This window comes from Nocardia caishijiensis NBRC 108228 (assembly GCF_001612825.1).
Classification (GTDB): domain Bacteria; phylum Actinomycetota; class Actinomycetes; order Mycobacteriales; family Mycobacteriaceae; genus Nocardia; species Nocardia caishijiensis.
In genome coordinates this window covers 115,344-173,014 of sequence record NZ_BDBE01000006.1, presented here as the reverse complement: position 1 = coordinate 173,014, position 57,671 = coordinate 115,344, and the positions used below count along the sequence as shown (strand labels likewise).

Here is a 57,671-nt window from a genome sequence, read left to right as displayed (position 1 = left end):
CCCGCCCGCACCTCGAAACTGATCCCGTCGACCGCGCGCACCTCGCCGGTGCGTCGCCGCAGCAGCACACCCGAGCTGAGCGGGAAGGTTTTCACCAGGTCGGTGACCCGCAGGACCGCGTCGTCGGTGCGGTCGGGCTGCGGTCGGGCCGTGATGTCGGCGCGGTAGGCGTCGAACAGTTCCGGCGTGCCGAGTTCGGCGGTGCGGACGCAGGCCGCCGAATGGCCGGGGCTCACCCGTTCGAGCGGGGGCTCGGCGGCGGTGCAGTCGTCGATGGAGACGGGGCAGCGCGGCGCGAACGAACACCCCGGCGGCAGGGCGTGCATGGCGGGCGGGGCGCCGACGATCGGGATCAGCGGGGCGCGCGCGGGACCGTCCATGCGGGGGATGGACCCGAGCAGACCGACCGTGTACGGCATGCGCGGCGCCGCGAAAAGCTCCGTGACCGGCGCGGTTTCGACGACTTTTCCGGCGTACATCACCGCGACCCGGTCGGCCAGGGTCGCCGCGATGCCCATGTCGTGGGTGATCATGATGACGCCCGCGCCGGTGATGTCGCGCGCCTTGCGCAGCAGGTCGAGGATCTGCGCCTGCACGGTGACATCGAGCGCGGTGGTCGGCTCGTCGCAGATGATGAGGGCAGGATCGTTGGCGATGGCCATCGCGATCACCACGCGCTGGCGCATACCGCCGGAGAACTCGTGCGGGAAGGCCCGCGAACGCACCCGGGCATCGGGGATGCCGACGAGTTCGAGCAGCTCGATCGCCTTGTCGGCGGCTTCCTTGCGGCTCATGGTTCCGTGCGCGAGCAGGGCCTCGGCCACCTGGTCGCCCACCCGGTACACCGGCGTGAGCGCCGAGAGCGGGTCCTGGAACACCATGCTGATCGAGGAACCGCGCAGCTTCGACATCTGCTTGTCGCCGAGGCCGAGCAGTTCGCGGCCACGCAACCGCACCGAACCCTGCACCCGAGCCTGCTCGGGCAGCAACCCGATCACCGCGAGCGAGGACACCGACTTCCCGGAACCGGATTCGCCCACGATGGCGAGGACCTCACCGTCGGACACGGTGTAGTTCACCCCGCGTACCGCCTCGACGCGGCCTTCCTCGCCGGGGAACGAGACCCGCAGGTCGGTGACCTCCAGCAGCGGTGCGGTCGAATTCGTCATCGCTTCTCGTCCTTACGCTCGGCGCTGTCCTTGCGCCATTTGCGCGCACCGCGGGCGCCGGGGTCGAACGCGTCGCGCAGGCCGTCACCGACCAGGTTGGCGCACAACACGATCGTGATGAGCAGGCCACCGGCGAACAGGAACAACCACGGATAGGTGAGCGCCGACTTGGTGCCCGCCGCGATCAGCGAACCCAGCGACACGTCCGGCGGCTGCACACCGAAACCGAGGAAGCTCAAACCGGTTTCGGCCATGATCGCCGCACCGACGGCGAGGGTGGTGTCGATGATGAGGATCGATGCGATGTTCGGCACGATGTGGCTCACGATGATCTTGCGTGTCGGCGCGCCCATATACCGTGCGGCTCGGACGAATTCGCGATCACGCAGGCTCAGGGTGAGACCTCGGATGATGCGCGCGGCGATCATCCAGCCGAACACGCTGAGCAGCACGATCAGGATCAGGATGGATCCGGAACCCTTGGTGCGCGGGGCGAACAGCGCGATGATGATGAAGCTCGGCACCACCAGCAGCAGGTCGACCAGCCACATGATGGCGCGGTCGGTCCAGCCGCCGAGCAGCCCGGCCACCGCACCGGCGGTCGCGGCGATCACGCTGGAGAACAGGGCGACGCAGAAGCCGATGATGAGCGATTTCTGCAGGCCACGCAGGGTTTGCGCGAGCACGTCCTGCCCGATCTGGGTGGTGCCGAACGGGTGCTCGAGGCTCGGCGGCTTCATCAGCGCCTTGTAGTCCATCTGCTGGTAGTCCCACGGCAGCAGCGGCGGCAGCGCGAAGCTGACGATCAGCAGCAGCACCAGGATCACCGCACCGGCCACGGCGGGCTTGTTGCGCAGGAAACGGCGCCACACCAGTTTGCGGCGCCCGGCCGCCGCGACCTCGGGTGCGCCGACGACGATCAGTTCGGTCTCTGTCATGCTGCGTCCTTTCGGCATGATCGGGCGCCCTGCGTGGTTACGCAAGCTACCGCCTCCGGGCGCTGACCGCTCATGCCACCCGCACCCTCGGATCGAGCAGGGCGAGAACGATATCGGAGAGCAGACCCGAGATCAGCACGACGAGCCCGGCGAACGCGGTCACCGTCACCACCACGTACAGGTCCTGGGCATTGATCGAATCGACCAGCCACTCACCGACACCGTGCCAGCCGAAGATCTTCTCGGTGAAGGTGGCGCCGGTGATGAGACCGCCGAGGCTGTAGGCGAAGATCGTCGCCATCGGGATCAGCGCGGTGCGCAGGCCGTGTTTGTAGAGCGCCCGATTGCGGGTCAGGCCCTTGGCTCTCGCCGTGCGGATGAAGTCGCTCTGCAGGACGTCGAGCATGGCGTTGCGCTGGTAGCGGCTGTACCCGGCCATGCCGCCGAGGGCGAGCGCGAGCGTCGGCAGCACCAGATGCTGTACGCGGTCGACGATCTGATTCCACAACCCGGTGATCTCGGTGGCCGAGGTTTCACCCGTGTAGAGGAAGATCTGGCTCCCGGTGAGCGTATTGATCTCCAGCGCACCGTATTTCAGCAAGGTCGCGAGCAGGAAGATCGGTGTGGACAGGATCAGCAACGACAACACCGTCGAGAAGTAGTCGCTGAATTTGTACTGTCTGATCGCGCCCGCCGCGCCGATCAGCACACCGAGCACCGTGCCGATGATCGATCCGAGGATCAGCAGCCGCAGACTCACCGCGACCCGTCTGCCGAGTTCCTCACTCACCGGCTGCCCGGCGAGGGTCTTCCCGAAATCGCCGTGCGCGACACCGCCGAGCCAGGTGAGATAACGCTGCGGGATCGGCTCGTCGAGATGCAGTTCCTCGGCCTTGGCGTCGATCACCGACTGCGGCGGACGTGGATTGCGCTGCTCGAGACTGTCGAGCGGGCGGAAGGTGAGCGAGGCGAGGCTGAACGTCAGAAACGAAGCCAGCAACAGCAGCACGAGATAGTTCAGCGCGCGCCGTACCAAGAAGCCGGTCATCAGTCCCCTCTGGATCGGGTGATCAAGCCCTGATCATAAGGACGGTCCGGCGCCGCCGCGTGCCGACGTGCGGCAGGATGGAAACGATGACGAGCACGCACCCCAAACCGAAGCTGGTCGCCACCGACGTCGACGGCACCCTCATCGACGACGCCGACCGGATTTCGCCGCGCACCAAGGCCGCCGTCGGCGCTGTTCTCGCCGACGGGGCCACTTTCGTGCTCGCCACCGGTCGGCCGCCGCGCTGGATCGACCCGGTGGTCAGCGAGCTCGGCTACGCACCGCTGGCCATCTGCGGAAACGGCGCCGTCGTCTACGACAGCGCCACCGACCGCGTGCTCGCCAGCCACACCCTCGACACCGAAACCCTCGGCTGGCTCGCCGACATCGCCGAGCGCGCGTTACCCGGGTGCGGTCTGGCCGCCGAACGGGTCGGGGTGAGCGCGCACGACGCGGCGACGCCGCAGTTCGTCAGCTCGCCGACCTACGAACATGCCTGGCTCAATCCCGACGACACCGTCGTCTCGCACGCCGAGGTGATCGACGCACCGGCCATCAAGATGCTGATCCGGCTCAGCACGGCCCGCAGTTCCGAGATGCGCGCGGCACTGGCCCCGCTCATCGGCGACCGGGCCGAGATCACCTACTCCACCGAGCACGGGCTGATCGAACTCGCCGTGCCCGGGGTCACCAAGGCATCCGGGTTGGCCGAGGTGGCGCGGCGGATGAGTGTGCGCGAGGACGAGATCGTCGCGTTCGGGGACATGCCGAACGATGTGCCGATGCTGACGATGGCCGGGCACGGGGTGGCCATGGGCAACGCGCACCCCGAGGCGCGGGCGGCGGCCGACGAGGTGACCGGCACCAATGTCGACGACGGGGTGGCGATGGTGCTCGAGCGGTGGTGGACGTAGGGATGCTCGGCCGCGGTGAGCGGCGGGCCACTGCCGCCCTGTTCCCGCTCGATGCGCACGGTGCGGCGGTCGACCTGTCGGCACGTACAGCAACACCTGGATAGCGCGGATCAGGCCATCTTGCCGTCGGATACCTTCAGGCGGCCGACGACGACAGAGCCGGTGCCTCGTCTGCGGAGGCACCGGCTCTTGTCGCGAAAGGTCAGCCGACGGGAGCAGGCGCGGCGGGCGACTGTGCCGGAGCCCCCTGCTCAGGGGCCTGCTGTACGGCCGGTGGCGGCGGACCAGCGGGTGCCTGCGAACCTGCGGGCGGCTGCGTGGTCGGCACCTGCGGGTCGGTCGGTGCGGCCGCTTCCGGAGCGCCGGGTTCGGCCGGGACCGTCAGGCCCAGCGTCGGCGCGGTGGTCGGCGGCGCCTGTTCCGGCTTGCCGCCGTTCATCTCCTGCTCGTAGGTCTCGTTATAGGTCTTCCAGAAGGTGGTGACGATGCCGGTGAGCTCGTTGAGCACCAGCGAACCGTTCTGGAAGTCCGTGCGAAGACCGTCGGGGACCAGGTACGAACTGCCCGTCGGCGGGCCGAGCACGCCCGCGTCGGCACCCAGACTCAGATAGCGGTCGAGGATCGCGCCGACCACCTCGAACACCTGGCCGTTCTCGCCCGAGTACACGAACCCGTTCGCGAACTTCGCGTACTGACGCCCACCCGCACCCGCGAGCAGATCCGCCTGCGGCGCGCCGAGCGGACCGTCGGCACCACCGCGGCTCACCCAGTGCTTGGCGATCGGATTCTCACTCGACAGGCCGAGGAACTTGTCCACCAGCGCGCCGAGTTCGGCCATGTTGCCCTGCGGCGCCCGCGCCTGATTGCTCGGCGGCCGATGCGGGTTGCTCGGCGCGTCGTAGGTGACCGAATTGCCCGCGGCGATGGCGCGAATGCGGTCCATCATGGCGTAGGCGGCGTCGCCGGGGCAGTCGGTGTTGCCCACGTCGCGGTGCGCGAACACCACCGGCAACTCCACCGCCTCGTCCTGGGCGTACGGGGTGAACTCCGTGCCCTCGGAGTACATGACGGTCTCGCCCTCGGGATCGAGCCCGGCGATGCCGGTGCGCCAACCGATGAACCGCCCGATCGCGGTGATCGCCTCGTTGCTCGGCTGCTCGTTCTCGTAGTTGCCCATCAGCGCCACCCCGGCGGTGTTCTCGTTGAACCCGCCCGCGTGCGCGCCCTGCACGTCCCGATCCAGGCCGCCGTAGCGGCCCTCGAAGATCTGCCCGTACTGGTCGACGAGGGCGTTGTAGCCCATGTCGCACCAGCCGAGAGTTTCGGCGTGATAGGCGTAGATCGCGCGCACGATGCCCGCCGACTCGGCCCGGCTGTAATCGTTGCGACCCGCCGTGTGATGCACGGTGACGCCGCCGATCCCGTCGTCGTAGGTGGGTTCCTGGCAGCGGATCGACTCGTCGGCACCCCACTGCGCCCGGGTGATGACCTTGGGCCCACCGCCCGGCAGCGCCGCCGCCACATCGTTGAGCGCGGCGTCGATCGCCGCCCGGCCCGGATTGATGAGCACCGCCTTGAGCGCGGCCTCGGTGAGGTGCGCCGGGTCGTGATCCGGGCCTGCGGTCGGCTTACGGGTCACCAGCATCTGCACGGCGGTCGTCTCGCCGACGTAGATCGGTTCCGTTCCGGTCGGCGCGTCGGCCGGGGTCTGATCGGTGGCGCGGGTGTCGATCGGATCGGCGTTGTACCAGGGCCCCCAACTGCCGTCGGGCTGGCGGGCCCGCAACTTGGTCGTGGTGTTGACCAGGTCGCGCGCGGTGAGCGCGACCATGCTGAACGGGGTCTCCTGGGTGAGCTCCTTGACCTGGGCGCCGACCTCGTCGATGAGTTCCGGGTCGACCGCGCCCGGTGCGAGCGCCGGGGTGTCGGGGGTGGTGCCGGGTTCCAGGTTCTCCGGGTCGGCGATGAATTTCGCTCCGGCGGGGAGGTTTCGGGCCGCCGGAGCTTGGGCCTGCGGTTGCGCGCCGGGTTGCGGTGCTCCCGGTGGCTGAGCCTGCGCGGCGGGCGCACCCGGTGCCTGGGCAGGTGTGGGAGCGCTCGGCGGCTCGGCAGGTGTCGGAGCAGCCGGAGCTTGGGCGGGTGCGGGAGCGGCCGGTGCAGGGGCTTGGGCAGGTGCGGGGGCGCTCGGCGGCTCGGCAGGTTCGGGAGCGGCTTGGGCTTGGGCTGGTGCGGGAGCAGCTGGTGCGGGAACGCCCGCAGGTGCTCCGCCTTGCGGAGCCGCGGGGACACCTGGCGCCGGTGGGGGAGCCGCTGGTGGCGCGGCGGCAGGGGGAGCCGTCGGCACCGCCGTGCTCGGCGCCGGGGGGCGACCGGCCTGGGGCGCAGCGCCGGGAGTGGCGGACGGGGCGGCTTGCTTCGGCGTCGACGGCGCCTTGGTAGGGAGCTGGGGTAACGGGATCTCCGTCGGCAGCGCCACGCCCGGCGGTGCGGGGATTCCGGGCGGAATCGGGATCGAGGACGGGAGCCCGAGCATGTGCAGGTCCGACAGGTGCAGGTCGGGCAGGTCGAGGCCGGTCAGATCACGCAGCGGGATCGTGATGTCGGGCACCGACGTGAGCGCGACCTCCGACAGCTCCGGCTGCACGGCCGCGAACTGGGAATCGTTCGTGCTGCGGTAATCGGTCGAATCGCTGAGCGCGAACGCGCCGATCGGCGCGGCGACCGCGAGGGTCGTGACCACCGGTAGCACGTAGGAACGTTTCGGCTTTCGGTATCGCACGTGCCTCTCCAATCAGGGTCGAGCTCGTGTTGTCTGCGGCTGGCGCCGCTGGTGGCCGTTACTCACCGGCAAGTGATGCTTGCTTCCTCTTGCCCCACGCACCACACTAGTTAACATACGTCACACATCTAAACCTCAACTCGAGAGTTATGTGATTGCTCGAATGTAGCCCTCGGAACCCGCTCGGCGACGACGACATGCCGACGCGAGCTCCGCCGGTAGAACCCCCGAACCGTGGGAGCGCAGGATGAGAGCGGATACCTCGATCACCCGCAAGACCCGTCGCGGCACCCGCCGCCGAGCGGTCCCGATGCTCGCGGCGCCACCACTTCCGGTGCTGGTCGGCGGCACCGCCCTCGTGCTCGCCGGGGCGCTCGGCCTGTGGCAGCTGATGCCGGGCGAGGTCGCGCCGACGGTCGGGGCGGGGCACGGGCGCGGCATGAGTCAGGTCGGCGCCTTCGACAACGCGCGCGCGGGCTGGCACGCCGAGGAGATCCTCGGTCACTACTACCCCGGAGCGGAACTCGGGCAAATCGGAGCAACCACCATCGGGGTGCGCCTGCAGGCCCAGGACGACGCCACCCTCGACACCTATGCCGCCGCGGGCGCACAGGTCGCGGGCCGGATGATCGGACCCGGCGAAGCCGCCCATCTCACCCCCCTGCCCGACGGCGGTGCCAGTGTGGTGGTGACCGCGGGTTGCGACGGAGAAGTGTTGTGGCAGGCCGCGACCGACGACCCCTACGTCTATCCGATCGGCGCCGGTCCTGGCCGACCGGCCGACGAACACCTCGTGCTGTGCGGTGGCACGGGCTATCGCGGCGCGCTCGGCGTCGCGCTGGAGAACGGCTCGTACCGGACCGTCAACCAGGTCGATATCGAGGACTATCTCGCCGGTGTGGTGCCCGCCGAAATGCAGGCGAACTGGGCCGATCAGGGCGCGTTCGAAGCGCTGCGCGCCCAGGCGATCGCCGCCCGCTCCTACGCCCTCGCCGAGGACCGCTACCCGTACGCGCAGACCTGCGATACCACCGACTGCCAGGTGTACCCCGGCACGGTGAAGGAAGACGCGCGAACCACCGATGCCGTCGCCGCCACCGCGGGCACCGTGCTGCTGCGCGACGGCCTGATCCTGCGTTCGGAGTACTCCGCCGCCCCCGACGGCGGCCGCCCCGCCGACATCGAGACCTTCGCCGTCGGCCCGGCCCCCGACGACCTGATCGAATCCCTGCCCATCCCAGCGCTTCCCGAGCTCCCCGCCGACCCCGTCCCGACCATCGAAGCGCTCGCGGGCGAGTCGGTGATCGACACCGAATACCGCCGTCTCGGCGGCCCCGGTAGCTCGATCGGTGCCCCCATCGGCCCGGAAATGATGCTGCCCCAACGCGCGGGCACCTACCGCCTCTACACCAACGGCGTCATCGTCGCGACGAAGACTCTCGGCGCCCAGGTGGTCGACTTCTCCACCCTGCTCCAGCTGGTGCCCGAGGTCGGTGAGCAGCTGCCCGGGTCTGCCGGGACGGGACCGAAAGCCGGTGGGACGCAGACTGATACGCCGGTGGAAGGCGCACCGCGGCTACCGAACCTGGCCGACGTGGGCCCAGCTCCCGACCCGGGCCCGAATCCCGCTACCGACCCGAACGGTGGCGTCGATCCGAACGCCGCCGCCCCGCCCGCTGGCAGCGTTCCGGAATCGACCGGCTCCGACCCGGCCCCGAACGCCGCCACCGACCCGAGCGGTGGAAGCGCGCCCGCCCCGAGCGGCGCCGACCCGGCGCCGGGTGCGGAGGCGAGCAGTGGCGTCGACCCGAACCTCGCGCCGGAAGACGTCATCGAACCGGACCCGGGCGCCGTCCCGCCACCCCTGCGGGCGAACGCGGTCCCGACCGAATAGCGCACCGGGGACCGACCCGGTCGAGCCTGAGGGCCGCCACCTTCGGCGACTCGGCCGCAGGGTATCGCAGTCGTCGGCTGAAGTGCGGCACGCGGCCGAGCGCGCTCGCCACGTCCTTTCCGCCGACCTCGATCGTCTGGCGGGAAATGCTGCCGTCCGCCTCTCAGCTGATCGACGTGTCGCCCATGCCGATCGACAAGGTGCGGAGCAGGGCGGCGAGGGCGGCGCGGTCGTCGGGGGCGAGGCTGGCGAGAAGGCGTTCCTCGTTGGCGACGTGCAGGGGGAGCAGACGGTCGACGAGTTCGGTGCCCTTGTCGGTGAGCTGGACGAAGACCGAGCGGCGGTCGTCGGCGCAGGGGACGCGCCGGACCAGGTCTTTCGCGGCCAGCCGGTCGATGCGGTTGGTGATCGCGCCGGAGGTCACCATGGCGGCGCGGTTGAGAGCACCCGCGGTGAGGCCTTTGGTGCCACCGGAGCGGCGCAGGGTGGCGAGTACGTCGAATTCCCAGCGCTCCAGGTCGTGCTGACCGAAGAACGTGCGCAGTTCCTGATCGAAGCGGCGGCCGAGGCGGGTGATGCGACCGATCACCGCCATCGGCGAAACATCGACGTCGGGGCGTTCGCGATTCCAGTGCTCGACTATCGAGTCCACGGCATCGGACATGCGAGTTCCTCTCTCCGTTGAATATCTCAACATTCATCTACTTGACGCTGAGGCATCGCCAGGAGTAGATATTTCAACGTTGAGATTATCAATCAGGAGCGAACATGACGACCGCAACTCGCCCCCACGGCGACGCCCGCACCCTCGCCCTCGCTGCCCTCACGCCCATCGCCTGGGGTTCCACCTACGCCGTCACCACCGAATTCCTCCCACCCGACCGGCCACTGTTCACCGCGCTCATGCGGGCGCTCCCCGTGGGTCTCGTCCTGCTCGCCATCACCCGCACGCTCCCGCGCGGCATCTGGATCGGCCGCGCCGCCGTGCTCGGAGCGCTCAACATGGGCATCTTCTTCCCGCTGCTCTTCCTGGCCGCCTACCGGCTCCCCGGTGGTGTGGCGGGCGTGCTCGCCGCGATCGCGCCCATGTTCGCGCTCGGTTTCGCCGCCGTCCTGCTCGCCGAAAGCCCCACCAGCCGTAAGGTTCTCGCCGCGCTGATTGGTGTGTTCGGCGTGGGACTGGTCGTCCTGCGCGGCACGGTCGAGCTCGACACCGTCGGCCTGCTCGCCGGTCTCGCGGCCGCCGCGTCGCTCGGTGCGGGCACCGTGCTCGCCAAGAAGTGGGGACACCCGGCCGGTGTCGGCCCCCTCACCGTCACCGGTTGGCAGCTCACCGCGGCGGGCCTGATCATCACCCCGCTCGCGCTGTTCATCGAAGGCGCGCCCCCCGCCCTGGACGCCCGAGCCGTCGGCGGTTACCTCTACCTCGGCGTCATCGGCACGGCCCTGGCCTACTGGCTGTGGTTCCGCGGCATCGCCCGGGTATCGGCCACTTCGGTGTCCTTCCTCGGCCTGCTCAGCCCCGTCACCGCGGCGGTGATCGGCTGGATCGCCCTCGGTGAGGCGCTGACTCCGCTACAGATCCTCGGCCTCGTCATCGCCCTCGCGGGCACAGTCCTCGGCCAGATCCCCACCAAGTCTGTCCCCACGCCGATCATGCGCACGGCGGGAGAGCCGGTCGCCGCTCGGTGAGTCCGGCGGGAAGTCAGCCGCGCATCGCCTGCATCAACTGGTCCTCCGTGAGGGCCGGAACCGGCAGGGGGTGCGCGGCTTTCGCGCGAAGCCCGTCCAGGATGAGGGCGAGATTGCGGCGCCAGAGGTCGGGGGCGATATTCGCGGTCGCGGCGAGAACACTGGTGTGGGACCAGGTGATGAAGGCGATGTCCTCGAGCGTCCAATCCGAGCGCAGGGTGCCGGAACGCTGGGCGCGCACCACGATTCGGCGCATCAGATCGTGGCCGTGCGCGCGGGCGCGCTCCAGTGCCGGGCTCGGCGGACTGCGCAGCGCGAGTTCGCCGAGCACGCGGTCCTCGGCGTGCAGTGCGCAGATGCCTTCGACCAGGAAGACGAATGCCTCCCACGGGTCGTCGAGTTCCAGTGCCCGCTCGGCGATGTGGGCGCCCGCCCCGACCCGGTCGTCGACGGCGGCGGCGATGAGTTCGTCGCGGGTGGGGAAGCGGTTGTAGAGGGTGCCGATCGCGACGCCCGCCCGCGCGGCGATGTCCTTGAGCGGCGCGTCGAGGCCGCGTTCCTCGAAGAGTTCGCGGGCCGCCGTGACCAGGGCGTCGCGATTGCGCTTGGCGTCGCTGCGCAACGGCTTGTCCTCGGGCATTCGCCGATCCTACAAATCGGCCTGCGGAATTATCTTGAGCCTGGGTTCAAGTTAGTGTTGAGTATCAATCTGAACCAACACTCAACTTGATGGAGCGGTCGGATGGGCACACTCGCGATCTTCGGATACGGACCAGGACTCGGCGCGGGAACAGCGCAGGTATTCGGGCGCAACGGCTTTCGCATAGCGGCTGTCGGGCGGAACGCCGACACGGCCGCCGAGCGGGTGACGCGGTTGCGGGCGGACGGGATCGAGGCCGAGTCGTTCACGGCCGATATCACCGACCCCGCCCAGCTGAGCGAGGTGATCGTGCGCATCGAGCAGCAGCTGGGACCGATCGACGTGGCGGTGCACGCGGCTGCCGCCGGGATATCGGTGCGCAGCGAGTCGACCCGGGCGGTCGACCGCGCCGCGCTCGAGGTGCCGTTCGCGCTCAAGGTGTACTCATCGATCCAGCTCGCCCGCGAACTCCTGCCCGGCATGCTCGCGCGCGGTCGAGGAGCGCTGCTGTTCTCTTCCGGCGCATCCGAGGCGAACACGCAGCCCTACCTGGCGAATATGGGAGTGGCGCTCGGCGCGCAGCGGGCCTACGTCCGCCAGCTCGCTGCCGAACTCGACGGCACCGGCCTCTACGCCGGGCTGCTCGCGATCGGCGCGCTCATCGAGAACAGTGCGGTGCAACATCAGGTCGACGCGCACCCCGAGCTGATTCCCGCCGGGATGGTGCTGCCACGGATCGGCAATGCCGAACTCGGTGCCGAGTACTGGCGGATGTACACCGAACGCGACACGGTCGAGGTCGAGATCGGGTTCTCATAATCGGTGTTGACCTTGACGTAACGTCAACTTGCAGACTGGTCTCATCGACGGGAAAGGAGCTGGTCGTGGTGGGTGAGTGGTCTATTCAGGACCTCGCGAAGGCTGCGGGGACCACCAGCCGCACCCTGCGCCATTACGGGCAGTTGGGGTTGTTGGAACCGAGCCGCATCGGGGCCAACGGCTACCGCTACTACGACCAGAACTCCCTCGTTCGGCTGCAGCGCATTCTGCTGCTGCGCGAACTCGGTCTCGGCCTTCCGGTGATCGCCGAGGTTCTCGCCGGTGAACAGAACACCACCGACGCGCTGCGCACGCACCTGGAACTGCTTCGGCAGCAACAGGATCGGATCGCGCGACAGATCGAGTCGGTGGCGACCACGTTGCACAAGACGGAAAGAGGTGAACCGCTCATGGCCGCAGAGGTCTTCGACGGTTTCGACCACACGCAGTACAAGGAAGAAGTCACCCAGCGCTGGGGCAAGGAGGCCTACGAGAGCGGCGACCGCTGGTGGCGTTCGCTGAGCGACGAGGGCAAGCAGCGGTTCCTGCAAACCCAGCTCGACATCGCCACCGACTTCGGAAAGGCGCACGCCGCAGGCCTTCCCGTGGCAGGCGACACGGTGCAGGCCATCGTCGAACGGCACCGTGCCTGGCTCGGCGACGGCACCCAGGGCCGTCCGGTGACCAACGAGTACCTCGTCGGCCTGGGCGAGATGTACGTCGCCGACCCACGTTTCCGGAAGAACTACGACGTGCACGGCGACAACACCGCCGAGTACATCCGGGACGCGTTCCGCGCGTACGCCGCCGCGCACCCGGCGTAGGGGTCGGCGGGTTCGCGACGAAGTGGTGAACTGGCGGCCGCGTCCGGATGCTCGTGTCCGGACGCGGCCGATCGCGTGGTGCGGCCGGTGACGGCCGGTAGGCTCCCCTCGACGGCCGATACGGTGGCTGTCAGGGACAACCGGGGGAGCAATGCACAATCAACAAGGGCCGCAAGGGTTTCCGCCGAGACTGCGGCGCCGCCTGCTGGATTGGTCGCCGCCAGGTGGCGCCATGAGCGCGGGCATCCTCGCGATCTGTGGCGGTCTCACCGGACTCGTGATCGCGCAGACGGGGTACTCGGGGCTGCGCGTCGTGGAAAGGTTGCGCGACCCCGAGGTCGACCTCGACTGGGACCGTATGCAACTCGAGAACCAAATGGAACTCTGCACCGGGGCCGTCTTCGCCGTGCTGCTGGGACTCGGCGGTGTGCTGCTGCTCGCCCGGCGCCCGGCGGGCGTGACCATGGTGACCATCGGCAGCGGACTGGGAACGTTCGTCTGCCTCGGCCCGCTGGCCACGTATTCGGTACTCGCGTCGAAGCTCATGTTCGTCGGAATGTCGGCGGTGTCCGCGCTGATCCTGGTGCTCGTGGTGCTGCCGTCGACCCAACGATGGATCGACGCGCGCCCGAAACCCCAGCTCACCCCACCGAACGGCCCACACCCGGCGGTTGCGCCGTATAACTGACTCCGAACGACGACAAGTAGCGGGGACAGTGTGGAGCAGGTGCGGCCGGAGGGGCCTTCGCGCGCGGTGACCGCGCTGATCGCGGGCTGGCTGGGGGTGCTGGTCGGTGTGGCGGGCATCGTCGTCGGGGTGGCGACGGCGGTGTTGCGCACACTCGGGCGCCAGCTCGATCTCGACTACGTCGGCGCGGGAATCGTCGGCGGCCTCGGCGTGGTGTATCTGCTCGGCGCGGTGCTGTTGCTGCGGCGGCGGATGCTCGGCAGACGGGTGCTGCTCACGATGGCGGCGGTGATGGCGGGGGCGACCGGACTGGTGATCGTGCTGAACGGGGCGAGTCACGGCTGGCGGTTCGGTCCGCTGGACTGCTGGCTCGGCCTCAATGTGGTGATCCTGGTGTGCAGCGTGATCGAGCCGACGCGCCGCTGGACGGCGACGCGGTAGCGGCGGACGGGATACGGTCGGACCATGCTCGAGCGGGAAAAGACAACGACTCTCGGTGACGTGACGGCCGTCGCCGCCGTGACCCTCGGCGCGCTCGCCGCCCTCGCGAACCTGCTCGGCGCGGCGTATGTCCTGCGCACGTTCTTCGGCGACTCGGCGGCGGTCGACGACTCGCTCGTCCTGTTCACCACCCTCGGCGCGCTCACCGCCGCGTTCGCCTTCGGCTACGGCGCGCTGCTGCTCGCCCGCCGCGACGACACCGGACGCTTGGTACTGATCGTCGCCGCCGCGGCCCAACTCGGCCTCGGGCTGCTCGCCCTGCTCGCCACGCTCGTCGGCTACGACTCCGGATACGGCATCCACTGGTTCGCCGACCAGTCGGTCCTGCGCTCGATCCCCGTCGGTCTCGGCGGGGTGCCCGGCGCGGTGACGGCGATCGTCAACCACAACTGGACCGCCGCCGCCACCGCGACCGGTCTCGGCGCGATCGTGCTGCTCCTGGCCGCCGTACCGCCGACAGCGACCTACACGCGCGCACGCCGGGCAGGTGTTGTCGGACCGGCCGTATAGTTTCAGCAGGTCAGCGCTCACCAGGAGGGGGAAGACGATGGGGTATCCGCAGGGCTACGACCCGTACGCGGCACAGGGTTACGCACAACCGGGCTACGCGCCCGACCCCTACGCCCAACCCTACGGCGCCACACCGTACGCCGAATATGGTTACGGCGCACCGGCTTACGGCCCCTATCCGCCGGGCTACGGGCAGCAGCCACGCGCGGGCGGCGGCACGGCGATCACCGCCGCGGTCATCTCGCTGCTGGTGTCGCTGGTCGCCCTCGGCGGAATCGGCATCGGCGCCGCCGTCCTCCTCGGCACCGAAGCGACCAGTGCCGCCGACGAATCCACCCGCTCCGCGGTGACCATCGCGCTGGCCATCGGCGCTGTCCCGAGCCTGCTGTGGCTCCTCGGCTCGATCCTGCTGTTCCGCCGCAAGACCGCGGGCCGGGTGATCCTCATCCTCCTGTCCACCCTCGCCCTGCTCGGCACCTGGATCCCGGCCGTGCTAACGATGAGCCGGACCTCCTCGGATCAGATCGGCGGCACGATCGGGGGAGCCATCATCATGTCGGCCATCCCCCTGCTCATCCTCACCTTGGCGGCCGCCTCCTCGACCGGCCGGTGGATCCGGGCAGGCCGAGCACCCGCCTACCCCTACTACTGAGGGATGCCGACCGGCGGCCGAGGAGAAGCGCAGGTCACAGGCCGGTCGGAGACTCCGCCGGGACAATCGACGGTCTTCCGATACGCTGGGCACCCGTGACCGCCGCATCGTCCTCGGGTAACTCCGTCAACGCAGATTCCGCCAGCCAGGCAAACCAGTACGACCTGATCGTGGTCGGCTCCGGCTTCTTCGGCCTGACCGTGGCCGAGCGGGCCGCGAACGTGCTGGGTAAGCGGGTGCTGGTGATCGACCGCCGCTACCACCTGGGCGGCAACGCCTACTCCGAGCCCGATCCGGAAACCGGAATCGAGATTCACAAGTACGGCGCGCACCTGTTCCACACGTCGAACAAGAAGGTGTGGGATTACGTCACCCAGTTCACCGAGTTCACCGGGTACCAGCATCGCGTGTTCGCCATGCACAAGGGCCAGGCCTACCAGTTCCCGATGGGACTGGGTCTGATCTCGCAGTTCTTCGGCCGCTACTTCACGCCGGAGGAGGCCAAGAAGCTCATCGCCGAGCAGGCCGCCGAGGTGGAGACCGCCGACGCCCAGAATCTCGAGGAGAAGGCGATCTCGCTGATCGGGCGCCCCCTCTACGAGGCGTTCGTGCGTGACTACACCGCCAAGCAGTGGCAGACCGACCCGAAGGAACTGCCCGCGGGCAACATCACCCGCCTGCCGGTGCGCTACACCTTCGACAACCGCTACTTCAACGACACCTACGAGGGCCTGCCCAAGGATGGGTACACGAAGTGGCTGGAGAACATGGCCGCCTCCGACCTCATCGACGTGCGCCTGAACACCGACTGGTTCGACGTGCGTGACGAGATCCGCGCCGCCAACCCGGACGCCCCCGTCGTCTACACCGGCCCGCTGGACCTGTACTTCGACTACGCCGAAGGCGAACTGGGTTGGCGCACCATCGATTTCGAGACCGAGGTGCTCGAACAGGGTGACTACCAGGGCACCAGCGTGATGAACTACAACGACGCCGACGTCCCGTTCACCCGCATCATCGAGCCGCGTCACTTCCACCCGGAACGCGACTACCCGACGGACAAGACGGTCATCATGCGCGAGTTCTCGCGCTTCGCCCAGACCGGCGACGAACCGTACTACCCGATCAACACCCCGGAGGACCGCGCCAAGCTGCTCGCCTACCGCGAGCGGGCCAAGCGCGAAACCGCCGAGCAGAAGGTGCTTTTCGGTGGTCGCCTCGGCACCTACCAGTACCTGGACATGCACATGGCGATCGGTTCGGCGCTGAGCATGTTCGAGAACGTGCTGCGCCCGCACCTGGAAGGCGGCGCGGCGTTGGTGGACCCGGCGTGAGCGGTCAGCGCCCGGAGGAGGCAGCCCGCGTAACCACGAAGGGCGCCCGAACACGCCAAGGAGGAGGCAGCATGACCAAGGCGATGCTGGAAGACGTGCAGACCGAAACCCGCGCCATCTCCCTGCTACAGCGCGTCATCCTGCCGCGCCCGGGCGAACCGCTGGACGTGCGGACCCTCTACCTGGAGGAATCCACCACCAACGCCCGCCGCGCGCACGCCACCAGCCGCACCGCGCTCTCGATCGGCGCGGAGTCGGAGGTGTCGTTCTGCACCTACTTCAACGCGCTGCCCGCCAGCTACTGGCGTCGGTGGAGCGTGCTGAAGTCGGTGGTGCTCCGGCTGGAACTGGCCGGGCACGGCCGGGTCGACGTGTACCGCTCCAAGGCCGACGGTTCGCGAATCCACGTGCAGGGCAAGGAGTTCGCAGTTCCGCTTGCCGAACGAGCGCAGGCCCCGGAGGCGGCAGCGGAGCATAACCACGCAGGGGACAGCGAGTTCGGCGAATTCGGCACAGTCGCCGACTCGGTGTCGGTGGAGTTCGAGACCGATCTCGGCCCGTTCGAGGACGGCGGCTGGATCTGGTTCGACATCACCACCGACACGGCGGTCACCCTGCTCGCGGGCGGTTGGTACGCACCGCAGGAGGCGCCGGGCACCGGCAGCATCGCCGTCGGCATGCCCACTTTCAACCGGCCGACCGACCTGGTCAAGACCTTGGCCGCCCTCGGCTCGGACCCGCTGGTGCTCGGCAACGTCGCCGCGGTGATCGTGGCCGACCAGGGCAACCGCAAGGTCGTCGACGAGCCGGGCTTCACCGAGGCCGCCGCGACGCTGGGCGACCGGCTCAGCATCCACGACCAGCCCAATCTCGGCGGGTCCGGCGGCTACAGCCGCGTCATGTACGAGGCGCTGAAGACCGACGCCGAGTACATCGTCTACATGGACGACGACATCGAGATCGAGCCCGACTCGATCCTGCGCGCCCTCGCGTTCTCCCGGTTCGCCAAGTCGCCGCTGCTGGTCGGCGGCCAGATGCTGAACCTGCAGGAGCGGTCGCACCTGCACAGCATGGGTGAGGTCATCGATCGCGGGATCTTCATGTGGTCCTCGGCGCCCAACGTGGAGTACGACCACGATTTCGCCAAGCACCCGCTCAAGGACCGCGACAACTCCAAGCTGCTGCACCGGCGCATCGACGTCGACTTCAACGGCTGGTGGACCTGCGTGATCCCGCGTCGGGTCGCCGAGCAGATCGGGCAGCCGCTGCCGCTGTTCCTCAAGTGGGACGATGTCGAATACGGTCTGCGCGCCCGCGACGCCGGGTACTCCACGGTCACCCTGCCGGGTGCGGCCGTGTGGCACATGGCCTGGTCGGACAAGGACGACGCCATCGACTGGCAGGCGTACTTCCACCTGCGCAACCGCCTGGTGGTCGCCTCGCTGCACCTGCCCGGCGACGGCAAGCCGATGATCGTGAACACGGTCAAGGCCACCCTCAAGCACCTGCTGTGCCTCGAGTACTCCACGGTCGCCATCCAGAACGAGGCGATCCGCGATTTCCTTGCCGGGCCCGAAGGGCTTTTCGACCTGCTGCCGAGCGCGCTCGGCAAGATCCACGCGATGCGCAAGGAGTACCCGGACGCGGTGGTCGTTCCGTCGTCCACCGAGCTGCCGCTGGCCAGCCGCCAGGGCGTCGGCGCGGTCGGCGAACCGGGCAACCCGATCGCCAAGGTGGCCCGCCTGGCCAAGGGCGTGGTGCACAACTTCCGCAAGGCCGACCCGGCCGCGCACGAGACCCCGCAGCTCAACGTGCCGACCCTGGACGCGCGCTGGTTCCTGCTCTCGCAGGTCGACGGGGTCACCGTGACCACCGCCGACGGCCGGGGCGTGGTTTATCGCAAGCGCGACCCGCGCAAGGCGGCCGAACTGCTCAAGGAAGCTCTGCGCCTGCGCAAAGAGCTCACCGCCCGCTTCCCGGAGATGCAGCGGCGCTACCGGGCCGCGCACGCCGAGCTCACCAGCACGGCGGCGTGGGAGAAGACCTTCGGCCTCCGCGACGGGCTCGGAGGCGGCAGCGAGCGTAACCATGGAGAGGCCCGCGGAGGCCGCGAAGACGACAGCCTGAACGGAACGAGCAAGTGAACGCGATCAACCCGGACCTGGAACTCCTCGACGAGGGCTGCGGCGGCGACTGCGCGTGCAGTGGCGAGTACGTGGAGGTGCCCGTCGAGGTCGCGATCCTCAACGCCGTGCAGGGCACCATCGGCACCAACCCGGCGGTCGTCTCGGCCGCGCGCGGGATGTCGCACTTCGGTGAGCACGCGCTCGGCTGGGTGGGCATCGCGGCGGCGGGCTGGCTGGTCGACAAGCCACGCCGCCGTCAGTGGGCCGGGGTCGCGGTCGGCGCGGTCGGTGCCCACGCGGCGTCGATCGTCATCAAGCGGATCGTCCGACGCCCGCGCCCGAACGACCCGTCCGTGCAGGTCAACGTGTCGACACCGAGCAAGCTGAGCTTCCCGTCCTCGCACGCCACCTCCACGACGGCGGCGGCGGTGTTGCTCGGCAGGCTCACCGGGCTACCCTTGCCTGCGGTGCTCGTGCCGCCGATGCTGTTGTCGCGGGTCGTGCTCGGGGTGCATTACCCTTCCGATGTGCTCGCCGGTTCCGCACTGGGGGCCGCGTCGGCCGCCGCTGTGCTCGCCGCCGAAAAGAGACGTCGCCCCCGGCACGAACTCAGGGCCCGGAGGCGGCAGCTTGCGTAACCACGTAGGGACCAGTGAGTGCCGGAATGCAACACCGCCCGCTACTGAAAGAACTCTGGCTGAGATGAGCGAAGAACCGTCCGCCGCCGTCCTGGACGAGGCTGCTGTGAAGGGCCCGCCGAAGACCCTGGCCGGTGGGCTCGGCAAGGCCGTTCGCCCGCGTCAGTGGGTCAAGAATGTGCTCGTGCTCGCGGCGCCGCTCGCCGCGGGCCCCGAAGCCGTCGGCGACCTGGGGATCCTCGCGCACGTGGCGATCGCGTTCGTCGTGTTCTGCATGGCGGCCTCGGGTATCTACCTGGTCAACGATTCGCTCGATGTCGAGGCCGACCGCGCCCACCCGACGAAGCGGTTCCGGCCGATCGCGGCGGGCGTCGTTCCTGTCAACCTGGCTTACGGGCTGGCCGCCGTGCTGCTCGTCGGTTCGATCGCCGGGTCGTTCCTCGCGTCGTGGCATCTTGCCGTCGTGATGGCTGTCTACATCGGCATCCAGCTCGCCTACTGCCTTGGCCTCAAGCACCAGGCCGTGCTCGACATCTGCATCGTCTCCTCGGGCTTCCTGCTGCGCGCCATCGCCGGTGGCGCGGCCGCCGACATCGAGCTGTCGCAGTGGTTCCTGCTGATCATGGCGTTCGGTTCGCTGTTCATGGCGGCGGGCAAGCGCTACGCCGAGCTGCAGATCGCGCTCGACACGGGTGCCAAGATCCGCAAGTCGCTGCAGTACTACACCCCGACCTACCTGCGCTTCGTCTGGACGCTCTCGGCCACCGCGGTCGTGGTGTTCTACGGGCTGTGGGCGTTCCAGCAGGGTGAGGCCCGTGACACCCAGTGGTACGCGATCTCCATGGTGCCGTTTACCATCGCAGTCCTGCGTTACGCGGTCGACGTCGATGGTGGCGAGGCCGGTGAACCCGAAGAGATCGCGCTGGGGGACCGCATCCTGCAGTTCCTCGCTATTGCCTGGATCGGAGCGGTAGGTGTCGCTGTCTATCTCACCTGACGAGATCGTGGTAGCGGAGCGGGAGACATCTGAAGACGAACGGCTGGGCAGCGCCGAACAGGCGCGCCCGGCCGCGCGTTTCGCAGCCGCGTCCCGGGCCACTTTCGTCGGTGGGGTCGTGCTCACCGCCGCACTGTTCGCGATCGGCGCCTGGCAGCGGCGCTGGATCGCCGACGACGGGCTCATCGTCCTTCGCACAGTGCGCAACCTGCTCGCGGGCAACGGCCCGGTGTTCAACATGGACGAGCGGGTCGAAACCAACACCAGCACCGCGTGGACCTACATCGTCTGGTTCTTCAGCTGGGTCACCCAGGCCCGCCTCGAATACGTGGTGCTCGGCGTCGCCCTCGTCGTCTCGGTGCTCGCCATGGTCTTCGCCATGCTCGGCACCGCGCGGCTGTGGGGCGGCAGCACCGGTCAGCTGCTGATCCCGGCCGGTGTGCTCGTCTACATCGCCCTGCCGCCCGCGCGTGACTACGCCACCTCCGGGCTGGAGAGCGGCCTGGTGATCTGTTGGGTCGGGCTGCTGTGGTGGCTGATGATCCGGTGGAGTCAGGCCGCTGTGGTCCGGGTTCCCGGGCTGCTCGGGCTGGTCTTCATGGCCGGTCTGGCACCCCTCGTCCGACCCGAAGCCACGCTGATCGGCGTACTCGCGCTCGGCATGATCTTCCTGGCGCCGATGCCGCGGTTCCGGTTCGGTCCGGTCGCTCTGCGCGCGCTGATCGTCCTCGTCGCCGGGCTGGTCCCGGTGGCGTACCAGATCTGGCGGATGGGCTACTACGGCCTGCCCTACCCGAACACCGCGGTCGCCAAGGACGCGGGCGGTGCCAAGTGGGGGCAGGGCCTGAAGTACCTGGCCGATCTGGTCGGGCCCTACTACCTGTGGATCCCGCTGCTCGTCCTGCTGGTCGCGGGCGTGCTCGCCGCCATGGCGCACGGGTTCCGGGTGCGGCCGACCTGGTCGATCGCCGCTGTTCGCTCGTGGTTCCGTTCGCCGAGCGCGGTCGTGGTGCTGGTGCTGGTCAGTGGCCTGCTGCTCACCGTGTACGCGGTGCGCGTCGGCGGTGACTTCATGCACGGCCGGATGTTGCTCACCCAGCTGTTCCTGTTGCTGCTCCCGGTGGCGGTGGTTCCCATTCCGGTGCGCGCGTTCGCCGCGAAGGACTGGTCGTTCGCGGTACTGCTGGTCGCGCTGCTCGGTACGGCGGGCTGGTCGCTGTACGCGGCGAGCACCACCGCCATCACCACCGGAACCAAGATCAGCTCGTCGGGCATCGTCGACGAGCGCGTGTACTACGTGCTCAATACCGGCCACGACCATCCGATCCGGGCCGAGGACTACCTCGACTACCCGCGCATGCGGGCGATGGTGAACGACATCGCGAACAACCCCAACGGCGGTCTGCTGCTGAACTCGCCGTCGTTCACCTTCTGGTACCTCGATCCGCCGCCCCAGCCCATCCCCGACGGCGGCGCCGGGCACACCGTGTACTTCCTCAACCTCGGCATGACCAGCATGAACGTGCCGCTGAGCGTGCGCGTGATCGACCCGATGGGTCTGGCCTACCCGCTGGCCGCGCACTCGGACCGGCTCGCCGACGGCCGCATCGGCCACGACAAGAGCCTGTACCCCGACTGGGTGGTCGTCGACTCGGGGATGGTCGACATCCACCCCTGGATGCCGTGGTTCATGGACGAGAAGTGGGTGACGCAGGCCCGCACCGCCATGTCGTGCCCCGAAACGCAGGCCCTGATGATCTCCGTGCGCGACCCGCTCACCTTCGACCGGTTCAAGCACAACCTCCGCAATGCGATGACCTTCGCGAAGTACCGGATCGATCGCGTGCCGAAGTACGAGATCCAGCGGTGCGGGTTGGTCAACCCCTACCCCGAGCCACAACGCTGAATCGATCACATAATTACTTTTTGGTAACGCCAGGCTATCGATGTAGCGATAGGGTCAACGAGAACTTCCGTCGGCGCACTGGTGTGCCGGATGTCAGTCGGCGGTCATTGCAACCGCGGTTCCGCGCGAACCGCACGAGGAAAGGCCCAACACAGAATGCGTGGCGGACGTCTGAGAACCAGGGGAGCCGGCTGGCTCAAGCGGTCGGTACTGGTTTCGCTGGCGATCGTGCTGCCGCTCGGGGCGTCGGTGGCAGGTCCAACCGGCACCGCGACGGCGGCATTCGATCCCAGTGGTTTCGATTTCTGGGTCGATTCCGAAATGGGCCCGATCAAGTCGCGGATCTTCCGCGCCGCGGACGGCAACACCGGCCGCGTGGTCTACGCGCTCGACGGCATGCGGGCCCGCGACGACCTCAACGGCTGGGAAATCGACACCAATGTGGCCCGCGCGCTGACCGCGGCCAACATCAACGTCGTGATGCCGGTCGGCGGCCAGTCCAGCTTCTACGCCGACTGGAACGCGCCGAGCAACTTCTTCGGCCTCGACGCCGGTTCGGGCGGTAGCTCCACCGGTTCGGCGGCCACCGGTTCCGCGATGACCGGTTCGTCGATCGCCCCGGCCCAGGTGGCGGGCAAGAAGAACACCTACAAGTGGGAAACCTTCCTGACCACGCACCTGCGCAACGCGCTGTCGAGCAGGCTCGGTTTCAACCCGAACAACAACGGCGTCTTCGGCCTGTCGATGGGTGGCTCGGCCGCCCTGACCCTGGCCGCCTACCACCCCGACCAGTTCAGCTACGCCGGTTCGTTCTCCGGTTACCTGAACATCTCCGCGCCGGGTATGCGTGAGGCGATGCGCACCGCCATGATCTCCGCGGGCGCCTTCAACATCGACGCGATGGCGCCGCCGTGGGGCCCGCAGTGGCTGCGCATGGACCCGTTCGTCTTCGCGCCGCGCCTGGTGGCCAACGGCACCCGCATCTGGGTCTCGGCCGCCAGCGGTATCCCCGGTGCGGGCGATGTGTCCAACCCGATGGAAATCGTGCAGGGCGTTCCGTTGGAACTGCTCGCGATGGTCAACAGCCGGGCCTTCCAGGTCCGCATGGCCACCCTCGGCGGCGGCAACGCCACCTTCGACTTCCCGATCACCGGCGTGCACAACTGGCGCAACTGGGAAGCGGAAGTCAACCGCATGATCCCTGACCTGTCCGCCAACATCGGATAGTCGACTCCGCCAGACCCTCGAGACCGCTCGGTGCCACTCGGCACTGGGCGGTCTCTTTGTTTTCGGCGCGCCTCCGCCTCTGGACTGACCGGAGGGTGCGACGAAGGAGTGCCCGCAGGGAGGGAAGAGGCGGAGTCAAGCGCCGAAAACCGCAGCCCCGGCCGCCGATGTCACTGTCACGATCCGAGACAAAGACGGTGACGAATCATGTCCGACAGATCACCGAGAGTTGTGTTGCGGGTCACTTTCCAGCAACATGTAAGCGTTCGTGAATCGTTTGATAGTCAGTGAGCATGCGTCGAGGTTGAATCGTCCGTTTTGCCCTGGTTCGTTCACCTTTCGACGCCCGATGAGGAATCCGATCGCGTAGCTCGGGGTTTGCGCCTTCGGTTCTGCCGAGAAAGGTCTAGTCGAATGCGAACACTGCGCCGCGAGCGTGGACCCGTGCAGACCCGTGGATCGTGGCTGCGGCGATGGGCCGCGGGCGTATCCATGGCTCTGCTCGTCCCGCTCACCACCACGGTGGCGGGCACGGCCGCACCGGCCGAGGCCGGTTTCAACGCCGCCGCCTTCGACTTCTGGGTCGACTCGGGCATGGGCCCGATCAAGTCTCGCGTCCTGCGCGCCGCCGACGGCAACACCAACCGCGTCGTCTACGTCCTCGACGGCATGCGTGCCCCCGAGCACCTCAACGGCTGGGAGATCGAAACCGACATTCCCAACGCGCTCGCCCGCGCCAATATCAACGTGGTGATGCCGGTCGGCGGAATGTCGAGTTTCTACGCCGATTGGAACTCGCCGAGTTCATTCTTCGGTGTGCCCGGCACCGGCGCGCCGAACTCCGGTTCCGGTGCGGCGAACGCGCTTTCCGGCGGTCCCGGCAAGAGCTACCGCTACCAGTGGGAATCGTTCCTCACCAACGATCTGCGCAACGCGCTCGCCGACCGCCTCGGTTTCAACCGCTTCCGCAACGGCGTGTTCGGTCTGTCGATGGGCGGTTCGGCCGCACTCACCCTGGCTGCCTACCACCCCGACCAGTTCTCCTTCGCCGGTGCCTACTCGGGCTACCTGAACATCTCCGCGCCCGGCATGCGCGAGGCCATCCGCCTCGCCATGATCGACGCGGGCGGCTACAACGTGGACTCCATGGCACCGCCGTGGGGTCCACAGTGGCTGCGGATGGACCCGTTCGTGTTCGCCCCCAACCTGGTTCGCAACAACACCCGCCTGTGGATCGCCGCCGCCTCCGGCCTGCCCACCTCGACCGACGGCCCGAACATCAACACCGTCAACGGCATGGCACTGGAAGCGCTCGCCCTCGCCAACACCCGTGCCTTCGAGGTCCGCATGGCCACCCTCGGCGCCCGCAATGTCACCTACTCGTTCCCGGCCTTCGGCATCCATGCCTGGAACAACTGGAACGACGAGGCCCTGCGCATGATCCCGGACCTGTCGAACAATATCGGCTGACGAAAAGACCAACCGGCGCCGAACATTTCGGCGCCGGTTTTCGTCTGTCGTAACAACAACGGGTTTTCGGCCGCCTCGCATCCGAAGGGCGAGACGTAACGCCGCAGGCGCAGTATCGCCCTTCGGATGCGAGGCCTCCAGGGCCGAAAACCCCGCGGCGCCAGCCGCCAATGTCCCTGCCCTTGCAGTTGATTCGCCAGTCGAATATCCTCCAGCGAGCGTAAGTGTGACCAGATCGTTGTTTCATCTCTTCTGACGACCGGAGTGTCGGGATCCGGTTGTCGGCACCAACGTGTCTGGCATGCCATAACAGCAGAAAGAGAGCGGAATTCACATGCGTTTCGGCAAGGCCGTCGCGCCGAAGGGTGACCAGCCGGGTTCGTCCCGGGGCACAGCACCTCGTGGTTGGCGTAATCGAATTCTAGCTGTCGGCGCAGCAGCCCTCGTGCTGCCGATCGCCGCGGGTGCGGCGGCCCCGACTGCGTTCGCCGCGCCGGTTCCGGGTGTCGCGCTGCGCGCGCCCGCGGGTGGCTACGAAGAACTGATGGTCCCCTCGAAGATGGGGCCGGTGAAGGTCCAGGTTCAGTGGGCCAAGAATGGTGGCAACGCCGCGCTGTACCTGCTCGACGGTCTGCGCGCTCGCGACGACCGCAACGCCTGGTCGTTCGAGACCAACGCGATGCAGCAGTTCGCCAACGACAACGTCACTCTCGTGATGCCGGTCGGTGGCCAGTCCAGCTGGTACGCCGACTGGACCGCCGCGTCCAACACCAACGGTCAGAAGACCACCTACAAGTGGGAAACCTTCCTCACCGAAGAGCTGCCCGCCTTCCTCGAGGGCTACGGCGTTTCCCGCAAGAACAACGCGGTGCTCGGCCTGTCGATGTCGGGTCCGGCCGCGCTGCGCCTGGCCGCCCTGCACCGCGACCAGTTCAAGCACGCTTCCTCGCTGTCGGGCCCGCTGAACTGGGGCGCCCCCGGCATGCGTGAGGCCATCCGCGTGATGATGCTCGACGCGGGCCGCTTCAACGTCGACTCCATGGCCGCTCCGTGGAGCCCGGCGTGGCTGCGGATGGATCCGATGGTGTTCGCGCCCGAGCTGCGTGGTCTGCCGATGTTCATCTCCTCGGCCAACGGCCTGCCCGGTCAGCACGACCGCCCGGCCGGTCTCGGCGGCGCGTACAACACCGCCAACGCGATGGGCATCGAGGCCATCTCGTTCGTGAGCACCCTGGCGTTCCAGCGTCGGCTGACCAGCCTTGGCATCCCGGCAACCTTCGACTTCCCGGCCTCCGGTACCCACTCGTGGAAGTACTGGGAAGACCAGCTGTGGAAGGCTCGCCCGCAGATCCTCGGCGCGCTCGGTGCCTGAGTAGTTTCCGCACAGCAACGCTGAGAAGACCGGCTCACCCGCAGGGTGGGCCGGTCTTTTTGCTGTGTCGGCGCTTCGCGTGTCTTCCCCGGTTATCGGCCGGTACTGCGGTACAACGTGACTGAGGCTGTGTCCCAGGGTGGGGATAGGAGGTCGCGCGTGTTGCAGAAACATCGTCTCCGGGCGCCGATTCGGCGGATCCTCGGAATCGCGGCCATGACCGCCGCCCTGCTCGGTCCCGCGCTCGCCGTTCCCGTTCCCGTGCAGGCCGCCGTGGCATCGGTGCAACGGGTGGAGTGGCTGACGGACCGGCGAGTGGCCTTGACGGTCTTCTCGCCCGCCATGAACACCCCCATCCAGGTGCAGATGCTGCTGGCCCGCAACTGGCACGCCCGCCCCGACGCCGCGTTCCCGATGATGCTGATGCTCGACGGTCTGCGCGCCCAGGACGACGAGAACGGCTGGACCAAAGACGCCGACGCCGAAGGCTTCTACGCCGACAAGAACGTGAACGTGGTGCTGCCGGTGGGCGGTCAGTCCAGCTTCTACTCCGATTGGCTCGAGCCCAACAACGGTCATGTGTACAAGTGGGAGACCTTCCTCACCAGGGAACTCCCGCCGGTGCTCGAGCGTGATTGGCGCACGACGGATGTGCGTGGCGTCCAGGGGCTTTCGATGGGTGGCACGGCCGCGATGAATCTGGCGGGCCGCAACCCCGGCCTGATGAAATACGTGGCCTCGTACTCGGGCCTGCTCACCACGACCACGCTCGGCATGCCGCAGGCGATCGAATTCGCGGTGCGCGACGCGGGCGGGTTCGAGTCGTCGGCCATGTGGGGTCCGCCCGGGGGCCCGGAGTGGGCCGCCCACGACCCCTACCTGCTGGCCGAGAAGCTCAAAGGCGTGAGCATGTACGTCTCGAGCGGCAGCGGGTTGGCGGGCAGCCACGATCAGGCGGGGGAGATCCCGCTGCTGAGCGAGAACTGGGCGGGCACCGGGCTGGAGATCCTCTCGCGCCTGTCGACCCAGAACTTCGTCACCAAACTGGAGAAGCTGGCCATCCCCGTGCAGGCGAACTACCGTCCGGCGGGCACACATTCGTGGCCGTACTGGGATTTCGAGATGCGTCAGTCGTGGCCGCAGGCGGCGGCCGCGCTCGGCACCGAGCCCGGCGGGGCGCAGTGTGCGGCCGGTGGGGCGATCGGTCCCGTCGCACAGGTGGCGAATTGGCTCGGCGGGTGTGTCACCGGTGAGTACGCGGCCGGTGCCGGGGTGGTGCAGGACTTCGTGAACGGCCGGGTGTTCCATTCGGCCGCGACCGGCACCCATGCGGTGGGCGGCCGGATCGGTGGCACCTACGCCGGAATCGGCGGTGCCGCTTCACCGTTGGGTCTGCCCACGGGTGGCGAGCACGGCCTGCCCGACGGGCGCGGCCGCATGCAGACCTTCGAGGGCGGCTCGATCTACTGGACGCCGCAGACCGGCGCGCAGGTGGTGCGCGGCGCGTTCCTCGAGGAATGGGGCAGGCAGGGCTTCGAGGGCGGGCCCGCGGGCTACCCGCTGGCCGCCGAGGCGCGTACACCCAGCCGCGACGGCGCGGTGCAGGCCTTCGAGCACGGCACCATGTTCCACAGTGCCGCCACCGGCGCGCACCGCGTGGAGGGCTTCATCCTCGACAAGTACGCGCAGCTCGGATTCGAGAACAGCCCGCTCGGTTTCCCGGTGTCGGGTGAGCTGCCGCTGAAGGACTTCGGCCGGGCCACCCGCTTCGAGGGCGGCACCATCTACTGGAGTCCGCTCTCGGGTGCCTTCGCGGTGCGTCCGGGTCCGCTGGCCGACGCCTGGGCCGCCCAGGGCTTCGAGAACGGTCGTCTGGGGTATCCGGTGAGCGACGAGTTCACCGTTCCGGGTGGTGTGCAGCAGAATTTTCAGACCGGGTTCATCGTGGTGCGTGACGGCAGACCCGAAGTGCACGGGGTGTGAGCTCGGGCTGAGAACTCGCTGAGGTTCGTGGCCGCACGCCCGGACCGGCCCGTTGTCCGGCTAGCCTTGGCAGCGACCGCTCCCCTGACTAACGATCGAGGAAAGACATCTTCATGCATCGGATCCCTGGCAAGGTAGCCGGATCGGTCGCGGCCCTCGCGGCCGTCGCCCTGCTGTCCGCCTGCGGCGACAACGACTCGACCGCCTCGCAGACACCGACCCTGTCGTCGAGTGCGAGCGCCGCCGCGTCGGCGACCACGCAGGCACCCGCCACCTCGGCGGCCGAGGACACCACCTCGGCGGCGCCGGAGGCCGAGACCTCGGCGCCCGAGCAGCCGCAGGTCGCTCCCACCGTCGAGCAGACCCCGGCCGCGGGCAAGGACAAGGCGTTCCTCGACGAGCTGGCGAAGAACGGCATCCACCCGGCCGACCAGACCAGCGCGATCACCGCCGCCACCTACATCTGCTCGGCGAAGACCACCGGTGCCAGTGACGCCGACATCGCCACCTTCGTCGCCGCGATGGCTGGCACCGATGCCGCCTTCGATCCGGCGAAGATGGACGTCAACAAGGCCGCCGAGGTCTACATCGCGGCCGCGAACGCCACCTACTGCTGATGAATCCCCGACCGACGCGACGTACCCGCGGGTTCCGGCCCGCGGGGTGTCTGACGGTACTCGCGCTGCTCGTGCTGGCGATCATCGTCATCGTGCTGCTGTGGTACCTGCTCGCGGGCCGGTTGCGTGAGCCGGGGCCGACGCCGCCCGGGCCCCCGCCGCCGACGTCGCAGTCGGCGGATTGTCCCGATGTGATGTTGCTGTCGATTCCCGGTACCTGGGAGTCGGCGAGCAACGACGACCCGTACAACCCCACGGCCAATCCGATCTCGCTGATGCTCAGCATCACCAATCCGCTGCGGGCGCAGTTCCCGGAGAACCGGCTCGAGGTGTACACCGTGCCGTACGTGGCGCAGTTCTCGAACCCGATCGCCATCCCGCCGGACGGTCAGGCGTCCTACAACAACAGCCGTACCGAGGGCACCGCGCGGGCAACCGACATCCTGGCCCAGCGCCACCAGCAGTGCCCGCTCACCACCTACGTGATCGCCGGTTTCTCGCAGGGCGCGGTGATCGCCGGTGACGTGGCCGCGCAGATCGGCGCGGGCAACGGCCCGGTTCCCGCCGACCGCGTCCTCGGCGTGACCGTGCTCGCCGACGGCCGCCGCACCGCGAACACCGGCCCCGGCCAGCCGACCGAGATCGGCGACCCGCCGCCGACGGGCGAGGGTGCCGAAGTCGCGTTGCGGGGGGTGAACGTGCCGGGCATCACCATGACCGGCCCGCGTGAGGGTGGTTTCGGTGAGCTGGCACCGAAGGTGTTCTCCATCTGCGCCCCCGGCGACATGATCTGCGACGCGCCGCGTGAAGCTCTCAATCCGGTGAACGCGCTCGGCAGTCTGGCTGCGCTGATCCGCTCGGCTGGCAACCCCGTTCACGCGCTCTACGCGAGCAACACCGTCGACGCGCAGGGCACCACGGCCACCCAGTGGACCGTGAACTGGGCAAGCGAACTCATCCAGAACGCCCCACATCCACCGCATTCCTGAGTTTCGCAAGACGAGGTTGTCACAGTCACAGGGGCGCCATGTTTGGCGTCGTTCATGCCTCGCTGTGACATCCGCAGTACTGTTCGCTCGCACGCTGTAAAGTGCGCTGGTGATTGCGCCCGAACACACCGGAGAGCCAGGAGCGAAGAGTTCATGACCGAAGCTGGGGCACCCGTCGGTGAGTTGACCGCGCTGGGTACGCCGCTGCGTCCGTTCCGTTTCGCCGCGGCGGGCGAGGGCAACAAGCAGGAGGGTGGCGCGCGCAAGTTCGTCCAGACGGCACAGGAAGCCGAGGAGATGGGTTACGACACGTTCGTCGTGCCCGATCACCTCGGTGACCAGATCGGTCCGATCGCCGCGTTGGGCGCGCTCACGCAGGCCACGAGCAAGATCCGGCTCGGCACCTCGGTGCTGGCCAACGGATTCCGCCATCCTGTCGTGCTCGCCAAGGATCTGGCGACCATCGACGTGCTGTCCAAGGGCAGGCTGGAGGTCGGCGTCGGCGCGGGCTGGATCAAGGAGGAGTTCGAGAACGCGGGCATCCCGTACGAACGCCCCGGAATCCGCCTGGAGAAGCTCGACGAGTCGCTGACCATTCTCGACACGCTGCTGCGTGGCCAGGAGTGCAACTTCGAGGGCAAGCACTACCAGGTGCGCGGCATCAAGGGCACGCCGCGCCCGAGGCAGGGCCCGCGTCCGCCGCTGTGTTCCGGTGGTGGCGGCCCGAAGATGCTCGCGCTGGCGGCCAAGCACGCCGACATCGTGTCGATCGTCCCGCAGACGACCAAGAACGGTAAGGGCCTGCTGTCGGGCATCACGCTCGAGAAGACGATCGAGAAGGTGAACATCGTCAAGGCCGCTGCCGGTGACCGGTTCGCCGACATCGAACTGAACTGGGCGATCACCGCCATCGTCATCACCGACGACCGCGAGAAGACCGCCGAGATGGCGCTGCGCGCGATCGACCGCGGCCTGCACCCCGACCTCGAGGTCGACGTGGAACTCACGGTCGAACAGATCTTGAATTCGCCGTACATCGCGATCGGTACGTTCGAGGAAATCGCCGAACAGATCAAGCGTGTGCGCGAACTCACGTCGATGTCGTATGTGGGCATCTTCCCCACCCAGATGGACGCGTTCGCGCCTGTCATTCCGCTGCTGCGGGAGGACTGAGCGGGGGTTCTCTGTAACATGACTCTGGTTTGAGAACATCTAGCCGATAGCGGTCTACCGCGCAGACCGCTCGAAAATCCGCTGGTTGTCTCCGATGCTCGCTCCGGCGTGCGCCGGGGGCCGGTGGCGATAGCGAGTCGTGGCCGCACCGGCGTCAACGTCGAAATGCGTTGGACGAATTCACCGGTGACTCGGCCTCGGAGGAGAAGAAGGAATGGAAGAGACTTTCGACGACTACCTGGACGAGACCGGGAACATCGTTATTCCCGAGGGTCGGACCCTGGTCGATCACGTCGAGAAGCACACCCGTAACGATGCGAACACGCTCGCGTACCGCTACATCGACTATTCGCGGGAACGCGACGGCGAGGTGCACGAGCTGACCTGGCAGGAGTTCGGAGTTCGGCTGCGCGCGGTGGCCGCTCGCCTGCAACAGGTGACCAACCCGGGCGACCGGGTCGCGATCCTGGCGCCGCAGGGCCTGGACTACGTGATCTCCTTCTTCGCCGCGATCTACGCGGGCACCATCTCGGTGCCGCTGTTCGATCCCGACGAGCCCGGCCACACCGACCGGCTGCACGCCGTGCTCGGCGACTGCGAGCCGTCGGCGATCCTCACCGCTACCTCCTCGGCGGCAGGCGTGCGCCAGTTCTTCCGTTCGCTGCCCGCCGCGCAGCGCCCGCGCATCATCGCCGTCGACGCGATCCCCGACACCCTCGGTGACTCGTGGGTCCGCCCCGACACCGCGATCGACGACATCGCCTACCTGCAGTACACCTCGGGTTCCACCCGCACCCCCGCCGGTGTGGAGATCACGCACCGCGCGGTCGGCACCAACCTGCTGCAGATGATCAAGTCGCTGAACATGAACGAGAACTCGCGCGGCGTCACCTGGCTGCCGCTGTTCCACGACATGGGCCTGCTGACCGTGATCCTGCCCGCCGTGGGCGGCAAGTTCATCACCATCATGTCGCCGAGCGCGTTCGTGCGCCGCCCGTCGCGCTGGATCAACGAGCTGGCCGCCGTCTCCGACGGTGCGGGCACGTTCGCGGCCGCGCCGAACTTCGCGTTCGAGCACGCCGCCGCGCGTGGTGTGCCGAAGGCGGGCGAGTCGCTGGACCTGTCGAACGTGATCGGTCTGATCAACGGCTCCGAGCCGGTGACCGTGTCGTCGATGAAGAAGTTCAACGAGGCGTTCGCGCCGTTCGGTCTGCCCAAGACCGCCATCAAGCCCTGCTACGGCATGGCCGAGGCCACGCTGTTCGTCTCGGCGACCAAGGCCGAGGACGAGGCCAAGTACCTCTACGTCGACCGCGACGAGCTGAACGCGGGTCGGATGGTGCGCGTCGAGCCGACCGCGCCGAACGCCATCGCCCAGGTGTCCTGCGGTTACGTCGGGTTGTCGCAGTGGGCCGCGATCGTCGATCCGGAATCGATCGACGACCCCAAGGGCGGCCGTGAGCTGCCCGACGGCCGGGTCGGCGAGATCTGGCTGCACGGCAACAACATGGGCATCGGCTACTGGGGTCGCCCCGACGAGTCGGCCAAGACCTTCCGCAACAAGATCGCCGAAGCGCAGCCCGGCGGCCACACCGAGGGCACCGAGCCCGGTGCCGACTGGATGCGCACCGGCGACTACGGCGTGTACTTCGAGGGCGAGCTGTACATCACCGGTCGCGTGAAGGACCTGGTGATCGTCGACGGACGCAACCACTACCCGCAGGACCTCGAGTACTCCGCCCAGGAGGCCTCAACGGCGCTGCGCCCCGGTTTCGTCGCCGCCTTCGCGGTGCCCGCCAACCAGCTGCCCGCCGAGGTGTTCGAGGCCGACAGCCACTCGGGTCTGAAGTTCGACGCCGACGACGCCTCCGAGCAGCTGGTGATCGTGGCCGAACGCGGCCCCGGCGCGGGCAAGGCCGACCCGGGCCCGATCGCCGACGCGGTGCGCGCGGCGATCTCGCAGCGCCACGGTGTCACCGCACGTGACGTGCTGCTCGTGCCCGCTGGTTCCATCCCGAGGACCTCCAGCGGCAAGATCGCCCGGCGGGCCTGCAAGGCCGCCTACCTCGAGGGAACGCTGCGCGGTGGTTACACCCAGCAGGCTTTCCCCGATGCACCGGAAGAGTAATCGGCCGACCGGCTCGGAGATGACGCCCGGACAGACCACGCCGGGCGTCATTCCACGGCGCGCCCTGTACGCAGACAGGTAGCTTGAGGAATTGATGGCTGACAACGAGGGCACGCCCACCCAGAACCCTGACCTCCCCGCGGAGCAGACCGAACTCTCGGTCGCCGAGCTGCGTGACTGGCTGCGCCGTTGGGTCGCCGACGCGACCGGCCAGTCGATCGACGCGATCACCGTCGACCGGCCGATGGAGGAGTTCGGGCTCGCCTCGCGCGACGCGCTTGCCCTCGGCGGCGACATCGAGGACCGCACCGGTGTGTCGCTGGCTCCCACGGTGATCTACCAGCACCCGACCATCGCGTCGCTGGCCGAGATCATCGTCAACGGTGAGCCCGAGGAGGTCGTGGAGTCGGCCGACGAGTACACCGCGAGCTACAGCCCGAGCGAGGCGCACGACATCGCCGTGGTCGGCCTGTCGACGCGGCTGCCGAGTGCGGGCGACACTCCCGAGTCGACCTGGGAGTTCATCATGGGTCGCGGCGACGCGATCCGTGAGCTGCCCGAGGGCCGCTGGGACGAGTTCCGCGCCGATCCGTCGGTCGCGGCGGCCATCGAGGCGGGCAACACCCTCGGCGGCTACCTGGACCAGGACGTGGTGAAGGGTTTCGACGCGGAGTTCTTCGCGATGTCGCCGGTCGAGGTGGAGCGGGTCGACCCGCAGCAGCGGCTGATGATGGAGCTCACCTGGGAGGCGCTCGAGCACGCGCGCATTCCGGCCAGCGAGCTCAAGGGCGGCAAGGTCGGCGTGTTCGTCGGCTCCTCGACCAGCGATTTCCAGCTACTCGCCTCGCTCGGTCTCGGTGACCGCGACCCGGATCTGCCGGTGTCGGCCGAGGGCTACGCCCTGCTCGGCGCGTCGACCGGTGTGATCGCCAACCGTGTCTCGTACTTCTTCGATTTCCGTGGCCCGTCGATCACCGTCGACACCGCCTGCTCCTCGACCATCGTCGCCGTGCACCAGGCCGTGCGCGCGCTGCGTGACGGCGAGGCCGATGTGGCGCTCGCCGGTGGCGTGAACATGATTCTCGCGCCCGTCATCACGCTCGGTTTCGACCAGAACGGCGCGGTCGCCAAGGACGGGCACATCAAGGCGTTCTCGTCCGATGCCGACGGCATGGTCCGCTCCGAGGGCGCGGGCCTGGTTGTGCTCAAGCGCCTCGTCGACGCCGAGCGCGACGGCGACAACATCCTCGGCGTCATCAAGGGCTCCGCCGTGAACTCCGACGGCCGCTCCAACGGCCTGTTCGCCCCGAACCCCGACGCCCAGGTCGACGTGCTGCGCGCCGCCTACCGCGACGCGGGCATCGCCCCGTCCTCGGTCGACTACATCGAGGCGCACGGCACCGGCACCCCCATCGGCGACCCGATCGAGGCCGACGCCCTGGCCCGCGTCATCGGCCGTGGTCGCGAGGCCGACAAGCCAGCACTGCTCGGTTCGGTGAAGACCAACTTCGGCCACCTCGAGTCCGGTGCGGGTGTGCCAGCCCTGGCCAAGGTGCTGATGTCGTTCCAGCACAACGTGATTCCGCCGAACATCAACTACGCGGGCCCGAGCCCGTACATCCCGTTCGAGCAGGCCAACCTCGAGGTGGTCGACGAGCCGACCGAGTTCCCGCGCTACAGCGGTGTCGCGACCGTCGGTATCTCCGGGTTCGGTTTCGGTGGTACCAACGCGCACGTGGTGCTGCAGGAGTACGTGCCCGCACAGCCCGTCGTCGCGGAGGTGTCGTCGGAGCCGGTCGAGGACGAGGAGACCACCGATGTGGTCGCCGAGGCCATCGCGATCACCGAGGCAGCAGCCGAACCCGCCCCGCTCGAATGGGACGGCGACCGCGCCGAGCCGCTGCCGGTGATCCTCGCCGTCTCCGCGTACCTGCCCTCGCGCCGCAAGCGCGCCGCCGCCCAACTCGCCGACTGGCTCGAGGGTGCGGGCAAGGATGTGCCGCTGGCCGATGTGGCCCGCTCGCTGGCCAAGCGCAGCCACCAGCGTTCACGCGGTGTGGTCGTCGCCAAGACGCACGAGGAGGCCGTGGCCGGTCTGCGCGCGATCGCCGAGGGCAAGCCGGGCGCCGGTGTGTTCACCGCCGACTCGCCCGCGTCCAACGGTCCGGTGTGGGTGATGGCCGGTTTCGGCTCCCAGCACCGCAAGATGGCCAAGCAGCTCTACGGCGAGAACTCGATCTTCCGCAAGACCGTCGACGAGGTCGACGAGCTGGTGCAGGACGAGGCCGGGTACTCGATCCGCGAGATGTTCCTCGACGACGAGCAGGACTACGACGTCGGCACCTGCCAGGTCGGCATCTTCACCATTCAGGTGGGTCTGGCCGCGGTGTTGCGCGCACACGGCGCGGAACCCGCTGCGGTCGTCGGTCATTCGATGGGTGAGGTCGCGGGCGCCTACATCGCCGGTGGTCTGTCCCTCGAGGACGCGGTGCGCGTGATCTGCGCCCGCTCGCGCCTGATGGGTGAGGGCGAGCAGATGCTCACCGACGACGAGGTGCGCAATATGGCACTGGTCGAACTCAGCGCCCACGATGTGGCCCAGCTGCTGCCGCGCTTCCCCGATGTGGAGTGCGCGGTGTACGCGGCACCGACCAACACCGTCATCGGCGGGCCACGCGATCAGGTGGAGCAGATCGTCGCCGAGGTCGAGGGAATGGGCAAGTTCGCCCGCATCCTGCCGACCCGAGGCGCGGGCCACACCTCGCAGATGGACCCGCTGCTCGGCGAACTCGCCGCCGAACTCGCGGGCATCGAGCCCACGTCGCTGAAGGTCGGCCTGTACTCGACCGTGCACGAGGGCCTGTACTTCAAGCCCGGCACCGACCCGATCCACGACGAGCCGTACTGGGTGAAGAACATGCGCCACAGCGTGTACTTCACCAACGCGGTCAAGGCCGCCGTCGACACCGGGCACACCACGTTCCTCGAGCTGGCGCCGAATTCCGTTGCGCTGATGCAGGTTCTGGGCACCACCTTCGCGGCCGGTGTGCACGATGCCCAGCTCATCCCGACGTTGAAGCGCAAGGAGGACGAGTCGGCCGGTGTCATCGGCGCGCTCGCCCAGCTCTACGTGCACGGGCATGCGGTGAACCTGAGTTCGCTGCTGCCCGAAGGTGATTACGCCGACGTGCCGCGTACCGCGTTCGTGCGCAAGGAGTACTGGCCCAAGGTCTCGATGTCTTCGGGTGGCAGTTCCCGCGTGCCCGGTGCGCACGTCGCCATGCCGGACGGTCGCCATGCCTGGGAGGTCTCGGCCGCTTCGGTCAGCGACCTCACCGCTCTGGTGAAGGCCGCGGCCGCACAGGTGCTGTCCGATGTCGCCGTCACTGTGACGCACCCGCATGCCGAGCTGCCGACCTCCGGCACGCTCACCACCACGCTCACCCCGCACCTGGGTGGGGCTTCGCTGCAGGTGCACGCCAAGACGCCGGTCGGGTTCGCCCTGCTGTTCGACGCGGTCGTCACCTCCGGTGCCGCCCTGCCCGAACCCGTCGCGCCCGTCGCTGTTCCGGCCGCCGAGCCCTCGGCCGCCGAGATCGCCGTCGCCACCAGCGACCGCTGGGACCCCAACGGCACCGAGACCGTCGAGCAGCGGCTGTGCGTGATCGTCGCCGAGTCGATGGGTTACGCCGTCGAGGATCTCCCGATGGAGATCCCGCTGATGGAACTCGGCCTCGACTCGCTGATGGCCATGCGCATCAAGAACCGCGTCGAGTACGAATTCGACATCCCGCAGCTGCAGGTCTCGGCCGTGCGCGACGCGAGCCTGCACGAGGTCGCCAAGGTGCTGCGCTACGCGATCGAGCACCGCGACGAGGTCGCGGCGATGGCGGAGAAGCAGGCCGCCGCGCGGGCCGCGGGTGAGGACGTGGAGCTCGGGGTCGACGCGAACTTCGTCGAGGCTGCCCGTGCCGCCATCGCGGCGGGGGATGACCCGTTGGTCGCGGCCAAGGCTGCCGGGGCCGAGCTGCCGTCGGAAAGTGTTGCGGGTGAGTCTGATTCGGATGCTGTCGGCGCCGATAGCGCTGTCGCCGACGCGGTTTCCAACAGCGGCGCTGTCACCGACACGGCCGGGAACGGCGGGGCTGTCGCCGGTGTGGTGGCCACCAACGGTGCTGTCGCTGAGCCGTTTTCGGAGGGCGCGGCCGACATCGACTACTTCGCCGATGCGAGCGCCTCGGAGGACAACGTTCCGCCACGTGACGCTGCCGAGCGCCTGACCTACGCCACCTGGGCTGTCGTCACAGGTGCTTCGCCCGGCGGCATCTTCAACACCCTCCCGATTCTGGAAGAGGAGGTCGCCGAGAAGATGGCGGCGCGCCTCACCGAGCGGGTCGGTGCGGAGGTCACCGTCGACGACGTGCTCGACTGCGAGACCATCGAGCAGCTGTCCGACATCGTGCGCGGTCTGCAGGACAGCGGGGCCGATGTGGACGGGTTCGTTCGTCCGCTGCGGGCCCGCGTGGAAGGGTCCGACGCCGTTCCGGTGTTCGTGTTCCATCCGGCCGGTGGCAACACGCTCGTCTACGAGCCGCTGATGAAGCGCCTGCCCGCCGACACCCCGGTGTACGGCTTCGAACGGGCCGAGGGCTCGATCGAAGAGCGGGCCAGGGAGTACCTGCCCGAGCTTCGCAAGATCCAGGGCAACGGCCCGTACGTGCTGTACGGCTGGTCGCTCGGTGCGGTCCTCGCGCTGCAGGTCGCCCAGTTGCTGCGCGAAGAAGGCGCGGACGTGCGACACGTGGGTCTGATCGACCTGGCCATGCCGGTGGAAGACGAGGACAACAGTTTCGAAGAGCGCGTACGCCGCCTCGAGCGCTACCAGGCCTTCGCCAAGAAGACCTACAACGTGCCCGCCGAACTCGATCGCGAGCAGATCGAAGAGCTCGCCGCCGCGTCCGATGCCGAGCAGATGACGATCATCGGTGACCTCGTGAAGCTGAGCGGCGCGAAGATCCCGGGTGGTGTGCTCGAACATCAGCGCACTTCCTGGATCGAGCAGCGCGCTCTGCAGCAGGCGCAGCCGCGTCGTTACGACGGTGATGTTGTGCTGTACCTGGCCGACCGCTACCACGACGGCGCCATCGAACTCGAGCCGCGTTACGGAGATCGCCGCCCCAACGGCGGCTGGGACGAATACATTCCCAACCTGGAGATCGTCCACATCCCGGGCGACCACCTACAGATTGTCGACGAACCGCGGATCGGCCAGATCGGTGCCGACCTCGCTGCCAAGCTGGCCGCGATTTCCGCAAAGGGAGATTGAGTTAGTTGAGCACGACCGCCGAAAAGCTTGCCGATCTGAACCAGCGGCTCGAGCTCGCCAAAGAGCCCGCGGGCGCGAAGGGTATCGAAAAGCGGGCGCGTAAGGGCATTCCCAGCGCCCGCGACCGGATCAACATGCTGATGGACCCGGGTACCTTCGTCGAGATCGGTGCGCTGGTGCGCACCGCGGGCGACCCCAAGGCGCTCTACAGCGATGGTGTGGTTGCCGGGCACGGGTTGGTCGACGGTCGACCGGTCGCGGTGTTCTCCCACGACCAGACCGTGTACGGCGGTTCGGTCGGCGAGGCGTTCGGCCGCAAACTGTGTGGGCTCATGCAGTACGCGTCCAAGGTCGGCATCCCGCTGGTCGGCATCAACGACTCCGGTGGCGCGCGCGTGCAGGACGCGATCAGTTCGCTCGCCTGGACCGCGTGGCTGGCCACCAATGTGGAGCCGCTCTCGGGCATGGTGCCGCTCGTCTCGGTGCTGTTCGGCAACTGTGCCGGTGGCGCTGTGTACCAGCCCATCTGCACCGACGTCGTCGTGGCGACCGAGGACACCAAGATGTTCGTCACCGGTCCCAAGATCATCAAGCAGGTCACCGGTGAGGACGTCAGCCTCGAGGAGCTGGGCGGCGCCCGCACCCAGGCCGAGAACGGCAACATCCACCATGTCGCCAAGGACGAGGCCGCGGCCTTCGAGTGGGTGCGCGAGTACCTGAGCTACATGCCGTCGAGCTGCCAGGAACTGCCGCCGATCGTGAACCCCGGCATGGAACCGGAGATCACCGATTCCGACCGCGAACTCGACTCGATCATGCCCGACTCCGACAACGCCGGTTACGACATGCACGACATCCTGTTGCGCATCTTCGACGACGGCGAGTTCAAGGAGATCAGCGCGGGCACCGCCCCGAACATCATCACCGGTTTCGCCCGTGTCGACGGCCGCAGCGTCGGCGTCGTCGCCAACCAGCCGATGGCCGCCGCCGGTGCCCTGGACGCGCGCGCCTCGGACAAGGCATCGCATTTTGTCCGCCTGTGCGACGCGTTCGAGATCCCGCTGATCTTCGTCGTCGACACCCCCGGCTTTCTGCCCGGTGTCGAGCAGGAGAAGGTCGGCGTGATCAAGCGCGGTGGCCGTTTCCTCTTCTCCTACGTGGAGGCGTCGGTCCCCAAGATCACCCTGGTGGTGCGCAAGTCCTACGGCGGCGGCTACGCCGTGATGGGTTCCAAGCAGCTCGGCGCCGACATCAACCTCGCCTGGCCGACCGCCCGCATCGCCGTCATGGGTGCCGAAGGCGCGGTCTCCCTCCTCGGCGCCGCCCAACTGGCCGCCGCCCCCGAAGACCAGCGCCCCGCGATCCGCCAGAACCTGATCGACTTCTACAACGCCAACATCGCCACCCCCTGGATCGCCGCCGAACGAGGCTTCATCGACGCGGTCATCGAACCCTCAACCACCCGCCTCGAACTTCGCCGAGCCCTGAAGTTGCTCCAGGACAAGAAGATCCAGCGCAACCCCCGCAAGCACCACGTCCTGCCGCTGTAGCTCGCCCACGGCTGCCTGCCGTGAAAGTCGCGGCAGGCAGCCTAGCTAACGCCCACGACTGGTGCGGCGCTCGTCTCGGGTCGTGAACTGCACTGCCACAGCGGCTTCCGAGCCGACGATGCCGGCGACCTGGTTCTGACGCTCGCCGTGGAAGCTCTGCATCTCCACGCGCACCTGCGGTTCGAGCAGCAGACCCCGACCCCTGCTGAACCCAGACTCTACCGTCGGCCGGTCACCCACAGTCCTGACCGAGCCCCGAACCGAGCACCCAGGGGGGCCGGTGTCGTGTCCCACTTCCCCGGACTCCCGATCGCTATGCCCCGATAGACCTTCTCGGCCAACACTTCTGGCCGCGCGTCGCATCGGACGCGTGGCGTGGGTTGGACCGTGGCGAAGGTGTGCACTCCCGGCCGTCACGGTGCGTACGTGCGAGGCGTACGACTGGGGTACTCGCAGACGGCTGTTTAGTGGGTCGACTGTTCCCCGATCGGGCTCGTCGGTGACGACCGCAGCGCAGCCCACCTGGCAGAACCCGGGAACGAAACGACTGGTCGCGTCCGAGCACGGGAACATCGACCTGCTCTTGGCATCAGGACGAACGCTCGGCGCTGGAGCATGCCTGCGTGATACGGGTAGGTTTGCCGCTACTGTGCGAATAGCTGGTGTCTGTTTCGTACCCAGGCCCTCGGCGAGCGTTGGTAGCGCTGCCGGGGGCCGAACTATTGTGGGCGACGTTACACCCGAAAGCTGTTGATCAGCAACAATGTTGCTTCGCCCGGCGCGGAAGCCCCTGCGCGGTGGTTGGATTAGCTCGCAGTGATCCTCTCCGCAATTGGGACGGGCCACATGGCCCAGGGCTGGCCTGCTCGGGGATGGGTTGATACTGTCCGAATCTGCTATATGCCTGAAGGGGAGGGGATCCATGAGTGGCAGCGTCTCAGTCATACCCGAAGAAGTTCAGGAGATCGGTAGGGTCGCCTATCGGGTGGCCACCGACCTGCGGTCCGGGGCCGACTCGCTGGACACCTCCATCGTGCAGTTACTCGCGTCATGGACTGGTACCGCGGCCGAGTCATATCAACGTGCGTGGGGCGACATGCAAACTGGCTCACGCCGTGTGTGGGATGAACTGTTCGAGCTCGCAGAAAAGCTGGGAGTTACCGCCGAGACCTTCCAGGCGACCGACACTGGAAGCGCAGAATCCATTTTCTCTCTAGATTTGTAGGATATCGCGTGAGTGAATCATTCAGCGTAGACCTCGATGACCTCGAAGAGGTCACCATTCGTATCCGAGGATATCAACAGTATCTGACAGATGGACTCGCTGATTTGCAACAGCGGATTGACGCACTGAATTCATCGTGGGAAGGAATTGCTGCGGCGGCATTCGCTGAGGCGCACCGCGACTGGGGTACCGCTGTCGCGGACATCGGTAATGCATTGACCAGTTTGTGCGACGCCGCACAGTCTGCCCGCAGCAGCTACTCCGACGCCGGGGATACCAACACGCGAATCTTTCAGCGCCGGTCTTGACCGTTGAACTTGGACGAGAGTTTAGAAAATGGCACCTATTAAAGTGGACCCGCAGGTGTACTACGAAGCAGCAAAATCAATGTACGCGGGGTTGGCCGAATTAAAGAGCGGCGTCGCGGATGTGTTGAATCCGCAGATGGTGGGCACGGATGGAATGGGGGGAAATGATCAGGTTTCTTCCGCCTGGAATACTGAGTATTACAGCAAGTCTGAGTGCTTTATCGATACGGTTGTTGCCTACGGTCGTGCGTTGCATACCGTGGGCCGGATGTTTGATCTCGCTGGCTTCAATTGGCAGGTCGCGAATTACGACGCCGATGTCGAATCACGGACCGGCGAACGTCCGTCGATGCAGTACGCGTCGTCTGATGCCGGATGGGCACGAGATAATATCAAGATCCCCGACTCGCTCCCGCCGCCCTTTACGACACCCAATCGAGGTCTCACGACCACACCGATTGAACTTCGCGACGACATACTTTCCGTATTTCGAAGTGCGGGTACGGATGTCACCGACGGTGATACCGATGCGCTACGAAAGGCTGCCGCCGCATGGACTGCTTTCGCTGAGCATTCCGCTTGCCTTGCTGCACCTGGAAACCTACAGCAATTATCGGATTCTCTTGGATCCCTCCAAGCGCCGGAAACGCAAGATGTCGTTGACATCCTTACCACAATAAAGACCGCAGTCGTCGGCATACGGTCTGCCGCATGCGGATTTTCTTCAGGAATCGCTGACTTTTCGAGCGCTGTTGCCGACTTCCGGTCGAAACTGGTGGCCGCAACGCCGGGAGCGTTCCCCGGTACCCTGGAGGGCATGGCGGTTGCTCCAGTAACGGCCACGGCTTCGGCGCAAGCTGTGGACATTCGGGCGGCGGTCGATTTCGATGCTTCGGAGATCACAAGCGCTGCAACTACGCTTTCCAATTCGATCGCGGGGCATCGAGTTTATGATCTGGGGCAACGCCCCAATTTCCCTGATACTGAACAACTGGCCGGGATCAAGACTTCATTGGAGGAGATCGCAAATTCCCCTATTGATGAGATAGCAAACCGCGGGAGCTGGAAGTCAGGGGTGGTCAAATGCACACTGAACCCTGAGGGTCAGCGCGACTACGGCAATGCGAATGCCAACATGAGGGAATGGGTCGACGATGCGGTGCTGTATGGAAACCAAGCTGGTGTGGATCCTCGAGTAGTACTGGCCATTTTGTACCAAGAAGGAGGAGACCGCGCCGAGAGCGCCCTCCAGGAGAGCGCGAGCTGGGGCTACGACGCTTTTAGATATGTCACCACGAGGCCCAGAGAAGTGACTGATGGATACGGGAACTCTCTGGGAATAACGAACATGAAGGAAGAAACATTCAATAAGCTCAAGGAGAAGTATCCCGAGGAGTTCGCTGGGAAACAGTGGGCGCTCGTTGCCGACGACGACTCGTTGGCCATCAAGGCGGCAGCCTTCAACCTCAAACGCATCCAAGAGGAGTTGGGAGGAAAAGCTCCAGATGGGCTGCAGGAGAATTATACGCGGGATGAGTATTTGGCGGCGGGATATAATTCGGAGACAAAATTCTTGGATACCTATATCCCGAATGAAGAGTTCGGCCCCGCCGCCAAGGACTATATCAACCGATTTGATATCTCACGCCAGATAGCTTCGGACATGATCGATGGTGTATATACATGCAAGTAGGCCGAAAGGGTAATTACGGTCGTTGGCTTGGGGGTTCACTACTAATCGTTGTGATCCTGGGCGTTGCGTCGTACTGTTATGCACGAGAAACGCCGAGCTCAGTGGCTCGGAGGCATGCCGAACAAACGGTGATAATCGGACATCAGCGCGTGCATTTCGAATCCAACTGTGGAAATGTCGGATGCTCTTACGAGTACATGTATCTGGTTGATACGGGTGACGGCTGGGTTGACAAGATCTCCGGTCCTGGTTTGACCATGGGTGGGCGTTTTTCTCTTGGTGGTCCAGCACCTTACAACTGGGGCATCAAAGGAAAGTTCGAGGATGGTTGCCACATGACTGCCAGCCCACAGGATCCGGCCTCAAAGGACCTGACGAAATGGGATATCGACCCCGCTGATGTGCAGCGACTTCGGGCGGGGGATATCACGGCGGTAAGACTGGGTTTCGTCTGCGGTGAAGGATAGGGGGCTGACGCGTGTCCTGCTCGTGCTGCGGCCCGAACTATGGCTGTTCCTGGAACGCGGGCTGAAGTCGACTCGTATCGGGCCGGTCGCGCGCGGCCGGATGGTGCGCTGGCGCCGACCGGCGTCTTCGCAGGTCAGCCTGAATGGGCCGATCCGCCACGGTCAGGACACCGACCGTCGGGATCGTTGCGAGAAGCCGCGCGCCTACGCCAGAACCGGCATTCCGATATACCTCCTGGTCGATCGGGAGAAGGGTTCCGTCGTGGTGCGGAGCAATCCGGTCGACGGCGAATACGAACGAATTCTCATCCAGCCCTTCGGGGCACAGGTTCCGATTCCTGATCCGGTCGCATCACTCTCGATACCGAGCCGCTGAAAGCCCGGGTCGCTTGATACGGAACGGGCCGCCACCGGTAACGACGGTGGCGGCCCGGGGCAAGCGTCGGAAGATCAGGAGACGGTTGCGGATTCGATGATGACGTCGTCGACGGGGACGTCCTGGTGGGGGCCCGCGTTGCCGGTGGGGACGGCGGCGATCTTGTCGACCACCTCGGTGCCGTCGACGACCTTGCCGAAGACGGCGTAGCCCCAGCCCTGGCCCTGGGGGGCCGTGTGGTTGAGGAAGGCGTTGTCGGAGACGTTGATGAAGAACTGGGCGGTGGCCGAGTGCGGGTCGTTGGTGCGGGCCATCGCGACGGTGTACTTGTCGTTCTTCAGGCCGTTGGCGGCCTCGTTCTGGATGGGCGCCTCGGTGGGCTTCTGCTTCAGGCCGGGCTCGAAGCCGCCGCCCTGCACCATGAAACCGGGGATGACGCGGTGGAACACGGTGCCGTTGTAATGGCCGGAGTTCACGTACTTCACGAAGTTGGCGACCGTGTTCGGCGCGGCCTGGTCGTCCAACTCGAGCACGATCGGTCCGTGGTTTGTTACGAGATTCACCTTGGTCATGTGGTCGAGTCTAGGGACGCGGGGGGTGCGGAAGATACCGGGGTCGGCCGCGCCGGGAAATTGTGGAGGCCCGCGTGCGCACCCGAACGCACGCGGGCCGATTTCGCACACCGGTGTGCTTCACCCGATTTGCGGTGACTTCGTCGCGTTACCCGTCACCGCGACAACACCCGTGAAAAGGACCCGCTGTCAGGGGCCGACGGTAATCGGCACCGACGGAGTGGTGGTGTTGTTCACCTTGTAGGTGGCCGTCACCGTTCCGGTGGTCGAGCTGGTCGGGCAGCCGAAACCACCGGTCACCTTGATGGGGGCCGACGCATTGGTCAGCGACACCGTCGAGGGCGCACCGTTGGTCCACGAACCGGCGACGTTGGCCGGGGCGGTGGGGGCGACGACGGCGGTGCAGGTGGCGAGACCGGAGGTCTTGATCACCGCGCCACCGGTGGGAATCACCAGGCTGCCGGTGATGGGCGAGCCGTTCTGACCGGTGATCGCCCAGCTACCGCTGGTGGTGACGGTGGCGCTCACACCCCACATGCTCGTGGTGCAGCCGGTGATGCTCGGTGCCGCGATCGGTACCGTCACCGGTCCGCTCGGGTTCGAGTTGTTCGGTGCGGCAGGTACCGCGCCGGTGGTGCTCGAGGTCGTGCAGGTCACCGTGACGCTGCCCGCCACGAACTTCACCGTCCCCGAATTGGTTGCCGAAACGCTCGCCCCGGCGGGCGAAACGGTGGTGGATCCGGCGGCGTGCGCCGGTCCCATTCCGAAGGCAATTGCGGCTGCCGCACAACTCACGGAAGCCAGGGCTGCACGCGTATAGAAATTGATATGGCTCATGCGTACTCCTAGGTGAAGCCGACAGACTTTCGGATGAAAGCTGTCACGTCCAAGAATACGAATGTGAATTGTTTGTATCGCTCGATTCATCGCGACGATTTCGTGCGGGATCTTTCGTGAAAAGGGCACGTGCGCGGCGATTTCGGCCTTAGAATGCACTGACGTTACTGTCTGTAACAGTTACCGCACTTTTTATCAACTTGGACAACCGGCGCTGGTATCATCGTTCAATCCCTGTGCCAACTGCGGTCCGCTGTCGCCGTCGCGAGCAGAGCTGGATCGATAGCAGAATCGCATCACCCGGAAGCAAATCGGGCTGACTGCCGAATCATGGCCTCCACCAGGCCAAACCTAATGAAATGCTTGAACTTCACACTGTGCCCCGGATGACTCCGCGACCGCTGGCTCGTGCACACCAACACTGAGTCAACCCAGCAGATACCATGGCGAACCGTGCCAGACGCCGCAACAGCTGTTCTCTCCAAGCCACCCGCAGAACCGGTGGCCTCCGCGAAGGACTTCCGGATCGCGCGATGGATCGCGCTGGTCGCCGGACTCCTGGGCGCCGTGTTCGCGGTGGCGACGCCGTTCCTGCCGGTCACCCAGACCACCGCGCAGCTGAACTGGCCGCAGAACGGCAAGCTCGGCAACCTGCAGGCGCCACTGATGTCGCAGGTGCCGATCGACCTGAACGCCACCATCCCGTGCGCCGCGGTGGACCGGCTGCCCGCCCAGGGCGGCATGCTGCTGGCCACCGCTCCGCCGCAGGGCGACGGCGCCGCGCTCGAGGCGCTGTTCGTGCGCGTCTCCGACACGGCCGTCGACGTGGTCGACCGCAACGCGGTGGTCGCCTCGGCGCCACGCGCGGAGATGGGTGCCTGCTCGACCATCACCATCAGCTCCGACCAGCACCGCACCCGCGCCGCCTTCACCGACCTGACGACGGAGATCGAGCGGCCGATCCCCGGTCAGCCGGGTGCGACGGAGACCGTCCGGGTGCCCGTGGAGGGCGAGCTCGGCGGCGACCTGCGCCCGCAGATCGTCGGCGTGTTCTCCGACCTGGAAGGCGAGGTCCCGCCGGGACTTTCGCTCACCTCGACCATCGACACCCGGTTCTCGTCGAGCCCGTCGGCGATGAAGCTCGTCGCGATCATCGCGGCCGTGCTGTGCACCCTGCTGGCACTCGGTGCGCTCGCCCAGCTCGACGGCAGCGACGGGCGCGGGCACCGGCGGTTCCTGCCGAAGAACTGGCTGAAGCCCACCTGGGCCGACGGCGCGGTGATCGGCACGCTGCTCGTCTGGCACTTCGTCGGCGCCAACACCTCCGACGACGGCTACATCCTGTCGATGGTCCGGGTCGCGCCCGAAGCGGGCTACATGGCCAACTACTTCCGCTGGTACGGCGTGCCGGAGGCGCCGTTCGGCTGGTACTACTACGTGATCCAGGTGTTCGCTGAGATCTCCACGGCCAGCCCGTGGGTGCGGGTGCCCGCGCTGATCTGCGCGATCCTGTGCTGGATGGTCATCAGCCGCGAAGTGGTACCCCGCCTCGGCAACGCGGTCAAGCGCAGCCAGGTGGCGCTGTGGACCGGCGGTCTGGTGTTCCTCGCCTTCTGGCTGCCGTTCGACAACGGCCTGCGTTCGGAGCCGATCGTCGCCCTCGGCGCGCTGCTCACCTGGGTCTCGATCGAGCGTGCCATCGCCACCGGTCGCCTGCTGCCCGCCGGTATCGCGGTGCTCGTGGCCGCCTTCACGCTGGCCGCGGCACCGACCGGTCTGATGTGTGTGGCCGCGCTGCTGGCCGGTATCCGGCCGCTGGTGCGGATCATCGTGCGACGTCATCGCCAGTTCGGTACGGCAGCGCTGCTCGCGCCGATCGCCTCGGCGGGCGTGCTCGTGCTCACCGTGGTCTACAGCGACCAGACCTTCGCCGGTATCCAGGAGGCCAACCGGGTGCGCCAGGCCACCGGCCCGAACCTGGCCTGGTACGAGGACTACCTGCGCTACTACTACATGTTCGTCGAGACCGTCGACGGTTCGCTGGCGCGGCGCTTCGCCTTCCTGGTGATGCTGCTGTGCCTGTTCACCACGCTGCTCGTGCTGCTGCGCCGCCGTCAGGTGCCCGGTATCGCGTCGGGTCCGACGTGGCGGTTGATGGCCGTGGTGTTCGGCACGATCTTCTTCATGATGTTCAACCCGACGAAGTGGACGCACCACTTCGGCGCGTACGCGGGCATCGCCGGATCGCTGGCCGCCGTCACGGCCGTGGCCGTGTCGCAGAGCGCGTTGCGATCGCGCAAGAACCGGGCCATCTTCCTCGCCGGTCTGCTGTTCGTGCTCGCCCTGTCGTTCTCGGGCATCAACGGCTACTGGTACGTGTCCAGCTACGGCGTGCCGTGGTTCGACAAGACCATCTCGCTGAACGGCGTGCACTCCAACACCGTGATGCTGATCCTGTTCGGTGTCGGGTTGGCGCTGGTCGGCTGGTACGCGCTGCGCGAGGACTATGTGAAACCGCAGCCCTCGGCGAAGACCAAACGCGGCAGGCGGATTCGCAAGTTCGCCGCCATCCCGCTGACCGTGGTGGTCGGGTTGATGGTCGCGTTCGAGGTGCTCTCGTTGGTGAAGGGCGCCACCCAGCAGTACCCGGCGTACTCGCTGGCCCGCTCCAACATCGACGCGCTCGGTGGACAGACCTGCGGCCTGGCCCGTGACGTGCTGGTCGAGGCCGACCCGAACGGCGGCAGGCTCGACCCGATCGTCGACCCGTCGCGGCCGCTCGTCGACCCCGCCGACCCGCTGCGCGGCACCCTGGCCGAGGGCTTCGGCCCCAACGGCGTGCCGAGCGACCTGTCCGCCGACGCCGTCGAGGTGAAGCCGGGTACCGGCAACACCAGCAACCAGTCGGTCGGCGCCGCCTTCGCCGAAGGTGAGAGCGCGGGCACCGGCGGTGGTGAGGGCGCGCGTGGCGTCAACGGCTCGACCGTCGCCCTGCCGTTCGGTCTCGACCCCGCCCAGACGCCGGTGCTCGGCTCCTACCAGGAGGGCATGCAGCAGCGCGCCCGCCTCGAGTCGTCCTGGTACGGGCTGCCGGAGCGCAGCGAGGAGTCGCCGCTGGTCGTCATCAGCGCGGCGGGTCGCATCGCCTCCAAGGACGACACCGGCGCCGACAAGTACGGCCAGTCGCTGCTCGTCGAGTACGGCACCCGCAACCCCGACAGCACCGTCACCCCGCTCGGCACCTACCAGCCGCGCGATATCGGACCGGCGCCGTCGTGGCGCAACCTGCGTGTGCCGCTGGCCGAGCTGGCACCCGAGGCGAACGCGGTGCGCATCCTGGCCAACGACCCGATCCTGATCGGTGACCAGTGGCTGGCGTTCACCCCGCCCCGCGTGCCCAAGCTGCAGACCCTCGACAGCTTCATCGGCCGCACCCAGCCGGTGCTGCTCGACTGGGCCGTCGGCCTGCAGTTCCCGTGCCAGCGTCCGTTCGCGCACGAGAACGGCGTGGCCGAGGTGCCCAATTACCGCATCCTGCCCGATCGGCCGCTGGCCATCTCCTCGACCGACACCTGGCAGGCCCAGGAGCACGGTGGCCCGCTCGGCTTCGCGCAGATGCTGGCCGCCCGGGTGACCATCCCCACCTATCTGAAGGACGACTGGGCCCGCGACTGGGGTTCACTGGAACGCTACGACCAGCACATACAGGCCGAACCGGCCCAGCTGGAGACCGCGACCACCGGTCGCGACGGGTTCTGGAGCCCGGGACCGCTGCGGGTGTTCTGAGGCGGGAAAGCGTGAAGGCGGGGACCACCATGGTGGTCCCCGCCTTCGGTTCGTATGCCGTGAGTGGGTGGTCAAACGTTGAGCAGGCGACGGTTGAGATCGCGGCGTAATACCTCCTGGGAGGGCAGTCTTTCCAGCACCCGCATCACGGCAGGTCGTAGTTCCTTCTTCTCGTCGTCGCTGAGCAGGTCGACGAGATCCCGCAGGTCCATGTCATCGAAGGCTCCTGTCATACCCACCAGGGTACGTGCCCAAACCTGAGAACGGGCCAAGATGCGCGGGTCCTTAACGGGTGCTTCACCGAACCGAAATGTGCAGTGACACTGGGGTTTTGGTGAAACATCAGCGCAACTGCCCGATCGCTGCCCTTGCACCGCCCCAGTCTCTACCGCGCCCGGATGTCCGGTTCCTTCGCCCGTCCGGACTGCTCGACGACCCGGACTCCGATCGCGGCGGGCGGCGCGGGCTCGTACGGCGTGAACCGTTCCAGCGATCCCCAGTCGCGGCCGAGATCGCGATCCAGATAGGTGGGCACAGTCTCGGCCCTCATCAGCGGACCTGTCCAGCCGAGCGGGCCGCCACCGATGTCGTCCTGCCAGGCGTTGGCGGCGTCCGAGCCAACCCGGTCGGGCAGGATTCGCCACTGCGGCGCCTCCGCGACGCCGTCGTGATGTTCGAACGGGCGCTGGCAGGGGAACGCGAGGCCCACGTGCCAGTCGAGCAGCACGGGGTCGGTGTGGCCGACCACCGAGTCGAGGGAGGCCAGCCTCGGCAGGCGCGGCGGGGTCACCGCGAGCCACTGCTTCTGGGTGATGTCGTTGTCGGTGGCAACCAGACGCACCGCGTTCACGCCCTCGGGCAGGTTCGCCAATGGCACGCGCAGGTTGCGCCACGACGGCGACGGGCCGATGTCGAGGGGCTGAATCGAGCCGGTGACCTGCACCGATCCGTCCTCTCCCCGGGTGCCGTACTCGACGACCAGGTCCTGGCCGTAGTGCACAACGCCGTCGTTGTCGACGTAGCGGATGCGGCCCGCCGCGGTGACGACCAGCGCCTGGTAGGCGGGATCGTCGCGCACGGCGTCGACATCGGCCCGGTACCACTGCGAGGTCAGCTTCGCCTGCTGCTGCACACCGTCCTGGTAGGAGCCGAGCACCGGCGTGCGGGCCGGGTCGAGGCCGAACGGCAGGGCGACGGTGCTGCCGTTGATGCCCGCCTCGGTGCTGGTGCCGCCGCCGGTGCCCGCGCCGGTGGTGTTGGTCGTCTTGTTGGCCGAATCCTTGTCGACGGAGTTGGCCCCGCCGACCACCGTCTCGTCGGCGTCGGCGGTGAGGTCGGCGGCCACACCGTTCGGGGTGAAGGCCACCGATTCGGTGCTCAGCCCGTCGGCGGGGGCGCCGGTGATCGGGGTGAGCAGGGAATCGGCCGTATTCGTCTCCACCAGTACGTCGTTGGCCAGGGCACACGTATTGCCCTGCAGCGACTCGATATTCGACTTGGCGATCGAATAGGCCGGGTACTGCGTGACCGCGCCCTTCAGCATCGACGCCACCTCGAACGCCACGAGCAGCGCGGCCGCGATCGTCAACGGCATGGTGGCGAAACGGTCGAAACGGGCTGGGCGCGAAGGCTTGCGGTACGGGTCGCGCAGGTGGAAGTACAGGGCTACCAGCAGCGCGAGCACACTGAGCCCGAGCAGCAGCGTGGACACACCCTTGCCCGCGACCATCGGCGCCTTGTCCCAGAACGGCACACCGAAGCTGGACACGTACCACCAACCGTTGGAGCCCGTGAAGGTGAGCGCGAGCAGGAACAGTACCGCCGCCGTGAACAGGGCCCTATTGCGTGGCGCCCGAATACCGTTGGCGCCCACCGCGACCGCGGCCAGCGCGGCGAGCGAACCGGCCAGCCCCGCGTACACACCGAAGTGGTGCGTCCACTTGGTCGGTGTCCACATCATCAGCAGCAGCGCACCGAACACGATGCCGAGGATGCGCACCGAGGGGCCACGCGAAGTACCTGGGATGCGGCCCTTGCGCAACACCTGGAGGATGCAGACCAGCAGGCACAGCAGCATGACCAGGACGCCGAAACGCCTGGCCAGCGAGCCGTCGGGGGAGAGCATGAACAGCGAATCCCAGCGGGTGCGTTCATCGAACCATGCCGCGTTGGGGCCGACCAGGGTGCGCACGCGGGTGGCTTCCATGACGGTCGCCAGCGTCTGATCGGCGAAGACGACGATCAGCACGAGGGTGCCTGCCGCTATGCCGGGTGCCAGGAGGGCGCTGTAGCGGAAGATCTTCGCGGCCAGGGAAAGTCGACCGGACATGGCGGCGGCACCGTGCTTGTCCGTGGTGATCGGCGGCGCACCGACTGCGCTGTCCTCAGGGGACTCGGATGATTCTGTGGGCGATGCGGGGGTGCCTGTGGCGGACCTGCTCACCACGCGTGCGGCATCGTCCGCATCGGTGACATCCGCCGCCGTGGCCCGGTCAGCACGCGACCTCCCCGCCTCTTCGGCCGCGAGTCCGTCTCTGTCAGCGGCGATTTCGCGCGGGCGAAGGCCCTGCGCCCGTTTGATGATGATCTGCATGACCGGGCGCGTGCCCGCGATGAGCGCGGCGATGCAGATCAGGCCGGTCGGACCCGCTGCCAGGGAGAACGCGGCGATGAGGATCGCGAGGGCGGCGGGGAGCAGGCGGGCGGTGGCGATGGCGCGTTCGATCGCGCACCAGGTGAGCAGGGCGCCCGCCGCGATGAGCGGTTCGGGGCGAAGGCCGTTGTCGTAGGGGAGCCAGAAGGCGAGGAACACCAGACCCGCCGTCCACAGCGCCACCTTGTCGCGACGCACCCGGGCACCGAGGCGGGGCAGCACCTCCCGGCTGATCACCGCCCAGCACACCAGGCCCGCGGCCAGTGCGGGCAGCCGCATCCACGGGCTGGCGTCGGAGACCTTCGTCATCCAGGCCAGCAGCTCGTAGGACCACCCGAACGGGGCCTCGGGGACCCCGAACCAGCGGTAGTAGTTGGCCATGTACCCCGAGGGCCCCGAGGCGCGCGCCATGTTCAGGATGTAGCCGTCGTCGGAGGTGTTGGCGCCGATCACGTGCCAGCCGAGCAGCGTCGCCACCACGACCACGTCGGTGGGCGTGATCCGCCACCAGTGCCGGGGCAGGAAGCGGCGGGCGCGGCGGCCGTCGGCGCGATCGAGCAGGTGCAGGGCGACCAGCGCGGCGATGGTGGCGAGTGCGGCCACGATCATCACCGCCAGTTTCAGCGGCGTCGGGGTGGAGGTGAAGCGGGAATCGATATCGGCGTGGAACCGGGCGCCGGTGAGCTGGGATTCATCGAGATCGGTGTACACACCGACGATCTGCGGCCGCTTGTCCACGGTGACGGTGTTGCGGAACGGGCTGCCGTCGGCCCGCGTCACCCCGACGAACTCGACGGTCGTCGCGGCGATGGTCGAGTCGATCGCGATGTGGTCGCAGTTCGCGATCTCCTCGATCGGCGCCGACAGCATCGGCACATCGCGGGCCTGTACCGTGAGCACGCCCTCGCGCGCGACGACACTCAGACCCTTGGTGATCTGCCCGGACTCGGCGGGGATCGTCGTGAGCAACGTCGTCGGCCGCGGTGTGGGGTTCTCGCCCTCCGGGCCGCGCACGTCACTGCCGGGCAGTCCGCGCAGCACCGGGCACGGCAATTGCGCGTTCACCTGCTGGGGCACATACGACACGAGTGGTGCTTGCACACTCGTCGCACCGGCCTGCGGCCAGTCGAGGCTCGCGCGCTCCTGGCGCACCGGCAGCAGCGGTGTGAGCAGGGCAAGGACGAACCCCAGCAGCCCACACACGAGGGCGATCAGGCGGTATCGGGTGAACGCTCGTTCAGATCGGTCCGGTCGCACGGGGGTTGATGCTAGCCACCCAACCTGTGCGCGCGGGGGCGCCGCGTCCTATCCGGTCATCCTGTTCGACCAATCGAGCTGCGAGCGAGCCCAATCCGGGATCTCGACGGCCGGGCGCGGATAGGCGTCGAACTCGGCGCGCAGGTCCTCGACCGACACCTCGGGCATCCAGTCGGCGACGGTGCCCGCGGAGTAGGTGGCCTTGTAGCGGGTGGGCCCGGCGATGAAGATCTCCGCGCTCAGCCACGCCCCGAGCGCCGGGTCGTAGGACATGCGCTTGTGGTCGGCCAGGTATTCGACGACCTCGGTTGGCGGCACCATATTGGTGACCGACCCGTCGCGCTCCTTGACCTGAACACCCGCCACCTGATGCCCGCCGACCTGCAGCGACCACAGCAGCGCGAACTTCTGACCGGGGGAGAGCATGGCGATGGCGGCATCGACCACGAACTTCTCGATATCACCGAGTGAGTGCAGTTGTTCCCGTGGCGCAGGTTCGGCGTCCTGGCGGTGTTCCCGCATCAGGAAATCGATTCGCTCCGGTCTGCTGAGCGTCATAGCTATACCTCTGCATCCGTACCGATCAGCGCTACCAAAACTGATTTCGGTCGGCCGAACTTGTCAACATTTCGCAGCGTACCCGCGCCGTCCGACGAACTGCGCGGTTTGTTCGCTGTAACCGCACATATTGTGGTCTATCGGCGCTCCGCACACCAGTAGCTACCGGGTGTCCATAGACACATGTCCACCTCAGGCAGCCGACGCCCGGAGGGCGAACCAGCCGTCGCCGGGGTCGGCGAAACCGTGGTAGACGAGGGGTACCCGCTGGTCCACGCCGAAAAACTGGTACACCGCCGCCATCGCCCGACGTACCGAATGCGCCTGGAAGTCGTCGATGCGCCTCGGCCCGATCCGGCGTTCGGGCAGCAGCGAGAGCCGGGTGAGCTCCGCCGGATCGTCCACGTCGAGGCCGATCGGCGCAGGTTCCTCGATCAGATGGTCGTGCAGCACCGCGCGCGCCTGGCTCGGATCGTGCCTCGGCCCGGTGAACGCCACCCGCTGTACCCGGGCGAGATCGGGCAGATGCAACGGCGTGCGCACCGCCTCGATCAGGTCGATGAGCTCGGGATCCGGCTCCGGCCCCTGGTCGGCCACCGGCGCCTGCTCGAGCAGGTGCATCATCTGCCCACCGCGAACCAGCGGCTCGGGCACCACGAACACACTGATGCTCGGGCAGATGCAGTTCATTCCGGTGAGACACACCCTCGTGTGCAACGGATCGGACATGAAGTCCTCCTCCGGTAACGGGCCACCCGGACCCACAACGTGCAGGATCGTTAACCTTCGCCATCCGCCGACCCCACCGGCGACGACCGTTCCGCACCGCCAAGTGTAGTGCCCACCCCGCCCGGAAGACAGGGTTGACGAAACTCGTGTGGGCTATCCTTACTTCAAGGGGCAAGTAAGGAGTTGCTGTGGACGCACTGGCCAGGTTGACCTCGAAGGGGCAGATCACGGTGCCCAAAGCGGTCCGTGACGCGCTCGAATTACACACCGGCGACAACGTGCACTTCCGGGTGGAAGGCGATGTCGTCGTATTGGCGAAGACGCCCGATCTGCTGGATCTCGCGGGCAGCGTGCAGGTCCCGCCGCAGGTGCGCGGGCGATCGTGGGAGGAGCTCCGCGACGATGCCTGGGCGCAGCAGTGGCGGGAGGGCGACCAGGGGTGACGGTCTTCCTCGATACGAACATTCTGGTCAGGCACTTCACGCAGGATCCGCCCGAGATGGGTCGACGGGCGACGGCCCTGCTCGCGCGGACCGACGAGTTCTATCTCCCCGACCTCATCCTCGCCGAAACCGTGTACGTCCTGCAGAGCGTGTACCGCGTGCCCAGGCCCGAAGTCGCGGCACTCGCGCGGGCCGTGATCGGCTCCCGCAACATCCAGACCGACGATCCGGCCGTCCTGATCCGGGCGGTCGATGTGTACGAGCATCACCGGCTGTCGTTCGCCGATGCCTACCTCGTCGCGCTCGCCGAGGCCGATGCCGATTCGACGATCGCGTCCTTCGACAAAGGGATCGGCAAGGTCGGCACCGTGCGCCGTATCGAACCGTCCGGATGATTCAGCGGTCGACGGTGATGAGGGTGAAGGGGCCGATGTCGGTGGTGGTGAAGGTGGGGGAGGTGAAGAGGGAGCGGGGGAAGGTGACGGTGTAGCGCTTGACGTTGGGGTCGTTGGGGTAGACGTCTTCGGCGAGGCGGAGGGTGTAGTTGTCGCCGTCGCGGCGGAAGAGGAAGGCGTCGGGGGCGCGCCAGGGGGCGGCCGCCATGGCGTCGAGCAGGGCCTGGGGGGAGTCGAGCTTGCTCCAGGCGGCGATGGTGTCGGCGCGGGCCTTGAAGTCGGCGAGGGGGTTCGCGTAGTGCGAGGTGAGGGCCTGGAAACCGAAGTAGGGGTAGAAGGACAGGAAGCTGGTGTCGGCCGTGAGGACGACGGATTCGGCACGGGGACGGCCGGTTTGCGCCAGTAGAGCCTCGTCGACGGCGTGGTAGTAGGCCACCGCGGAAGGGCGACGCTTGTCGCCGCGTTCACCGAAAGTGCCGTAGGCGTCGGGTGTTTCGGTGGGCACCGTGTCGGTGTAGGCGGTGTCGATCTCGTGCACGAGGACGGTGGGGATCGTCTGGGCGAAGGCCATCGCACCGAGCACCGCGAGCGCGGCGGCGGCCGTCCGCAGCGGGGCGGGTTCGTTCAGTGCCTGATATACCGCGCGGCCGCCCTCGACGAGGCCGAAAACGCCTGCGGCGGCGAGCAAGGCGAGCAGGACAGGTTCCAGCCGGAACGACAGCAGGGTGGTGCCCGCTGCCGTCGCGGCCATCGACAGCAGCGTCCACAGGTAGATCGCCACCACGCCGATGCCGAGCGCCTGTGCCCGCCGCGACGATCCAGCCCGCACCACCAGCCACAGCAACCCGAGCAGGCACAGCGCCCCCCGTAGCGAGAACTCGAGCATCGGGAACGCCAGCTGCGCGCCCGACTCGGGCAGATAGTGGAAAGCGTTGCCGGAGGGCAACTTCGCCCCGGACAGCATCTTCAGCAGATACGGCGTCCACACCACCAGCGCCACCGCGATCGCGAGCACGCCGATCGCCGCCAGCCGTGTGAACGGCACGACAACCACCCGCCACGCGGGCTCGGTGGTGACGGCCGCATCGCGCTTGCCGATCGCCCGTCCGCTCGCTCGCCGCGCGTACAGCGCGCACGCGGCGGCGATCACCGCCATCAACACCACGGTGAACGCCGCGATCGCCAGGTACAGCGTGTAGAAGCAGGCCGCCACCCCGAGGAACAACCCGGTGCCGAGCACCGCGCCCCACCCGCCCGAGCGTCGATGCAGCGCACCCCACGCCAGCACGAGCACCGGCGGAATGAACACGACGAGCACGGCCCCGTACGCTTCGGGCGAGGCATAGGCCAAGGTCATCGCGGTCACCGCGGCCGCGGCACCCACGGCCATGTCGGCGCGCACCAGCTGCGCCCACAGCACGAGCGCCACCGTGGCGGCCACGGCGAGCATCCCGATCGAGTACGGCTTGAACACCTCCCAGCCGTCCATGCCGAGCAGGTTCCCGACCCGTCCGCCGATCCAGAACCAGCCCGCCGGATAGAACGGCGGCAGGTCGACATAGGTCATGTCCCGCAGCGCCGCACTGTCGGTGAGCCGCGTCAGATACTCGGTGCGGAATTCCTGGTCGACCGAAACGCCGAACAGGTACAGCTTCGTCGCCGCAAGCGGCATCCCGAGCGTCACAGTGACGAATGCCGAAATGCCCACCCAGGAAGCAAGTTTCGCGATGACAGGCCACTTCCGCAGCCGGATCAGCAACACCGAGACCACCAACAGCCCCACCGAGACGACCTGCCCGACCGTGGTCAGCGCCCGAGTCACGTTGGAGGAGTTGAACGCAGGCCACTGCACCGCCGAGAACGCGAACAACCCGACCACCGCCACGACCAGCGCGACGAACGCCGCCGCGGCACCTTCGGCGAGACCGGTCGCTGTCGCGCGCCCCGCCCGCGCGTTGTCATCGGTAGTCATCGGCGCGCATTCCTCCGGGTCCACTCAGCTCGACGGTCCGGGTCAGCCTAGTGGAGCGGGCCGAGTCCGTCGGGCTCGCGCCGACGCCCAGCACAACGAAACTGCCGCACCGCCGGAGTGGCGGTGCGGCAGTCGCGGTGGCTCTCGATCAGATGGGCAGCTTGCGGAAGATCGGGCGCGGCACGTGGCGCAGGGCCGACATCACGAAGCGGGCCTCGTTGGGGGTCCACACGATCTCGGTGCCCTTCTCCGAGGCGGCGACGGCCTGGCGGGCGACGTCTTCGGGATCGACCGTGAGCGGGGCTTCCTTGGAGCCGGTCGCTTCCCAGTGTGCCTTGGTCGCCGAGGTGCGCACCTGCATCGGGCGGACGACGGTGACGCGCGGACCGTGCGGACGAAGCGCTTCGCCCAGACCCAGGTAGAAGCCGTCGAGACCGGCCTTGGTCGAGCCGTACACGAAGTTCGAGCGACGCACCCGCTCACCGGCCACCGACGA

47 protein-coding genes (2 of these 47 cut by a window edge) are annotated in these 57,671 nt (G+C 67.6%); 33 read left to right on the top strand and 14 right to left on the bottom strand.

Annotated features, from left to right (window positions below; all coding sequences use genetic code 11):
• From NC7_RS01480 to NC7_RS01470, 3 genes are all read right to left on the bottom strand, one after another.
• A protein-coding gene (locus NC7_RS01480) for an ABC transporter ATP-binding protein (protein WP_067977840.1) crosses the window boundary here: on the bottom strand, positions 1–1,169 show its 5' portion. It extends 694 nt beyond the left edge of the window; the window shows 1,169 of its 1,863 coding nt (coding positions 1–1,169); its start codon is at positions 1,167–1,169; its stop codon lies off the left edge, out of view.
• Positions 1,166–2,107 carry an ABC transporter permease gene (locus tag NC7_RS01475; RefSeq protein ID WP_067977838.1) on the bottom strand — a complete coding sequence of 314 codons (942 nt, stop codon included), beginning with the start codon at positions 2,105–2,107 and terminating at the stop codon, positions 1,166–1,168. The genes NC7_RS01480 and NC7_RS01475 overlap by 4 nt, the downstream gene beginning before the upstream one ends.
• 70 nt (positions 2,108–2,177) lie before the next feature.
• Entirely contained in the window at positions 2,178–3,155 is a 978-nt protein-coding gene (locus NC7_RS01470; RefSeq protein ID WP_067977837.1) for an ABC transporter permease, read from the bottom strand.
• Positions 3,156–3,232: 77 nt separating this feature from the next.
• Between NC7_RS01470 and NC7_RS01465 the strand changes: the two genes are divergently transcribed.
• Complete coding sequence (locus NC7_RS01465; RefSeq protein WP_067977835.1) at positions 3,233–4,069, top strand: Cof-type HAD-IIB family hydrolase; 837 nt, start codon at positions 3,233–3,235, stop codon at positions 4,067–4,069.
• A gap of 202 nt (positions 4,070–4,271) precedes the next feature.
• On the opposite strand, the gene NC7_RS01460 is transcribed toward NC7_RS01465, so the two are convergent.
• Positions 4,272–6,809 (bottom strand): N-acetylmuramoyl-L-alanine amidase, encoded by a 2,538-nt coding sequence (locus tag NC7_RS01460; protein ID WP_067977833.1) that lies wholly within the window; start codon positions 6,807–6,809, stop codon positions 4,272–4,274.
• Between the two features lie 286 nt (positions 6,810–7,095).
• Between NC7_RS01460 and NC7_RS01455 the strand changes: the two genes are divergently transcribed.
• Entirely contained in the window at positions 7,096–8,742 is a 1,647-nt protein-coding gene (locus tag NC7_RS01455; RefSeq protein ID WP_236573188.1) for a SpoIID/LytB domain-containing protein, read from the top strand.
• A gap of 163 nt (positions 8,743–8,905) precedes the next feature.
• Here NC7_RS01455 and NC7_RS01450 read toward each other — a convergent pair whose 3' ends face one another.
• Positions 8,906–9,406 carry a MarR family winged helix-turn-helix transcriptional regulator gene (locus NC7_RS01450; protein ID WP_067977830.1) on the bottom strand — a complete coding sequence of 167 codons (501 nt, stop codon included), beginning with the start codon at positions 9,404–9,406 and terminating at the stop codon, positions 8,906–8,908.
• Between the two features lie 104 nt (positions 9,407–9,510).
• Here NC7_RS01450 and NC7_RS01445 point away from each other — a divergent pair, with 104 nt between their 5' ends.
• The gene (locus tag NC7_RS01445) at positions 9,511–10,434 is read left to right on the top strand and encodes an EamA family transporter (RefSeq protein ID WP_067977829.1); all 924 of its coding nucleotides are present in this window, start codon (positions 9,511–9,513) and stop codon (positions 10,432–10,434) included.
• 13 nt (positions 10,435–10,447) lie between these two features.
• On the opposite strand, the gene NC7_RS01440 is transcribed toward NC7_RS01445, so the two are convergent.
• Complete coding sequence (locus NC7_RS01440) at positions 10,448–11,074, bottom strand: TetR/AcrR family transcriptional regulator (protein WP_067977827.1); 627 nt, start codon at positions 11,072–11,074, stop codon at positions 10,448–10,450.
• Between the two features lie 102 nt (positions 11,075–11,176).
• Here NC7_RS01440 and NC7_RS01435 point away from each other — a divergent pair, with 102 nt between their 5' ends.
• From NC7_RS01435 to NC7_RS01320, 26 genes are all read left to right on the top strand, one after another.
• Complete coding sequence (locus NC7_RS01435) at positions 11,177–11,893, top strand: SDR family NAD(P)-dependent oxidoreductase (protein WP_067977825.1); 717 nt, start codon at positions 11,177–11,179, stop codon at positions 11,891–11,893.
• Positions 11,894–11,961: 68 nt separating this feature from the next.
• A complete protein-coding gene (locus NC7_RS01430) occupies positions 11,962–12,717 on the top strand; it encodes a MerR family transcriptional regulator (RefSeq protein ID WP_067977936.1) in 756 nt (251 codons plus the stop codon).
• Between the two features lie 232 nt (positions 12,718–12,949).
• Positions 12,950–13,405, top strand: a complete 456-nt coding sequence (locus NC7_RS01425; RefSeq protein WP_067977824.1) for a hypothetical protein — start codon at positions 12,950–12,952, stop codon at positions 13,403–13,405.
• Positions 13,406–13,435: 30 nt separating this feature from the next.
• Positions 13,436–13,846, top strand: a complete 411-nt coding sequence (locus NC7_RS01420; protein ID WP_067977822.1) for a hypothetical protein — start codon at positions 13,436–13,438, stop codon at positions 13,844–13,846.
• Between the two features lie 24 nt (positions 13,847–13,870).
• On the top strand, positions 13,871–14,416 hold the full coding sequence (locus tag NC7_RS01415) for a hypothetical protein (RefSeq protein ID WP_067977820.1): 546 nt from the start codon (positions 13,871–13,873) through the stop codon (positions 14,414–14,416).
• Positions 14,417–14,453: 37 nt separating this feature from the next.
• The gene (locus tag NC7_RS01410) at positions 14,454–15,068 is read left to right on the top strand and encodes a hypothetical protein (protein WP_067977818.1); all 615 of its coding nucleotides are present in this window, start codon (positions 14,454–14,456) and stop codon (positions 15,066–15,068) included.
• Between the two features lie 95 nt (positions 15,069–15,163).
• Positions 15,164–16,402: a UDP-galactopyranose mutase gene (gene glf / locus NC7_RS01405; RefSeq protein WP_067977816.1), complete on the top strand. Its 1,239-nt coding sequence runs from the start codon at positions 15,164–15,166 to the stop codon at positions 16,400–16,402.
• A gap of 71 nt (positions 16,403–16,473) precedes the next feature.
• Positions 16,474–18,546 (top strand): glycosyltransferase, encoded by a 2,073-nt coding sequence (locus NC7_RS01400; protein WP_067977814.1) that lies wholly within the window; start codon positions 16,474–16,476, stop codon positions 18,544–18,546.
• A 71-nt stretch (positions 18,547–18,617) separates the two neighbouring features.
• Complete coding sequence (locus NC7_RS01395) at positions 18,618–19,166, top strand: phosphatase PAP2 family protein (RefSeq protein ID WP_067977934.1); 549 nt, start codon at positions 18,618–18,620, stop codon at positions 19,164–19,166.
• A gap of 64 nt (positions 19,167–19,230) precedes the next feature.
• Positions 19,231–20,163, top strand: coding sequence for a decaprenyl-phosphate phosphoribosyltransferase (locus tag NC7_RS01390; protein WP_067977812.1), 933 nt, complete (start codon positions 19,231–19,233; stop codon positions 20,161–20,163).
• 4 nt (positions 20,164–20,167) lie between these two features.
• Entirely contained in the window at positions 20,168–22,069 is a 1,902-nt protein-coding gene (locus tag NC7_RS01385) for an arabinofuranosyltransferase AftB family protein (RefSeq protein ID WP_373861217.1), read from the top strand.
• Positions 22,070–22,225: 156 nt separating this feature from the next.
• A complete protein-coding gene (locus NC7_RS01380; protein ID WP_067977808.1) occupies positions 22,226–23,296 on the top strand; it encodes an alpha/beta hydrolase in 1,071 nt (356 codons plus the stop codon).
• Between the two features lie 414 nt (positions 23,297–23,710).
• The gene (locus NC7_RS01375) at positions 23,711–24,766 is read left to right on the top strand and encodes an alpha/beta hydrolase (RefSeq protein WP_084457763.1); all 1,056 of its coding nucleotides are present in this window, start codon (positions 23,711–23,713) and stop codon (positions 24,764–24,766) included.
• Between the two features lie 334 nt (positions 24,767–25,100).
• A complete protein-coding gene (locus NC7_RS01370) occupies positions 25,101–26,138 on the top strand; it encodes an alpha/beta hydrolase (RefSeq protein ID WP_255285033.1) in 1,038 nt (345 codons plus the stop codon).
• Positions 26,139–26,354: 216 nt separating this feature from the next.
• Positions 26,355–28,121 (top strand): alpha/beta hydrolase-fold protein, encoded by a 1,767-nt coding sequence (locus tag NC7_RS01365; protein WP_084457759.1) that lies wholly within the window; start codon positions 26,355–26,357, stop codon positions 28,119–28,121.
• Between the two features lie 113 nt (positions 28,122–28,234).
• Positions 28,235–28,738, top strand: a complete 504-nt coding sequence (locus tag NC7_RS01360) for a DUF732 domain-containing protein (RefSeq protein ID WP_067977806.1) — start codon at positions 28,235–28,237, stop codon at positions 28,736–28,738.
• The gene (locus NC7_RS01355; RefSeq protein WP_067977803.1) at positions 28,738–29,727 is read left to right on the top strand and encodes a cutinase family protein; all 990 of its coding nucleotides are present in this window, start codon (positions 28,738–28,740) and stop codon (positions 29,725–29,727) included. The genes NC7_RS01360 and NC7_RS01355 overlap by 1 nt, the downstream gene beginning before the upstream one ends.
• A gap of 153 nt (positions 29,728–29,880) precedes the next feature.
• A complete protein-coding gene (locus NC7_RS01350) occupies positions 29,881–30,900 on the top strand; it encodes an LLM class F420-dependent oxidoreductase (RefSeq protein WP_067977802.1) in 1,020 nt (339 codons plus the stop codon).
• 214 nt (positions 30,901–31,114) lie between these two features.
• Positions 31,115–33,028 carry a long-chain-fatty-acid--AMP ligase FadD32 gene (gene fadD32, locus NC7_RS01345; RefSeq protein WP_067977800.1) on the top strand — a complete coding sequence of 638 codons (1,914 nt, stop codon included), beginning with the start codon at positions 31,115–31,117 and terminating at the stop codon, positions 33,026–33,028.
• 94 nt (positions 33,029–33,122) lie between these two features.
• Positions 33,123–38,354, top strand: coding sequence for a polyketide synthase Pks13 (pks13, locus tag NC7_RS01340; protein ID WP_067977798.1), 5,232 nt, complete (start codon positions 33,123–33,125; stop codon positions 38,352–38,354).
• Positions 38,355–38,359: 5 nt separating this feature from the next.
• Positions 38,360–39,904: an acyl-CoA carboxylase subunit beta gene (locus NC7_RS01335; RefSeq protein ID WP_067977796.1), complete on the top strand. Its 1,545-nt coding sequence runs from the start codon at positions 38,360–38,362 to the stop codon at positions 39,902–39,904.
• Positions 39,905–40,826: 922 nt separating this feature from the next.
• On the top strand, positions 40,827–41,129 hold the full coding sequence (locus tag NC7_RS01330; protein WP_067977794.1) for a WXG100 family type VII secretion target: 303 nt from the start codon (positions 40,827–40,829) through the stop codon (positions 41,127–41,129).
• Between the two features lie 8 nt (positions 41,130–41,137).
• Positions 41,138–41,437: a WXG100 family type VII secretion target gene (locus NC7_RS28270; protein WP_159372840.1), complete on the top strand. Its 300-nt coding sequence runs from the start codon at positions 41,138–41,140 to the stop codon at positions 41,435–41,437.
• Positions 41,438–41,492: 55 nt separating this feature from the next.
• Positions 41,493–43,130: a hypothetical protein gene (locus tag NC7_RS28855; RefSeq protein ID WP_167352393.1), complete on the top strand. Its 1,638-nt coding sequence runs from the start codon at positions 41,493–41,495 to the stop codon at positions 43,128–43,130.
• Between the two features lie 197 nt (positions 43,131–43,327).
• On the top strand, positions 43,328–43,597 hold the full coding sequence (locus NC7_RS28850; protein ID WP_157101794.1) for a hypothetical protein: 270 nt from the start codon (positions 43,328–43,330) through the stop codon (positions 43,595–43,597).
• 22 nt (positions 43,598–43,619) lie between these two features.
• On the top strand, positions 43,620–43,973 hold the full coding sequence (locus tag NC7_RS01320; RefSeq protein WP_201449849.1) for a Uma2 family endonuclease: 354 nt from the start codon (positions 43,620–43,622) through the stop codon (positions 43,971–43,973).
• A 74-nt stretch (positions 43,974–44,047) separates the two neighbouring features.
• Here the strand turns inward: NC7_RS01320 and NC7_RS01315 are convergent, their stop codons facing one another.
• Positions 44,048–44,545, bottom strand: a complete 498-nt coding sequence (locus NC7_RS01315) for a peptidylprolyl isomerase (protein WP_067977789.1) — start codon at positions 44,543–44,545, stop codon at positions 44,048–44,050.
• A gap of 189 nt (positions 44,546–44,734) precedes the next feature.
• A complete protein-coding gene (locus NC7_RS29940; protein ID WP_236573190.1) occupies positions 44,735–45,073 on the bottom strand; it encodes a hypothetical protein in 339 nt (112 codons plus the stop codon).
• Between NC7_RS29940 and NC7_RS29935 the strand changes: the two genes are divergently transcribed.
• The gene (locus NC7_RS29935) at positions 45,063–45,365 is read left to right on the top strand and encodes a hypothetical protein (RefSeq protein WP_236573192.1); all 303 of its coding nucleotides are present in this window, start codon (positions 45,063–45,065) and stop codon (positions 45,363–45,365) included. The genes NC7_RS29940 and NC7_RS29935 overlap by 11 nt on opposite strands.
• A gap of 470 nt (positions 45,366–45,835) precedes the next feature.
• On the top strand, positions 45,836–49,168 hold the full coding sequence (locus NC7_RS01305) for an arabinosyltransferase domain-containing protein (RefSeq protein ID WP_067977786.1): 3,333 nt from the start codon (positions 45,836–45,838) through the stop codon (positions 49,166–49,168).
• Positions 49,169–49,239: 71 nt separating this feature from the next.
• Here the strand turns inward: NC7_RS01305 and NC7_RS28845 are convergent, their stop codons facing one another.
• The 4 genes from NC7_RS28845 to NC7_RS01290 form a co-directional block, all read right to left on the bottom strand.
• Positions 49,240–49,401 (bottom strand): hypothetical protein, encoded by a 162-nt coding sequence (locus NC7_RS28845; RefSeq protein WP_157101793.1) that lies wholly within the window; start codon positions 49,399–49,401, stop codon positions 49,240–49,242.
• Between the two features lie 152 nt (positions 49,402–49,553).
• On the bottom strand, positions 49,554–53,078 hold the full coding sequence (locus tag NC7_RS01300; RefSeq protein WP_067977783.1) for an arabinosyltransferase domain-containing protein: 3,525 nt from the start codon (positions 53,076–53,078) through the stop codon (positions 49,554–49,556).
• A gap of 48 nt (positions 53,079–53,126) precedes the next feature.
• A complete protein-coding gene (locus NC7_RS01295) occupies positions 53,127–53,636 on the bottom strand; it encodes a hypothetical protein (RefSeq protein ID WP_067977782.1) in 510 nt (169 codons plus the stop codon).
• A gap of 192 nt (positions 53,637–53,828) precedes the next feature.
• Positions 53,829–54,365, bottom strand: coding sequence for a hypothetical protein (locus NC7_RS01290; RefSeq protein ID WP_067977929.1), 537 nt, complete (start codon positions 54,363–54,365; stop codon positions 53,829–53,831).
• Positions 54,366–54,553: 188 nt separating this feature from the next.
• On the opposite strand from NC7_RS01290, the gene NC7_RS01285 reads away from it, so the two are divergent.
• Together NC7_RS01285 and NC7_RS01280 are read left to right on the top strand one after the other, a co-directional pair.
• Positions 54,554–54,808, top strand: a complete 255-nt coding sequence (locus tag NC7_RS01285) for an AbrB/MazE/SpoVT family DNA-binding domain-containing protein (protein ID WP_084457753.1) — start codon at positions 54,554–54,556, stop codon at positions 54,806–54,808.
• Positions 54,805–55,203 (top strand): type II toxin-antitoxin system VapC family toxin, encoded by a 399-nt coding sequence (locus NC7_RS01280; protein ID WP_067977780.1) that lies wholly within the window; start codon positions 54,805–54,807, stop codon positions 55,201–55,203. Before NC7_RS01285 ends, NC7_RS01280 begins: the two co-directional genes overlap by 4 nt.
• 1 nt (position 55,204) lies before the next feature.
• On the opposite strand, the gene NC7_RS01275 is transcribed toward NC7_RS01280, so the two are convergent.
• Together NC7_RS01275 and dprE2 are read right to left on the bottom strand one after the other, a co-directional pair.
• On the bottom strand, positions 55,205–57,175 hold the full coding sequence (locus tag NC7_RS01275; protein WP_067977779.1) for an arabinofuranosyltransferase: 1,971 nt from the start codon (positions 57,173–57,175) through the stop codon (positions 55,205–55,207).
• 148 nt (positions 57,176–57,323) lie between these two features.
• Positions 57,324–57,671 carry the 3' portion of a decaprenylphospho-beta-D-erythro-pentofuranosid-2-ulose 2-reductase gene (dprE2, locus tag NC7_RS01270; RefSeq protein WP_067977777.1) on the bottom strand. 432 nt of this gene lie beyond the right edge of the window, so only the last 348 of its 780 coding nucleotides appear in the window; the start codon falls outside the window, past its right edge — the gene reads right to left on this strand; its stop codon occupies positions 57,324–57,326.

Coding starts and splice junctions, on each gene's coding strand:
- NC7_RS01355 (WP_067977803.1), top strand. CDS start 28,738: ATGAATCCCCGACCGACGCGACGTACCCGCGGGTTCCGGCCCGCGGGG.
- NC7_RS01315 (WP_067977789.1), bottom strand. CDS start 44,545: ATGACCAAGGTGAATCTCGTAACAAACCACGGACCGATCGTGCTCGAG.
- NC7_RS01445 (WP_067977829.1), top strand. CDS start 9,511: ATGACGACCGCAACTCGCCCCCACGGCGACGCCCGCACCCTCGCCCTC.
- NC7_RS01400 (WP_067977814.1), top strand. CDS start 16,474: ATGACCAAGGCGATGCTGGAAGACGTGCAGACCGAAACCCGCGCCATC.
- NC7_RS28845 (WP_157101793.1), bottom strand. CDS start 49,401: ATGACAGGAGCCTTCGATGACATGGACCTGCGGGATCTCGTCGACCTG.
- NC7_RS01415 (WP_067977820.1), top strand. CDS start 13,871: ATGCTCGAGCGGGAAAAGACAACGACTCTCGGTGACGTGACGGCCGTC.
- NC7_RS01390 (WP_067977812.1), top strand. CDS start 19,231: ATGAGCGAAGAACCGTCCGCCGCCGTCCTGGACGAGGCTGCTGTGAAG.
- fadD32 (WP_067977800.1), top strand. CDS start 31,115: ATGGAAGAGACTTTCGACGACTACCTGGACGAGACCGGGAACATCGTT.
- NC7_RS01370 (WP_255285033.1), top strand. CDS start 25,101: ATGCGTTTCGGCAAGGCCGTCGCGCCGAAGGGTGACCAGCCGGGTTCG.
- NC7_RS01410 (WP_067977818.1), top strand. CDS start 14,454: ATGGGGTATCCGCAGGGCTACGACCCGTACGCGGCACAGGGTTACGCA.
- NC7_RS01290 (WP_067977929.1), bottom strand. CDS start 54,365: ATGTCCGATCCGTTGCACACGAGGGTGTGTCTCACCGGAATGAACTGC.
- NC7_RS01455 (WP_236573188.1), top strand. CDS start 7,096: ATGAGAGCGGATACCTCGATCACCCGCAAGACCCGTCGCGGCACCCGC.
- NC7_RS01450 (WP_067977830.1), bottom strand. CDS start 9,406: ATGTCCGATGCCGTGGACTCGATAGTCGAGCACTGGAATCGCGAACGC.
- pks13 (WP_067977798.1), top strand. CDS start 33,123: ATGGCTGACAACGAGGGCACGCCCACCCAGAACCCTGACCTCCCCGCG.
- NC7_RS01425 (WP_067977824.1), top strand. CDS start 12,950: ATGAGCGCGGGCATCCTCGCGATCTGTGGCGGTCTCACCGGACTCGTG.
- NC7_RS01275 (WP_067977779.1), bottom strand. CDS start 57,175: ATGACTACCGATGACAACGCGCGGGCGGGGCGCGCGACAGCGACCGGT.
- NC7_RS01475 (WP_067977838.1), bottom strand. CDS start 2,107: ATGACAGAGACCGAACTGATCGTCGTCGGCGCACCCGAGGTCGCGGCG.
- NC7_RS01435 (WP_067977825.1), top strand. CDS start 11,177: ATGGGCACACTCGCGATCTTCGGATACGGACCAGGACTCGGCGCGGGA.
- NC7_RS01295 (WP_067977782.1), bottom strand. CDS start 53,636: ATGACGCTCAGCAGACCGGAGCGAATCGATTTCCTGATGCGGGAACAC.
- NC7_RS28850 (WP_157101794.1), top strand. CDS start 43,328: ATGTATCTGGTTGATACGGGTGACGGCTGGGTTGACAAGATCTCCGGT.
- NC7_RS01440 (WP_067977827.1), bottom strand. CDS start 11,074: ATGCCCGAGGACAAGCCGTTGCGCAGCGACGCCAAGCGCAATCGCGAC.
- NC7_RS01365 (WP_084457759.1), top strand. CDS start 26,355: ATGACCGCCGCCCTGCTCGGTCCCGCGCTCGCCGTTCCCGTTCCCGTG.
- NC7_RS01380 (WP_067977808.1), top strand. CDS start 22,226: ATGCGTGGCGGACGTCTGAGAACCAGGGGAGCCGGCTGGCTCAAGCGG.
- NC7_RS01330 (WP_067977794.1), top strand. CDS start 40,827: ATGAGTGGCAGCGTCTCAGTCATACCCGAAGAAGTTCAGGAGATCGGT.
- NC7_RS01470 (WP_067977837.1), bottom strand. CDS start 3,155: ATGACCGGCTTCTTGGTACGGCGCGCGCTGAACTATCTCGTGCTGCTG.
- NC7_RS01350 (WP_067977802.1), top strand. CDS start 29,881: ATGACCGAAGCTGGGGCACCCGTCGGTGAGTTGACCGCGCTGGGTACG.
- NC7_RS01360 (WP_067977806.1), top strand. CDS start 28,235: ATGCATCGGATCCCTGGCAAGGTAGCCGGATCGGTCGCGGCCCTCGCG.
- NC7_RS01465 (WP_067977835.1), top strand. CDS start 3,233: ATGGAAACGATGACGAGCACGCACCCCAAACCGAAGCTGGTCGCCACC.
- NC7_RS01375 (WP_084457763.1), top strand. CDS start 23,711: ATGCGAACACTGCGCCGCGAGCGTGGACCCGTGCAGACCCGTGGATCG.